This is a genomic window from Shewanella sp. MR-4 (assembly GCF_000014685.1).
Taxonomy (GTDB): Bacteria; Pseudomonadota; Gammaproteobacteria; order Enterobacterales; family Shewanellaceae; genus Shewanella.
On record NC_008321.1, the window covers coordinates 3871176 to 3928846 of the forward strand.

The 57671-nt window shown below is 48.8% G+C and carries 50 protein-coding genes (2 of these 50 cut by a window edge); 22 read left to right on the forward strand and 28 right to left on the reverse strand.

The genetic code is table 11. From position 1 onward, the window contains the following. Positions 1–624 carry the 3' portion of an enoyl-CoA hydratase gene (locus SHEWMR4_RS16960; RefSeq protein ID WP_011623979.1) on the forward strand. The gene continues 114 nt to the left of window position 1, outside the view, so the window shows 624 of its 738 coding nt (coding positions 115–738); its start codon lies beyond the left edge, outside the window; its stop codon occupies positions 622–624. A 137-nt stretch (positions 625–761) separates the two neighbouring features. Here SHEWMR4_RS16960 and SHEWMR4_RS16965 read toward each other — a convergent pair whose 3' ends face one another. The 5 genes from SHEWMR4_RS16965 to SHEWMR4_RS16990 all read right to left on the reverse strand — a co-directional run bounded on the left by SHEWMR4_RS16965 (position 762) and on the right by SHEWMR4_RS16990 (position 5790). Beyond that, a complete protein-coding gene (locus tag SHEWMR4_RS16965; RefSeq protein ID WP_011623980.1) occupies positions 762–962 on the reverse strand; it encodes a PspC domain-containing protein in 201 nt (66 codons plus the stop codon). 145 nt (positions 963–1107) lie between these two features. Continuing rightward, a complete protein-coding gene (locus tag SHEWMR4_RS16975) occupies positions 1108–1401 on the reverse strand; it encodes a hypothetical protein (protein WP_011623981.1) in 294 nt (97 codons plus the stop codon). Positions 1402–1609: 208 nt separating this feature from the next. Next, complete coding sequence (dusA, locus tag SHEWMR4_RS16980) at positions 1610–2617, reverse strand: tRNA dihydrouridine(20/20a) synthase DusA (RefSeq protein ID WP_011623982.1); 1008 nt, start codon at positions 2615–2617, stop codon at positions 1610–1612. 227 nt (positions 2618–2844) lie between these two features. Continuing rightward, positions 2845–3519 (reverse strand): Fe2+-dependent dioxygenase, encoded by a 675-nt coding sequence (locus tag SHEWMR4_RS16985; RefSeq protein ID WP_011623983.1) that lies wholly within the window; start codon positions 3517–3519, stop codon positions 2845–2847. 75 nt (positions 3520–3594) lie between these two features. Next, the gene (locus SHEWMR4_RS16990) at positions 3595–5790 is read right to left on the reverse strand and encodes a TonB-dependent receptor (RefSeq protein ID WP_011623984.1); all 2196 of its coding nucleotides are present in this window, start codon (positions 5788–5790) and stop codon (positions 3595–3597) included. Between the two features lie 557 nt (positions 5791–6347). On the opposite strand from SHEWMR4_RS16990, the gene SHEWMR4_RS16995 reads away from it, so the two are divergent. Beyond that, positions 6348–6812, forward strand: coding sequence for a chemotaxis protein CheX (locus SHEWMR4_RS16995; RefSeq protein WP_011623985.1), 465 nt, complete (start codon positions 6348–6350; stop codon positions 6810–6812). Positions 6813–6992: 180 nt separating this feature from the next. Here the strand turns inward: SHEWMR4_RS16995 and alr are convergent, their stop codons facing one another. Both alr and dnaB read right to left on the reverse strand, forming a co-directional pair. After that, on the reverse strand, positions 6993–8069 hold the full coding sequence (alr, locus tag SHEWMR4_RS17000) for an alanine racemase (RefSeq protein ID WP_011623986.1): 1077 nt from the start codon (positions 8067–8069) through the stop codon (positions 6993–6995). A gap of 75 nt (positions 8070–8144) precedes the next feature. Further along, a complete protein-coding gene (gene dnaB / locus SHEWMR4_RS17005) occupies positions 8145–9551 on the reverse strand; it encodes a replicative DNA helicase (RefSeq protein WP_011623987.1) in 1407 nt (468 codons plus the stop codon). 125 nt (positions 9552–9676) lie between these two features. Here dnaB and SHEWMR4_RS17010 point away from each other — a divergent pair, with 125 nt between their 5' ends. The 8 genes from SHEWMR4_RS17010 to hydF all read left to right on the forward strand — a co-directional run bounded on the left by SHEWMR4_RS17010 (position 9677) and on the right by hydF (position 19223). Beyond that, positions 9677–11875 carry a S46 family peptidase gene (locus tag SHEWMR4_RS17010; RefSeq protein ID WP_011623988.1) on the forward strand — a complete coding sequence of 733 codons (2199 nt, stop codon included), beginning with the start codon at positions 9677–9679 and terminating at the stop codon, positions 11873–11875. Positions 11876–12510: 635 nt separating this feature from the next. Then, positions 12511–13743, forward strand: coding sequence for an iron hydrogenase large subunit HydA (gene hydA / locus SHEWMR4_RS17015; protein WP_011623989.1), 1233 nt, complete (start codon positions 12511–12513; stop codon positions 13741–13743). A gap of 12 nt (positions 13744–13755) precedes the next feature. Next, positions 13756–14076 (forward strand): iron hydrogenase small subunit HydB, encoded by a 321-nt coding sequence (gene hydB / locus SHEWMR4_RS17020; protein WP_011623990.1) that lies wholly within the window; start codon positions 13756–13758, stop codon positions 14074–14076. Between the two features lie 13 nt (positions 14077–14089). Beyond that, positions 14090–14773 carry a cytochrome b/b6 domain-containing protein gene (locus tag SHEWMR4_RS17025; protein ID WP_011623991.1) on the forward strand — a complete coding sequence of 228 codons (684 nt, stop codon included), beginning with the start codon at positions 14090–14092 and terminating at the stop codon, positions 14771–14773. A 70-nt stretch (positions 14774–14843) separates the two neighbouring features. After that, a complete protein-coding gene (gene hydG, locus SHEWMR4_RS17030; protein ID WP_011623992.1) occupies positions 14844–16283 on the forward strand; it encodes a [FeFe] hydrogenase H-cluster radical SAM maturase HydG in 1440 nt (479 codons plus the stop codon). Further along, positions 16284–16922, forward strand: coding sequence for a hypothetical protein (locus SHEWMR4_RS17035; protein WP_011623993.1), 639 nt, complete (start codon positions 16284–16286; stop codon positions 16920–16922). It begins immediately after the preceding gene. Next, positions 16922–18001 (forward strand): [FeFe] hydrogenase H-cluster radical SAM maturase HydE, encoded by a 1080-nt coding sequence (gene hydE / locus SHEWMR4_RS17040; protein ID WP_011623994.1) that lies wholly within the window; start codon positions 16922–16924, stop codon positions 17999–18001. The genes SHEWMR4_RS17035 and hydE overlap by 1 nt, the downstream gene beginning before the upstream one ends. Beyond that, positions 17985–19223, forward strand: a complete 1239-nt coding sequence (gene hydF / locus SHEWMR4_RS17045; protein ID WP_011623995.1) for a [FeFe] hydrogenase H-cluster maturation GTPase HydF — start codon at positions 17985–17987, stop codon at positions 19221–19223. The genes hydE and hydF overlap by 17 nt, the downstream gene beginning before the upstream one ends. A 163-nt stretch (positions 19224–19386) precedes the next feature. On the opposite strand, the gene rplI is transcribed toward hydF, so the two are convergent. From rplI to rpsF, 4 genes are read right to left on the reverse strand one after another with little or no spacing between them, the layout of a single operon-like run. Further along, the gene (rplI, locus tag SHEWMR4_RS17050) at positions 19387–19839 is read right to left on the reverse strand and encodes a 50S ribosomal protein L9 (protein WP_011623996.1); all 453 of its coding nucleotides are present in this window, start codon (positions 19837–19839) and stop codon (positions 19387–19389) included. 36 nt (positions 19840–19875) lie between these two features. Continuing rightward, positions 19876–20103, reverse strand: a complete 228-nt coding sequence (rpsR, locus tag SHEWMR4_RS17055; protein ID WP_006083042.1) for a 30S ribosomal protein S18 — start codon at positions 20101–20103, stop codon at positions 19876–19878. Between the two features lie 11 nt (positions 20104–20114). Next, on the reverse strand, positions 20115–20420 hold the full coding sequence (gene priB, locus SHEWMR4_RS17060; RefSeq protein ID WP_011073673.1) for a primosomal replication protein N: 306 nt from the start codon (positions 20418–20420) through the stop codon (positions 20115–20117). Between the two features lie 8 nt (positions 20421–20428). Then, positions 20429–20824 (reverse strand): 30S ribosomal protein S6, encoded by a 396-nt coding sequence (gene rpsF, locus SHEWMR4_RS17065; RefSeq protein WP_011623998.1) that lies wholly within the window; start codon positions 20822–20824, stop codon positions 20429–20431. Between the two features lie 212 nt (positions 20825–21036). Here rpsF and SHEWMR4_RS17070 point away from each other — a divergent pair, with 212 nt between their 5' ends. Together SHEWMR4_RS17070 and SHEWMR4_RS17075 are read left to right on the forward strand one after the other, a co-directional pair. Continuing rightward, positions 21037–21792, forward strand: a complete 756-nt coding sequence (locus tag SHEWMR4_RS17070) for a YdiY family protein (RefSeq protein ID WP_011623999.1) — start codon at positions 21037–21039, stop codon at positions 21790–21792. A 180-nt stretch (positions 21793–21972) separates the two neighbouring features. Further along, on the forward strand, positions 21973–23403 hold the full coding sequence (locus SHEWMR4_RS17075) for an MFS transporter (protein ID WP_011624000.1): 1431 nt from the start codon (positions 21973–21975) through the stop codon (positions 23401–23403). 60 nt (positions 23404–23463) lie between these two features. Here SHEWMR4_RS17075 and rlmB read toward each other — a convergent pair whose 3' ends face one another. The 8 genes from rlmB to zapE form a co-directional block, all read right to left on the reverse strand. After that, complete coding sequence (gene rlmB / locus SHEWMR4_RS17080; RefSeq protein WP_011624001.1) at positions 23464–24204, reverse strand: 23S rRNA (guanosine(2251)-2'-O)-methyltransferase RlmB; 741 nt, start codon at positions 24202–24204, stop codon at positions 23464–23466. Further along, positions 24205–26631: a ribonuclease R gene (gene rnr, locus SHEWMR4_RS17085; protein ID WP_011624002.1), complete on the reverse strand. Its 2427-nt coding sequence runs from the start codon at positions 26629–26631 to the stop codon at positions 24205–24207. Between the two features lie 39 nt (positions 26632–26670). After that, positions 26671–27327 carry a flagellar protein MotX gene (motX, locus tag SHEWMR4_RS17090; protein ID WP_011624003.1) on the reverse strand — a complete coding sequence of 219 codons (657 nt, stop codon included), beginning with the start codon at positions 27325–27327 and terminating at the stop codon, positions 26671–26673. Positions 27328–27435: 108 nt separating this feature from the next. Next, on the reverse strand, positions 27436–28731 hold the full coding sequence (locus SHEWMR4_RS17095) for an adenylosuccinate synthase (RefSeq protein ID WP_011624004.1): 1296 nt from the start codon (positions 28729–28731) through the stop codon (positions 27436–27438). Between the two features lie 66 nt (positions 28732–28797). Further along, positions 28798–28986: a DUF2065 domain-containing protein gene (locus SHEWMR4_RS17100; protein ID WP_011624005.1), complete on the reverse strand. Its 189-nt coding sequence runs from the start codon at positions 28984–28986 to the stop codon at positions 28798–28800. Between the two features lie 112 nt (positions 28987–29098). Next, a complete protein-coding gene (gene rpsI, locus SHEWMR4_RS17105; protein ID WP_006083052.1) occupies positions 29099–29491 on the reverse strand; it encodes a 30S ribosomal protein S9 in 393 nt (130 codons plus the stop codon). A gap of 14 nt (positions 29492–29505) precedes the next feature. Further along, entirely contained in the window at positions 29506–29934 is a 429-nt protein-coding gene (rplM, locus tag SHEWMR4_RS17110) for a 50S ribosomal protein L13 (RefSeq protein WP_011073682.1), read from the reverse strand. Positions 29935–30230: 296 nt separating this feature from the next. Beyond that, positions 30231–31343: a cell division protein ZapE gene (zapE, locus tag SHEWMR4_RS17115; RefSeq protein ID WP_041408880.1), complete on the reverse strand. Its 1113-nt coding sequence runs from the start codon at positions 31341–31343 to the stop codon at positions 30231–30233. A 452-nt stretch (positions 31344–31795) separates the two neighbouring features. On the opposite strand from zapE, the gene degQ reads away from it, so the two are divergent. The 5 genes from degQ to SHEWMR4_RS17140 all read left to right on the forward strand — a co-directional run bounded on the left by degQ (position 31796) and on the right by SHEWMR4_RS17140 (position 38814). Next, positions 31796–33148, forward strand: a complete 1353-nt coding sequence (gene degQ, locus SHEWMR4_RS17120; protein ID WP_011624007.1) for a Do family serine endopeptidase DegQ — start codon at positions 31796–31798, stop codon at positions 33146–33148. Positions 33149–33273: 125 nt separating this feature from the next. Then, a complete protein-coding gene (gene degS, locus SHEWMR4_RS17125; protein WP_011624008.1) occupies positions 33274–34356 on the forward strand; it encodes an outer membrane-stress sensor serine endopeptidase DegS in 1083 nt (360 codons plus the stop codon). Between the two features lie 832 nt (positions 34357–35188). Then, positions 35189–36880, forward strand: a complete 1692-nt coding sequence (locus tag SHEWMR4_RS17130) for a DUF342 domain-containing protein (protein ID WP_011624009.1) — start codon at positions 35189–35191, stop codon at positions 36878–36880. Positions 36881–37122: 242 nt separating this feature from the next. Continuing rightward, positions 37123–37500 carry a DUF4144 domain-containing protein gene (locus SHEWMR4_RS17135; RefSeq protein ID WP_011624010.1) on the forward strand — a complete coding sequence of 126 codons (378 nt, stop codon included), beginning with the start codon at positions 37123–37125 and terminating at the stop codon, positions 37498–37500. Between the two features lie 189 nt (positions 37501–37689). Further along, the gene (locus tag SHEWMR4_RS17140) at positions 37690–38814 is read left to right on the forward strand and encodes a site-2 protease family protein (protein ID WP_011624011.1); all 1125 of its coding nucleotides are present in this window, start codon (positions 37690–37692) and stop codon (positions 38812–38814) included. An 87-nt stretch (positions 38815–38901) separates the two neighbouring features. On the opposite strand, the gene SHEWMR4_RS21000 is transcribed toward SHEWMR4_RS17140, so the two are convergent. Genes SHEWMR4_RS21000 through SHEWMR4_RS17160 form a run of 5 tightly spaced genes read right to left on the reverse strand, consistent with a single transcriptional unit; the run spans position 38902 to position 42762 of the window. Then, the gene (locus SHEWMR4_RS21000) at positions 38902–39051 is read right to left on the reverse strand and encodes a hypothetical protein (RefSeq protein ID WP_198134676.1); all 150 of its coding nucleotides are present in this window, start codon (positions 39049–39051) and stop codon (positions 38902–38904) included. Positions 39052–39074: 23 nt separating this feature from the next. Continuing rightward, the gene (locus SHEWMR4_RS17145; RefSeq protein ID WP_011624012.1) at positions 39075–40517 is read right to left on the reverse strand and encodes a sensor histidine kinase; all 1443 of its coding nucleotides are present in this window, start codon (positions 40515–40517) and stop codon (positions 39075–39077) included. Then, positions 40517–41278, reverse strand: a complete 762-nt coding sequence (locus SHEWMR4_RS17150; protein WP_011624013.1) for a response regulator transcription factor — start codon at positions 41276–41278, stop codon at positions 40517–40519. The genes SHEWMR4_RS17145 and SHEWMR4_RS17150 overlap by 1 nt, the downstream gene beginning before the upstream one ends. A 60-nt stretch (positions 41279–41338) precedes the next feature. Continuing rightward, positions 41339–42049, reverse strand: coding sequence for a spondin domain-containing protein (locus SHEWMR4_RS17155; protein ID WP_011624014.1), 711 nt, complete (start codon positions 42047–42049; stop codon positions 41339–41341). Between the two features lie 11 nt (positions 42050–42060). Beyond that, positions 42061–42762, reverse strand: coding sequence for a spondin domain-containing protein (locus tag SHEWMR4_RS17160; RefSeq protein ID WP_011624015.1), 702 nt, complete (start codon positions 42760–42762; stop codon positions 42061–42063). Positions 42763–43215: 453 nt separating this feature from the next. Here SHEWMR4_RS17160 and SHEWMR4_RS17165 point away from each other — a divergent pair, with 453 nt between their 5' ends. The 3 genes from SHEWMR4_RS17165 (at position 43216) to SHEWMR4_RS17175 (ending at position 47414) form a co-directional block, all read left to right on the forward strand. Next, positions 43216–44142: an alpha/beta hydrolase family esterase gene (locus SHEWMR4_RS17165; RefSeq protein ID WP_011624016.1), complete on the forward strand. Its 927-nt coding sequence runs from the start codon at positions 43216–43218 to the stop codon at positions 44140–44142. 192 nt (positions 44143–44334) lie between these two features. Next, entirely contained in the window at positions 44335–46611 is a 2277-nt protein-coding gene (locus SHEWMR4_RS17170; protein ID WP_011624017.1) for a TonB-dependent receptor, read from the forward strand. A 131-nt stretch (positions 46612–46742) separates the two neighbouring features. Then, positions 46743–47414, forward strand: coding sequence for a response regulator transcription factor (locus SHEWMR4_RS17175; protein ID WP_011624018.1), 672 nt, complete (start codon positions 46743–46745; stop codon positions 47412–47414). 98 nt (positions 47415–47512) lie between these two features. On the opposite strand, the gene SHEWMR4_RS17180 is transcribed toward SHEWMR4_RS17175, so the two are convergent. After that, positions 47513–51019 carry a PAS-domain containing protein gene (locus SHEWMR4_RS17180; RefSeq protein ID WP_011624019.1) on the reverse strand — a complete coding sequence of 1169 codons (3507 nt, stop codon included), beginning with the start codon at positions 51017–51019 and terminating at the stop codon, positions 47513–47515. A gap of 157 nt (positions 51020–51176) precedes the next feature. Between SHEWMR4_RS17180 and SHEWMR4_RS17185 the strand changes: the two genes are divergently transcribed. Next, positions 51177–52352 carry a CynX/NimT family MFS transporter gene (locus SHEWMR4_RS17185; RefSeq protein WP_011624020.1) on the forward strand — a complete coding sequence of 392 codons (1176 nt, stop codon included), beginning with the start codon at positions 51177–51179 and terminating at the stop codon, positions 52350–52352. A gap of 2 nt (positions 52353–52354) precedes the next feature. After that, complete coding sequence (locus tag SHEWMR4_RS17190) at positions 52355–53344, forward strand: alpha/beta hydrolase (RefSeq protein WP_011624021.1); 990 nt, start codon at positions 52355–52357, stop codon at positions 53342–53344. 178 nt (positions 53345–53522) lie between these two features. Here the strand turns inward: SHEWMR4_RS17190 and SHEWMR4_RS17195 are convergent, their stop codons facing one another. The 3 genes from SHEWMR4_RS17195 to SHEWMR4_RS17205 all read right to left on the reverse strand — a co-directional run. Continuing rightward, positions 53523–55229: an amidase gene (locus SHEWMR4_RS17195; protein WP_011624022.1), complete on the reverse strand. Its 1707-nt coding sequence runs from the start codon at positions 55227–55229 to the stop codon at positions 53523–53525. 77 nt (positions 55230–55306) lie between these two features. After that, on the reverse strand, positions 55307–56419 hold the full coding sequence (gene aguA, locus SHEWMR4_RS17200) for an agmatine deiminase (protein WP_011624023.1): 1113 nt from the start codon (positions 56417–56419) through the stop codon (positions 55307–55309). Between the two features lie 386 nt (positions 56420–56805). Further along, a protein-coding gene (locus tag SHEWMR4_RS17205; RefSeq protein ID WP_011624024.1) for a PHB depolymerase family esterase crosses the window boundary here: on the reverse strand, positions 56806–57671 show its 3' end. It continues 1186 nt past the right edge of the window; the window shows 866 of its 2052 coding nt (coding positions 1187–2052); its start codon lies beyond the right edge, outside the window; its stop codon occupies positions 56806–56808.

The window sequence follows — 57671 nt, forward strand, 5'->3', positions numbered from 1 at the left end:
ATCGAAGGTGAAGCAGACAACGACATTCGTGCCTTTATGCTCCATGGCGAAGATAATTGTTTCACCTCGGGCAATGATGTTGCTGACTTTTTGAAAAATAGTGACTTAGGTCCAAATCATCCCGCGGTGCGCTTCCTATTTTGCCTGTTGGAACTCAAAAAACCGCTGGTTGCCGCCGTCTCTGGTGCCGCCGTTGGCATAGGCACAACGGTACTGCTTCACTGTGATTTGGTCTATGCCGACAACACGGCTAAATTTCAACTGCCCTTCGTGAATTTGGCCCTAGTGCCCGAGGCTGGCGCAAGCTTACTCTTACCCGAATTGGTGGGTTATCAAAAGGCGGCGGAGCTCTTGCTGCTCGGCGAAAGTTTTGATGCAAATACTGCACATAGACTGAATATCATTAACGATGTAATAGCCCAAGAAGAGTTACTCGGTTACGCCCTGAGTCAGGCCAAGAAACTGGCGAATCAGCCACCGCAAGCACTGCAAATCACCCGTCAGTTGATGCGACCACATAAAAACCGCGTGCAACACCAGATGCATCAAGAATTAGAACAATTTAGTGAAAGACTTAAAAGCGATGAAGCAAAAGCCAAATTTCAGGCTTTTCTTAAAAAGTGATGCTCACTTAAACAGTGTTCACTATTGGCATGAGGGTCGATGCGCCCTCTTGTTGATAGCATCCCGCTAAAGGCTGCGTCCATAAATTTGCATCGGCAATTCCATTCACATCCCCAAATTGGGGAGTAAAACGTAGGTTAAATCGGTCTTTTCCATTGGTCCACAAGTAAAGCCAACACAAAGTAAACCAGCAGACTCACACCCGGCATAAACAGAATCGCACCGGCCCACACGACACGAGTCCAAAAACAGGACCAACCAAACTGCCACGCCATACCGGAGGCAACACCACAAACTAAACGTTCTGAATTGTCCATTCGCATTTGCGCTCGTTTCATTTTGAACTCCAATCGATGAATAACTTATTTATCGCTGACACTGTGCCACTGAAACCAGCAGATAATTCCTGAAAACAACGCGAGGCTAATCACTGGTAGCAGTAGCAGAGTCATAAGAGGTGCTATAAACCACATAGGCAGCTCCTTACTTGTTTGCGCTGTATTCGCCTGAGGTGACAGACTCACCTTGGTTATCCGCGCTCAGTGTTAGCTGGCTATTGAAGTCGTAGATACTTTCAGCTAATTGTGTTTGCAGTGATAACACCAGTTCACGCTTAGTGTTAACCAACAACTCCTGCGCTTGAGTGCTCAGCGTTTGCTCGATGGCCCCCACTACATCAGATACAGGTGCCGCTTCGGCGTGTACAGAAACACTCGCCATCAATGCACCAAATAACACACTCGCTTGAACTGATTTTTTAACGTTTGAAGTAAACATGATGTCGTCCCTTTCCGATTGATTAACTTGACATAGGGACTATTACAAAGGGCGTGCCAACTTATCAAATTACGCTTAACGCACTAATTTAATTAGATTTAAAAATTTATTTTAAGCTAGAACGAGATAAGCGGGATATTTAGGAAAGGTAAAGTGGTGAAAAATGCTACAAGCAATAGTCAATCTCACCACTTTTTAAATCGAATAATTATTGAGCAATTATTTCGCTCTGAATACTTTGGTAAGCCTGTTTGACCACCTCAATACCTGCACCATTTTTATGGGCGTTTTCGCTCAAATAACGACGCCACGCACGGGCACCCGGTAAGCCTTGGAATAAGCCGATCATATGGCGAGTGATATGATTTAAGCGCCCGCCCGCCTGCAAGTGAGCCTCAATATAGGGCAACATAGCTTCAATCACGGCTTCACGGCTAATCACCGCCTTCTCGCAGCCGCAGAGCAGTTGGTCAACCTGCGCTAAAATATAAGGATTTTGGTAAGCCTCACGTCCTACCATCACCCCATCTAAGTACTGCAAGTGGGTTTTAGCCTGTTCAAGGCTAGTGATGCCACCGTTAATGCTGATATTGAGCATCGGGTAATCACGCTTAAGCTGATACACTCGGTCGTAGTCTAAGGGCGGGATCTCGCGATTTTCCTTCGGGCTTAAGCCCTGCAGCCACGCCTTACGCGCATGGATAATAAACTCACCACAGCCTTTAGCCATGACAGTATCAATAAAGTAAGTCAGAAACTCATAGCTATCCTGCTCGTCAATCCCTATACGTGTTTTTACCGTCACTGGAATATCCACCACTTGCTTCATGGCATCGACACACTCAGCCACCAGCTCAGGCTCGGCCATCAAACAGGCACCAAAGCGACCGTTTTGCACGCGATCGGAAGGACAGCCCACATTGAGGTTCACTTCATCATAACCGCGCTCGGCGGCAAGTTTGGCGCAGCGAGCAAGTTCAGCAGGATTCGAGCCCCCCAATTGCAATGCAAGGGGATGTTCTTCTTGGTTATAGGCAAGATAATCACCACGGCCATGTAAAATCGCCCCCGTCGTCACCATCTCGGTATACAGCAAGGCATTGGCCGACATTAAGCGAGCAAAATAACGGTAATGACGGTCTGTTAGATCCAACATAGGCGCAATGGAAAAGGTGCGGTCGAGCTGTAGACCATCATTAAGATTATTTTTCAACACGTGACTATCGACTCAAGTAATTAAAATTTGCCAGTAAGTTCAAGCTTAGAGGGATAAAGCGCCTTAATTTAAGCCGCAGAAGAGCCATGCAGCGCCAGCGTAAAAATACAAAAACAGTAAACGAGTTAACGTTTACTGTTTTGTTGCCCCTCAGAGCTGGCGGGATTATACCTTAAACCGCCCGCTTTGGGGAGATGAAGCAGGTAGAGAAGCCTAGCTTAGGATCACTACAACTCGCTCCAACGTCTGAGCAAGTTATGGTAAACACCCGTCAGATTAAACAACTCTTGTTCTGATGCGGCCTGCGCCGTCAGCGCTTGAATCGATTGATCGAGTTGAAATAGCAAGCGGCGCTGCCCCTCATCGCGCACCATACTCTGCAGCCACATAAAAGCAGCGGTACGTTCACCCGAGGTGACAGGAGTGACTTGATGCAAGCTCGTCGAAGGGTATAGCACCAATGAACCCGCCGCGAGCTTTATGCTTTGCTGGCCATAGGTATCTTGGATCACCAGCTCACCGCCTTGATAAGTGTCTGGTTCACTTAAAAATAAGGTGGCCGAGAGATCGGTGCGTACCATGCCTTCGCTCGTCGAGCGAATCGCGTTATCGATATGATAGCCAAAGGTTTCGCCACCTTGATAACGATTAAACAAAGGAGGATAAAACTGTAATGGCAGCGCCGCCGACACAAATAAAGGGTGGGCCAACAAGCGCGCCATGATCAGCTCGCCGATTTGGAGTGCGACAGGGTCATCTTTGTCTAACTGTTGGTTACGTTTGCGGGTACTCGCCATCACGCCCGAGGTCTGATTGCCATCAATCCAAGTGCGGGCATCGAGCTCTTCCCTTAGCTGATTGACTTCTTCTTTAGAAAAAACATTCGGAATTTCAATAAGCATTTCAAAATCCTATTGGAATAGCATAAACATCAAAGGCAGCCCTAGGGCTGCCATTCAGAACTCGATTAATACGGCTTAGAAGTGCATATCCGCACTTAACATCACTAAGCGACCAGCGGCCATATTGGCAAAGTGCGCGGTATACGCTTTATCGTAATAACGCTCATCCGTTAGATTTTGCACGTTCAGGCGTAAGGTCAAGAATTCACTCATTTTATAAGATGAAGTCAAATCAAAACGCCAGTAGGATGGAATCGACAGCGTGTTAGCCGTATTACCATAAACTTTACCCATGTAGTACGCGCCCGTACCAACAGTAAAATCCTCAGTCACATCGTAAGTCGTGAATAAACTTAAGCTATTTTTAGCGGTATTGGGGAAGCGGTTACCATTTTGTGCTTGGTTATAACCATTGCTTTCCAAGGTCGCATCCAAATAGGTGTAACCACCAAAACCGTGCCAATGCTCAGTGAAGTCACCGGAGAAGCCAAGTTCGAAACCTTTCACCTTTTGCTCACCCACGTTTTCCTGCGGCGAATTACGATCGCCAGAGGTCGCGACCCGAGCGTTGTTTTTCTCGATTTGGAATACCGAACCATTCAAAGATAAACGTCCGGCAAAGAAGTCCCACTTAGTGCCTAACTCGTAGCTTTCAGTATCTTCAGGCTCTAAATCGGCGTTGGTGCTGCCGAGACGGTCCGCGCCATCACCATTTGAGGTACCAGGAGGGTTAGAAGAAGTGCCCCACGCGGCATAAATACTGCCGTTTTCAGCGGGCTTATAAAGTACCGATAATTGATAGTTAAAGAAGTCAGTATCATTGCTAAATTGAGAAGTCGAATTCTCAGCACTGGTGCTGTAATCATCCCAACGGATCCCGGCGTTCACCATCCACGCTTCGGTTAACTCAATGGTGTTAAAGGCATAAAGCGAGCGAGTATCGGTTTCTGTAACTGTCGCATCGGTGCCGAGGGTGATAGTACCAACCCAAGGATCGTGCGGATTCGGATTATCCAGCAGCGTACAGTTGTAGTTGTCCAGCATCGCCTGATCACAACCCGCGTTGCGGCCATTACCCGTATCGACGGTGTAACTTAAATTACTAGTACGTTCGTTACTGAGTTCAGTACCGACGGCAAAACGGTTAGTCATCCCCGCGAGTTTTGCTTCACCCGAGAGTTGTAATTGAGTGGCTAGTGTCTTAGTAACCGAATGGCGCGACTTAGTGTTTCGCCAAACATAACCATTAGCCACGTTGCCCGTGGTATCGTCCGGGTTGGTCACAATATAGTAATTGCTGTTACGGCTATAGATGGAGGTCGAAGTGAACTGCATGTCGTTATTAAAATCATGGCTTATCAACACTGACGCCGTATCATCCATAGTATCGCGAAAATCTCGAGACAACAGACCATAGAAGTTGTCAGGGTCGACATCCGCAGGCTCGCCCGTAGCCTGATCGTAGGGAATACCATAATCAGGAATGTCATGATTTTCAAAGTGATAATATTCGAGCGTCACTTTTGTTGGCGTGGTTAAACCAAAGGTCACCGAAGGCGCTACGCCCCAACGATTACCCGTAACTTCATCGCGACCTGGGGTGTCGGCATCGTGGGCCATCATGTTAATACGGACCGCAGCCTCATCGGCAATCACATGGTTAACATCGACACTGGCGCGTTTAAGGGAATCCGTTCCAACGGAAACGTCGGCATTAATAAAGTCTTCGGATTGCGCTTTTTTGGTCACAATGTTGATGCTACCACCAACGGCGCCACGACCGTTGTATACAGAGCTTGGGCCTTTCAGGACTTCAATTTGTTCAATGTTAAAGGTTTCGCGGCTTTGTGAACCCACATTACGCATACCATTGATAAAGGTTGAAGATTGGGCATCGTAACCACGGATGAAAGGTCTATCACCGTAGGGGTTGCCACCCTCACCTGTACCTAAGGTAATACCAGGAGTTGCACGCAACGCATCGGTAAAACTCTGGGCGCCCATATCTTTGATTAAATCTTGATTGATAACGGTAACAGTTTTAGCGGTATTGAGCAGGTCTTCGGTAAATTTACCCGATTGCACTTTACGGCTGTTGTAACCTAAGTACTCACCGTTCACTTCAATATGCTCGACTTTCTTATCAACGACTTGCGTTTGCCCTTCCGTTGCCATTGCGGGAATGGCCGAAACCGCCATCCCAATCGTTAACGAACCTAAAACATGAGCACCGAGTGTGACTCGACCATTACGACGTTTTGCAAATTTCATCAAAAACATTCCTGTTGCGGACTAAACCTGTAACAGATGTCCCCCACCTGTTAATCGCCGCTAATATATTCAAAACACAATTTGCAATCAATAATTATTATCATTTGCATTATAATTTAATCTTTGTCACATTATCGGGCTCGATTGGGCGCTGAAGCACAATTGTGGGGAGAAACCACAGATAATCAACGTAATATCATGAAAAATATGTAAATTTGTCTTTTAAAACAATATGAGGTATCTAAAGTTTCTATAAAACCTTGTTGTCCAACGGGAAGGCATTGATAAGAAGATAAAGAGGATGAAAAACTAAATAGACTAAAATTAATGGCTTCGGTTACCAGTTTAAACACAAAAATGGGCGTGATGAAACGAGGATATGTTGAGCTTCATCAGAGATAAACGACAATAAAATCGTCAAATTAACCTCACATTTCCATTTGCGTCATCTAAGCTGATAGAGTGTGATTAAGATTGCTGTGATTCAACCACTTTTCGTCTAACCTTAATGACATGGTGACCATAAGGCTTAAGTTCATAAGAGGAAACACTGAAGCATGAACGTCAATTTTATTAACCCTTTTCTGCAATCCCTGCTCAATGTGATTTCGACGATGGCCAGTATGGATCTCACGCCGGGCAAACCTCAAATTAAAACCGACAACTTAGCCAAAGGTGATGTGTCAGGGTTAATTGGTATGGTTGGGCCGCAAACTAAGGGATCCTTATCTATTACCTTTGAACAAAAACTTGTTCTACAGATCATGCAAAATATGCTGGGAGAAAACCCAGGTAAGATAAATGAAGAAGTCACCGATCTCGTGGGTGAAATCACCAACATGGTCACTGGTGGGGCAAAAAATCTTTTAGGGCAAAAGGGTTATGAATTCGAAATGGCAACACCTATGGTGGTCTCGGGTAAAGGGCATACCATTTCCCATAAAGCGAACGGCACCAAAATTATCATGCCCTTCAGCAGCCCATTCGGTAACGCCTTTATTGAAATCTGCTTTGAAAATTAACCTGTCATCAATTGCTAATCTGTAGCACTTCTTTCTCGTCGCTCTGCAAGCTTGATTATTGCCCTTAAAGGCTTCAATAACCAAGTGCAGAACGGCTGGCTGCAAACCACTCAATATCCCGCTTATTAGGGCATAAAAAACGGCACTAATGCACCGTTTTCTTGAATCCACGCAGATGGCTTATGCAAGACACACAGCGACCCTTGGGGTAAGTTTGGTCACTAGCTCATAGGCGATAGTGCCAATGTGTTCGGCGACTTCCTCAACGGGCAAGGCTGCGCCCCAGAGCAGGGCTTCATCGCCCACAAGGTCTGTCGCATCGGCGCCTAAATCAACGGTTAACATATCCATAGAGACACGACCAACAATCGGCACTCGGCGACCATTCACCCACACAGGCGTGCCTTCTGGTGCATTGCGCGGATAACCATCGCCGTAACCAATGGCCACGACACCAAGGCGAGTATCTTGCTTCGCCGTCCAATAACAACCATAACCTACGGGTTGTCCCGCTTTGTGATCGCGCACCGCAATCAAACGCGAGACTAAGTTCATCGCCGGGATCAGACCATGATTGGCGCCGCAATCCCCCGTAACGGGAGACACACCATAGAGTGCGATTCCAGGGCGGATCCAATCCCCTTGGCTTTTGGGCCAATAGAGGGCGCCCGCAGAATTGGCTAAGGTTCTAAATCCAGGCAAATCCGCGGTTAACTGGTTAAAGGTTTGCATTTGCACTTGGGTGTAATGATTTTCAGGCTCATCGGCACAGGCAAAGTGAGTCATCAAATGTATGGGCTTGGCAACATTGTCACAGGCCGTCAAACGCGCATACACCTGCGCAAATTGCTCAGGCGTCACGCCTAAACGATGCATGCCAGAATCCACTTTCAACCATACGGTGACAGGTTTTGATAGCGTCGCCTGCTCTAACATCTCGATTTGAGACTCATGGTGCACCACAGTATCGATATCGTGGGCCACCAACAAAGGTAAATCAGTGCTACGAAAGAAGCCTTCAAGCAATAACAAGCGCGCCTTCACGCCACCGGCGCGCAGCTCTAAGGCCTCTTCTAAACGGGCTAGACCAAAGCCATCGGCAGTGTGTAAACAGTTGGCGACATTTAATAATCCATGACCATAACCATTGGCTTTCACCACAGCCATCACTTGGCTGCGACTCGCCTGTTGACGCAAGACGGCGAGATTGTTTTGCAGTGCACTACTGCTAATTTCTGCTCGGGGAAAAGGTTTCAAAATTTGCCTTGTCTATTTGAAAAGTCAGGAAATAAAAAGAATACATAAGCAGTGCTTAGCTTCTAACACCAGAAATTAATCTTCTTCAAACTGCGGGCCAGCGTAGTTATCAAAACGGGAAAACTGGCCTTGGAAGGTCAAGCGCACACGTCCGATTGGGCCGTTACGCTGCTTACCTATGATGATTTCCGCCGTGCCCTTATCGGGAGAATCGTTGTTATACACCTCATCACGGTAAATAAACATGATGAGGTCCGCATCCTGCTCAATAGAACCCGATTCACGTAAGTCCGAGTTCACAGGGCGCTTATCGGCACGTTGTTCGAGTGAGCGGTTAAGCTGGGAAAGTGCAATAACGGGGATCTCTAACTCTTTAGCCAATGCCTTGAGAGAGCGAGAAATTTCGGCAATTTCTAGGGTACGGTTGTCCGATAACGCCGGTACTTGCATCAGCTGCAAGTAGTCGACCATGATCATCGATAAGCCGCCATGTTCACGGGCGATACGGCGGGCACGGCTGCGCACTTCGGTCGGGGTTAAGCCAGAACCGTCGTCGATATACATCTTGCCCTGCTCGAGCATGATCCCCATGGTCGAGGATACCCGCGCCCAATCCTCATCATCGAGCTGTCCGGTACGGATTTTAGTTTGGTCGACGCGGCCCAAGGAGGCCAACATACGCATCATGATCTGTTCCGAGGGCATCTCGAGACTGAAAATCAGCACAGGCTTGTCTTCATTCATCGCCGCCTGCTCGCAGAGGTTCATCGCGAAAGTGGTTTTACCCATAGAAGGACGCGCCGCGACGATGATCAAGTCGCCGGATTGGAAGCCCGCTGTCATACGGTCGAGATCGCTAAAACCGCTCGACACCCCTGTCACACCGTTATGCGGGTTGTTGTAGAGCTGCTCAATCTTATCGACGGTTTTTTCGAGAATGGTTTTAATGCCTTCGGGACCTTCGTTGGCATTGGTGCGCTGCTCGGCAATCTTAAAGACTTTACTCTCGGCCAAGTCGAGCAAGGCGCTGGAGTCACGCCCTTCGGGATTGTAACCCGCATCGGCAATCTCATGGGCAACGCGGATCATCTCCCGCACCACGGCGCGCTCGCGCACAATCTCAGCGTAGGAAACAATGTTACCGGCGCTCGGGGTGTTTTTGGCAATCTCGCCTAAGTAGGCAAAGCCGCCCGCTTCTTCGAGTTGATTTTCAAGTTCAAGCTGTTCAGAAACCGTGATTAAGTCGATAGGTTGACCCGTTTCAACTAAACGGTGCATCGCCGCAAAAATCATCCTGTGTGAGCGGGAATAAAAATCCTCTTTCACTACGGTTTCGGCCACTTTATCCCAAGCGTCGGCGTCTAACATGAGGCCGCCTAATACCGATTGTTCAGCCTCTATTGAATGCGGCGGCAGCTTGAGGCTATCGACCTGCAAATCCCTCGGCTTACTCTTAGGCTTAAAAGCACCTTGTTGTGACATTAACACTCCCGATTTCCAACAACTTAACAAAATATGATATAAAACCCGCGTCAAGCAAACAGGCTGTTTACATTCACCTGTTATCTCATTTCAACGGACACTCTAACTAAAAATAAGGAAAGAACATGCGTATTGCATTGGTTGCAGCCTTAGTACTGACCTCTGGCGTAGCAACAGCCGATGAAGGACAATGGCAACCTTATCAAATGCCTTCAATTGCAGACAAACTCAGCGCACGTGGAATCGATATTCCCGCTGACAAATTAGCCGATCTCACCAGTTATCCAATGAATGCCGTTGTTGGGCTGGGCTATTGTACCGCCAGTTTTGTCTCGCCCCAAGGGCTAGTTGTGACAAACCATCATTGTGCCTACAAGGCGATACAATATAACACTAAGAAAGAACATAACTATCTCGAACAGGGCTTTTTAGCCACCTCGATGGATAAAGAACCATCGGCAGGTCCGAACGAGCGTTTATACATCACCGAAGCCGTGACCAATGTCACCAGCGATGTCACCAAAGACTTAAGTCAAGATCCGCTCAAACGCTACGAAAACATTGAAAACCACAGCAAAGCCTTAATCAAAAGCTGTGAGGCCGATGATAACTACCGCTGTAACGTGCGCAGCTTCCACAATGGCTTGGAATATTACCTCATCAAGCAATTGATGATCCGCGATGTACGCTTGGTGTACGCGCCACCAGAAAGCGTTGGCGCTTACGGCGGTGATATCGATAACTACGAATATCCACGCCACTCGGGCGATTTTGCCTTCCTGCGCGCCTATGTGGGTAAAGATGGCAAGCCAGCGGCCTACAGCGAAGATAATATTCCTTACAAGCCAAAGAGTTACCTAAAAGTAAACGCCGATGGTGTGAAAGCGGGCGACGGCGTGTTTGTGGCGGGCTACCCTGGCACTACTAGCCGTTACAACCTCACCAGCGAGCTTAAATTTGCCAGCGACTGGCTGTATCCAACTCAGGCAAAACGCTATCAATTACAGATTGATACTATCGAAGCCATGGGTCAGGAAGATGCAGATATCGCCATTAAATATGCAGGCAATATGGCGTCAATGGCGAACCGGATGAAAAAACTCAACGGTCTGCTGGCTGGTTTTAAAGCTACAGATATCGTCGGTATTAAGCAGCAACGCGAAGATGATTTTCTGGCTTGGTTAAAGAAAAACCCTAGCCTTAATCAAAATCTTATCAGCGAGCTAGAAGTCTTATTGGCCGAGCAGCAACTGCAAACCCAAACCAATTATTACTTCACCAACGCCCAATCGAGCACACTGCTCACCGCGGCGAATAGCCTCTATCGCTTAGCCAAGGAAAAGCAAAAGAGCGATGCCGAGCGTGAAATCGGCTTCCAAGAGCGTGACCTTGCCATGTTCAGCTCGCGCCTGAAGCGTATCGACTCTAGCTTTGACGTTAAAGTCGATAAAACCCTTTGGTTACAGGACTTAAATGCCTACTTGTCACAACCCAACCGCGTTGCAGCCTTAGATAATATGCTGAATCTGGACGACAAAAATGTCAGTCTAGAAGCAAAACTCGACGGCCTGTATTCGCTAACGACGCTGACAGACCAAGCACAACGTCTGGCGTGGATGAATGCGGATGCGAAAGCTTTTGAAACCAGCAGCGATCCATTTATCCGCCTCGCTGTCGCGTTGTACGACACCAATATGGCACAGGAAAAGGCAGAAAAAATCCTAGCGGGTAAACTGTCTACCGCTCGCCCTGCGTATATGGCCGCCGTTATCGACTACTACAAAGCCAACAACTGGCCTGTGTATCCCGATGCAAACGGTACCCTACGTATCAGCTACGGAATGGTCGATGGTTATCAATCCCGTGATGCGCTGTACAAACAGCCATTTACTCGCCTCGATGGCATAGTAGCTAAACACACTGGTGTTGAGCCCTATAACGCCCCGAACAAACTGCTCGATGCGATTCATGAGCAGCGTTTTGGCGATCACTTAGTGAAATCAGTCTATCAAGATCCGCGCGGCTGGATTTGCCGTCTGTTTTCTTGCTTAGACAAGCCTGAAGAATTTAACTCTGTGCCGGTTAACTTCCTATCGAGCGTAGATACCACGGGTGGTAACTCGGGCTCACCTGTCTTTAACGGCAAAGGCGAACTCGTCGGTCTGAACTTCGATTCCACCTATGAAGCCATTACCAAGGACTGGTTCTTCAACCCCACCATCACCCGCGCCGTACACGTAGATATTCGATATATCCTGTGGATGATGGATGAAGTAGACCATGCTGATAATTTAATTAAAGAACTCGATTTAGTGAGAAATTAATATTTAATTAATGTTCAGTGTTAATTGACAATAACATTAGCTGATATTAATTCCATTAATTTAATCAACATAAATTAAGCACCTTTTAAAACCGTTCAAAGAATATTCTTTGGACGGTTTTTATTTTAAGCAATTTGCTAATTTGTGATCTATCACATTATCCATTCGCCATAATCATTCATCAGCCACCTTAATTAGCATTATTTAAACCAAGAGCATTTATGGACAATTTGTCCAAACACAAAATCCAAACGAGTGATAACACCCTCATAATGCAATAAATCACACCGCAAGCCTTTAAAATACAACAAACAGTGTTAGGCGACCAATGACACCACCATAACGCACTGTATATAATTAATAAATTAAAGCGAATCTGATAAACCACAAACACAAAAGTCTATTTTTATTTCTAAAAATTTATCAAAAACGTCTAATAAAACCATTAAAAACGCCTGTTTTATCAAAAAGAATAAAACTTGATCGTTCTCAAGTTTTTTCCAGAACCAATTTCCTATTATCCAGCCGTCTAAAACTTACCAATACGCTTTTGCCATAGGCATAAGCTGCCAAATAAATACATTAAATAACACTGAAAATATAATTCAGGTTGAAAATGAGGAACGCGAAATCCTATGACAGCGACAACTTATCAACCGGGAGAAATCCAAGGGCTGATCAAGATAAATGCATCCAAATGCAAAGGATGTGATGCTTGCAAACAGTTCTGCCCGACCCATGCCATTAATGGCGCCTCGGGTGCTGTGCACTCTATCGATGAAGATAAATGCTTAAGCTGCGGCCAATGTTTAATTAACTGCCCCTTTAGCGCCATTGAAGAAACCCACAGCGCCCTTGAAACCGTCATTAAAAAGCTCGCCGATAAAAATACTACCGTTGTCGGCATTATCGCTCCGGCGGTGCGGGTCGCAATTGGTGAAGAATTCGGTCTAGGCACGGGCGAACTCGTGACGGGTAAGCTCTATGGTGCGATGAATCAGGCAGGTTTTAAGATTTTCGACTGTAACTTTGCCGCCGATCTCACCATCATGGAAGAAGGCAGTGAGTTTATTCATCGCCTCCATGCCAATGCCAAAGGTGAAGAAAATGCAGGTGCGCTGCCGCAGTTCACCTCCTGCTGCCCAGGTTGGGTGCGTTACCTCGAAACCCGCTATCCTGCGCTACTGCCTAACCTGTCCACCGCTAAATCTCCCCAACAAATGGCAGGTACGGTCGCTAAAACCTACGGTGCTAAGGTGTATCAAATGCAGCCAGAGAATATTTTCACCGTCTCTGTGATGCCTTGTACCTCGAAAAAACTCGAAGCCTCACGCCCCGAATTTAACTCGGCTTGGCAATACCATCAGGAACATGGGGCTAACACGCCTTCGTACCAAGATATTGATGCTGTGTTGACCACAAGGGAAATGGCTCAATTGCTCAAAATGCTCGATATCGATCTCGCTAATACCCCCGAATATCAAGGCGATAGTTTGTTCTCTGAATACACTGGCGCGGGCACTATCTTTGGTACCACAGGTGGCGTAATGGAAGCGGCATTACGTACCGCTCACAAGGTGCTCACAGGCACTGAAATGGCTAAGTTGGAATTTGAACCCGTACGCGGGCTAAAAGGCGTCAAATCGGCTTCTGTCAGCCTGTTTGATACAGAGCTCAACCAGAATGTAACCGTCAATGTCGCTGTAGTACACGACATGGGCAACAACATCGAACCCGTGCTGCGCGATGTAATGGCAGGCACCTCGCCCTATCATTTTATCGAAGTGATGAACTGCGCTGGCGGCTGCGTCAACGGTGGAGGCCAACCTATTGAAGGTAAAGGCTCTTCTTGGCTTGGTAACATTTAACGGGAAACAAAAATGAACAAGAAAAAACACCTATTTGCCGAGGACAGTTTCTTTCTGTCACGCCGTAAGTTTATGGCCGTAGGCGCTGCCTTTGTCGCCGCCTTAGCCATTCCTATTGGTTGGTTTACCAGCAAGCTTGAACGCCGTAATGAGTACATTAAGGCCAGAAGCCAAGGGTTATATAAAGACGACAGTCTAGCGAAAAAACGAGTCAGCCACGCCAACCCCGCGGTAGAGAAATACTACAAAGAATTCGGTGGCGAGCCATTAGGACATACGTCCCACGAGCTGCTGCACACCCACTTTGTCGACCGCACCAAATTAAGCTCTTGATTGGAGATGAAAAATGCATCAAGAACATGATATGAGACCCATTTTAAAACATCCGCTAAACGTCAGGATTTTCCACTATATTCTGCTACTGAGCTTTTTGCCGTTAGCCGCGACGGGTTTGTTATTGTTTTTTAAACCGCTTTCCCAGGAAGGCATGCAGCTAACCTATGATGTGCACATCATTGCGGGGATTATTATGGCCCTCGATGCCGTGGCATTTACCATCATGGCATTCGACCGAGTAGTGTTATTTATCGCCCGAGTGTTCAGCTTCTCCGAGCGCGACGTGAAATGGTTTATGGTGTTAGGCGGTTACCCACAGAAATTCTTACTGGGTAAAAAAGTGCCTATCCCTCCGATGAACAAGTATAACTCTGGCCAAAAGCTGTTTGGTGCCTGCGTACTGATTGGCGGCACAGTGCTTATCCTCTCAGGTTTAGTACTGTGGCTTATCCCCCACGCCGCGCCGCGGGATACTGTGTGGTTTTTAGGTCAAGCCCATCTAGTCTCAGGCCTAGTGTTAACCGCCTTCTTACCTGTGCATTTATTCCTCGCGGTGTACCGCTTCGATGACTTCAAAGCCATGATGATCCACGGCAATGTGCCCTACCATGATGCCGCCGAGTACACCCCACTATGGGTAAAAAATGAAATTGCCCCCGTCGCCACGAACGGCGAACAACTGACCAGCAAATAGCGAGGTCTCCTGCGGCAGTTGCTCAACAACTGCCGCATTTCTGCATTCATATTCAAGGGCATAGATAACCATGAGCACACACGAGCATCATTCCATTACCGTCTCTGACTATAATCCCAACGTCAGCTTTATTGACGATCAGGCGATTTGGCAGGCCATTGAAGACGCCAGTCATCCGAGTCGCGAACAAATCCAAGCCATTCTCCAAAAGGCGCGCCAATGCGAAGGCTTAAGCATTCGCGAAACCGCTCTCCTGCTACAAAATCAAGATAAAGCCCTGGATGAAGCACTCTTTGCCGTCGCCCGTGAAATAAAAAACACCATCTACGGCAATCGTATAGTGATGTTTGCGCCGCTCTATGTGTCCAACCATTGTGCCAACAGTTGTAGTTACTGCGGCTTTAACGCCGATAACCATGAACTAAAACGCAAGACCTTAAAACAGGATGAGATCCGCCAAGAGGTCACCATCCTCGAAGAAATGGGCCACAAACGGATCTTGGCCGTTTATGGCGAGCATCCACGCAACAATGTGCAAGCCATTGTTGACAGTATTCAAACCATGTACAGCGTTAAGCAGGGCAAGGGTGGAGAAATTCGCCGTATCAATGTCAACTGCGCGCCAATGAGTGTGGAAGACTTTAAACAGCTTAAAACGGCGGCGATAGGCACTTATCAATGTTTCCAAGAAACCTATCATCAAGACACTTACAGTAAAGTGCACCTAAAAGGTAAAAAAACCGACTTTTTATACCGACTCTACGCCATGCACAGGGCGATGGAAGCAGGAATCGACGATGTCGGTATCGGTGCGCTCTTTGGCCTGTATGACCATAGATTTGAGCTGCTCGCCATGCTCACCCATGTTCAGCAACTCGAAAAAGACTGTGGCGTTGGCCCACATACCATCTCCTTCCCGCGGATTGAACCCGCCCATGGCTCTGCCCTTAGTGAAAAGCCGCCCTATGAGGTTGATGATGAGTGCTTCAAGCGTATCGTTGCTATCACTCGCCTAGCCGTACCTTATACCGGGCTGATTATGAGCACACGGGAGAGCGCTGCGCTGCGTAAAGAATTGTTAGAGCTCGGTGTTTCACAGATCAGTGCGGGCTCACGCACTGCGCCGGGTGGCTATCAAGACAGCAAACAAAATCAACACGATGCCGAACAATTTAGCCTTGGTGATCATCGCGCTATGGATGAGATCATCTATGAATTAGTTACAGATTCGGATGCCATCCCCTCCTTCTGCACGGGCTGTTACCGTAAAGGGCGCACAGGCGATCACTTTATGGGATTAGCCAAACAGCAGTTTATTGGCAAATTCTGCCAGCCCAATGCCTTGATCACCTTTAGGGAATATCTGAACGACTACGCCAGCGATAAAACCCGTGAGGCAGGTAACGCCCTGATAGAGCGAGAGCTCGCCAAAATGAGTCCATCACGGGAACGTAACGTACGCGTCTGCCTGAAAAAAACCGATGCGGGTGAACGGGATATCTATCTATAAATGACCCATTCTTTACTTTCAAAGCCCGGCGTGAAATTGCATTTTGGTTTGAATACGCACGCCTTACTCGAGGCAATAGCACAAGCCAATGACATAGTGTTGCACGCGGCCATTTACAGTAATTTTGCCAATAATGCGGTGGGCCAATTACTCTTACAGCGCTTACAAAGCGCAAGCTTCAAGCAACTCACCCTGATAAAGCTTGAGCCCACAGGTTCTTGGCGGGATGAATTCGCCACTATCCTACGTCCCGAGATGCCGCTTTGGGAAGTGGAACGACTCTATGAAAACTCCCGCCATTGGTGCGCCAAGCTTAAAACGCAGTTTCCTGAGGTCGTCAATTTAGTCTCGACCCAAGCGCTGCCACTGCAACCTATATTGCTGATTGGCGATAGACTCTTTGTCGGTCACTACGCCCATAGCCATACCACTTCGGCTCAAGGGCTTTGGATAGAGTTTGATGTTATTGCTTTAGACCTTGCGCCCAACAGCTTAATCGATTGGTTTTATTTCGGCGTTACCGCAGAGCAAGACTCGCCGGTGGCAATAACCCTTAGCCGTTACGTAGAAGAATGTCGCCGCGCTGTAGGCGATCTCTGGTATCAAAGTGTGATTGCGCTGGATAAGGGGCGACACTGATGCATACCAGCCATATCCCAATCATTAAACAAGCATCGTCCTGCACGCAACCCAGTTTGCTCAAACCTATAGCGCTCAGCTATGCGCAAATCCTTGAGCTGCTCCAAGGACAGGACGATGAATGGCTGTTTAGCCGCGCGCAGCTCGCCACTGAGCTCGAATTTCAGCAACAGGTCTATTTACGCGGCATTGTTGAATTCTCCAATCATTGCCGTAACCACTGCCATTACTGTGGACTGCATAGCGAGAATCGGCAGGTAAAGCGGTATCGACTCTCAAACGAAGACATTCTCAGCGCAGTGGATAGCATAGCCTCACTCGGCCTCGGCACTGTGGTGCTGCAATCGGGAGATGATTTTAGCTACCGTTGCAAGCGCATCAGCGCCCTTATTAGTGAAATTAAGCAGCGCCATAACCTCGCAATCACCCTCTCCCTCGGTGATCGCAAACATCATGAGTTGGAAAACTGGCGTGAGGCGGGTGCCGATCGCTATTTACTCAAGATGGAAACCTTCGACCGCGCCCTCTTTGCTCGCTGTCGCCCTAAAGCCCATTTCGATGAACGAATTGCGAGACTTGCACACCTTAAGTCACTCGGTTTTCAGACAGGTTCTGGCATCATCATCGATTTACCAGGGATGACTGACGCTATCTTAGCCCGCGATATTCAATGCTTAACTGAGCTACAGCTCGATATGCTGGCCTGCGGCCCTTTTATCGCCCATGCACAAACTCCATTTGCCACATCGTCCAATGGCAGCGCCCTTAAGAGTCATCGAGTGAGCGCTATTTTGCGACTGATGAATCCTGGGGCGAATATCCCTGCGACCAGCTCCCTCGATGCCCTAGAAAAAGGCGCTCGGGAACAGGCACTAAAGCGAGGCTGCAATGTGATTATGCCCTCCTTCACCCCAACACAAGTGAGTGCCGATTACAGCATCTATCCGGGAAAAAACCAGCAACAACACCCAGCAGCAGAGCGACTTAAGCAAATCTGCCATCAAATTCAAAGCCATGGGCTAATCCCCTCCTTTAGCCGCGGTGATTCCAAAAGGAGCCAATATGTGTCAAGGCATTAATCCACAAGAGCATTCCCAGAGCCAATCAGCACCACGGGGCATGCGTTACCATATTGCCTTAGTCGGTCGACGCAATGCAGGTAAGTCCTCCCTGCTCAATATGATCGCAGGACAACAAATCTCCATTGTGTCCGATATTAAGGGCACCACCACTGATGCCGTGACCAAGGCCTATGAGTTACAACCCTTGGGGCCAGTAACCTTTTACGACACGGCTGGGATCGATGATGACGGAGAATTAGGTGCAATGCGGGTAAAGGCGACTCGTAAAGTGTTATTCCGCTCCGATATGGCACTCTTAGTGGTGGACGAACAAGGGCTTTATCCATCGGATATCGCCTTAGTGAACGAAATACAGCAGATGCGAATGCCGATACTGGTCGTATTCAATAAGGCCGATATCTGTACACCTAAAGCCGAGGATATCGCCTTCTGCCAACAGCAATCCTTGCCTTTTATTGTGGTCTCTGCCACCACAGGCCTTGCGGCCAAAATGCTTAAGCAGCTGATTATCGATTTAGCGCCCGCGGAATATAAGCAAGAACCCATGCTTGCGGGCGATCTCTATCAAGCGGGGGACGTTATCCTCTGTGTCGTACCTATTGATATGGCGGCCCCTAAAGGACGCTTGATCCTGCCGCAGGTACAGATCCTTCGGGAAGCATTGGATCGCAACGCGATCGCTATGGTGGTTAAAGAAACAGAATTAGAGAAGGCATTATCCGTCGTCACACCTAAACTGGTGATTTCCGATGCTCAGGCGATTAAACAAGTCGCCGCCCTAGTGCCAATATCGATTCCACTCACGACTTTCTCAACCCTGTTTGCGCGTTTTAAAGGGGATTTGGCCACCCTTGCCGCAGGCGCCGAGGCGTTAGATAAATTGCAAGATGGTGATAAAGTGCTGATCGCCGAAGCCTGCAGCCACAATGTGCAGGAAGATGATATCGGCCGAGTCAAGCTCCCCCGTTGGATAAATAGCTACACGGGTAAACAACTCGAATTTATCGTGACGTCCGGCCACGATTTTCCCGATGATTTAGAGCAATATGCCCTCGTCATCCACTGCGGTGCCTGTATGTTTAATCGTAATGAAATGCTCCGTCGCATCCACGAATGCCAACGTCGTAGTGTACCTATCACTAATTATGGAGTTGCGATTTCAAAGCTACAGGGCGTACTGCCACGGGTGCTCGCACCTTTTAACTGCAGTCCTCAGTAATAATGTATTGAGCCTCAGCGTCAGGCTTGGCTGCAATGAAATAGCTAAGCCTGTTTATCCTTCATGCATGGCAAACAACCACATGCACAGCAATACGAACTAAATCGCGCCCATAAAAAAACACCGCCGAAGCGGTGTTTTCTTAGTTTAAAGCAGTTGGTAATTAAGCTTCTGCAACAACAGATACTTTAACAACAGCTTTAACTTCAGTGTGTAACTGAACTTCAACTTCGAAGTCACCAGTAGTACGCAGAGCGCCTAATGGTAAACGAACTTCAGCTTTAGCCAGTTCAACGCCAGCAGCAGTTACTGCATCAGCGATGTCACGAGTGCCAACTGAACCAAACAGTTTGCCTTCATCACCAGCTTTAGAAGCGATAACAACAGCTTCCAGAGCAGCGATTTTTTCAGCGCGTTGGTTAGCAGCAGCCAGATCAGCAGCTAATTTAGCTTCTAATTCAGCGCGACGAGCTTCAAATACTTTAACGTTGCTTTCGTTAGCAACAACAGCTTTACCTTGTGGCAGCAGGTAGTTACGAGCGTAACCAGCTTTAACTGCAACTTGGTCACCCAGGTTACCCAGGTTAGCGATTTTATCAAGCAGAATAACGTTCATTATCAAATCCTCTATATTCGATTAGGAATACTGCAATTACTGATGTAAATCAGTGTATGGCAGTAGAGAAAGATAACGAGCACGCTTGATTGCGCGAGCTAGTTGACGCTGATATTTAGCACTAGTACCAGTGATACGGCTTGGAACGATCTTGCCGCTTTCAGTGATGTAGTTCTTTAAAGTAACGATATCTTTGTAATCAATTTCTGCAACACCTTCAGCGGTGAAACGGCAGAACTTGCGACGACGGAAATAACGTGCCATTTGACAGTCTCCTAAGTTTTCAATTCGACATTTTCGGCATGGATGACTAAGCGATTTTGGCCATTTCGCCCCTGTTGAAGCGTCATAAAACCTTGAACTTGTACTTCCACACCTGCTTTCAGATTGTCTGCCACGCTTTCAAAGCGTGGGCCACTCAATATCACTTGTATTTGTACGTAGACGTTGCGGAGCATATCTGCTTCATAACGCTGCGATTTGTGTTCTAGCATTATCACACTGTGTGCGATGCCTGCCGGGCTTTTAAAGCGTCTGGAACGGGTTATGGTTCCTGACAACACCAAGTTATTGGTGGTCACAGATAAACTTACTCAGCGATTTCTTCAGCGTTAGCTTCATCATATGAGCGGTCGCCAGCTGGGCCACGACGTGAATCGCGCTCATCTTTAGCTTTCGCCATTGGAGATGCTTCAGTAACGGCAACTTTAGTACGCATTACCATGTTACGCAGAACTGCGTCGTTGAAACGGAAAGCAGTTTCTAGCTCTTCAATCGTCTCTGCTGGTGCTTCAACGTTCATCAGAACGTAGTGAGCCTTGTGCAGATCTTGGATTGGGTAAGCCAGTTGACGACGGCCCCAATCTTCTAAACGGTGGATTTTGCCGTTAGCTTCGGTGATAACACCGGTGTAACGCTCAATCATACCAGGTACTTGTTCACTTTGATCTGGGTGAACCATAAATACGATTTCGTAATGACGCATTTATTGCTCCTTACGGTTATGTAGCCTCGTTATTGGCTCAGTCAGACCAAGTGGAGGCAAGGAACGAAAATAGTGACTGATTCGAGCGCGAGATAGTACAGAAAGCAGACGCGAAACTCAAGCAATAACTTTGCCTCAACCCGCAATACGGGTATGATGACGCCTCACCCCTATTCGGATATCAGACATCAGCCACTCAAGAACCCAGACTAATGTTACGAGCAATACTAAAAGTTATCGCCCCTTTAAGTTTTTTTTGCCTATCTTTTCCGGCACTTGCGCTTGTACCTCCCGATTATCAGGAACCGCCAAGCGATTTTACTGCTGAAGTCGAAGCGGGCTTACAGTTGAACACGGGTAATACCGAGTCGAGCAGTTTTAATGGTCGCACCCAGCTGATTTATGATGCCAAGCAAACGAAGCAAGAAGCCACGCTAAAAGCGTATTTTGCTTCAGAGAAAAACCAAACCACCTCAGAGAAGTACGAACTCCAACTGCAGAGCAACTATAAACTCACTAAGGGCTATATCTTTGGCCGGGGCGATTTTACTTGGGATCAGTTCGGTAGTTATACCCAAATCTCAACCCTATCATCGGGTTATGGTTTTAATGCCATCAGCAGCTATAAGACCAAACTCAGCCTAGAAGTCGGTCCGGGTTATCGTTACAACCTGCCAGCAGAATCGGTAACAGAGCCGGATCCCGCCGCCGAAAAAGATGTGATCCTACGAACTGCGGCAAAGTTTTCGCAAAAATTGCAGGAATACACCAGCATCAATGCGGACCTAACCGCCGAAGTGGGCGAAAATAACAATACCCTTACCCTCGATATGAACTACAAGAATTTAGTGTTTCAGGATTGGGCATTTAAGATTGGCATGAACATCAAATACACCGAAGTGGTGCCCGAAGGCAGTAAGCAGACTGACACTGTCACCACCTTTAACCTGCTCTACACCTTTAGATAATAGAGGTACTCAGTAGTTTGGCTGAAGCGATATACACTCTCAGCCAAACCTCAGATTCAGTGTCAGTTAGTAACCCACACACAAAAATGATAAGTGAGTCATTAAATCCCAACATTTTGCAACACTGAATAAACACCAACTCCTGATATACTCTCCCTGCAATCATACAAGGAGTAGTTAATGGCAAATCCGCTACGCACTTTCGCCTCTTTATATAGCACAACTCTATTAACTGTATTGGCAGGCGGTTTACTCACCACCTATTTGGGCCTGCGCCTGTCGGTAATGCATGTACCGCAGCTATGGATAGGTGGCATGATGTCGGCCTATTACGTTGGTCTGGTGGCGGGCTCGAAGATTGGCCACCGTTTGATTGCCCAAGTCGGGCATATTCGCGCCTTTGTCGCCAGCGCCGGGATTGTTGCAGCCTCCGCCCTAGGTCATGCCTTGGTGGATGAGCTAGCGGTTTGGATCCTCTTAAGGCTTATCGTCGGTATGGGCATGATGTGCCAATATATGGTGCTAGAAAGCTGGCTCAATGAACAAGCAGAAAGCAGCCAACGCGGCACTGTGTTTGCCAGCTACATGATAGTCTCGTACTTCGGCTTGATATTGGGTCAAGGCGCCATCAGCCTCTATCCCGAACTTGGCCTAGAGCCGCTATTGCTGATCGCCATCTGTTTTGCCCTGTGTATTGTTCCCATTTCCTTGACTCGCCGGATTCACCCGGCGCCACTGGTGCCCGCGCCCTTAAAAATCGCCCACTATTGGCGCAAAGCACCGCAGGCGCTGACCACCATAGCCATAGGTAGCATGATTGTTGGCTCCTTCTATGGTTTGGCTCCCGCCTATGCCAGTAACTTAGGTTTGCCGCCCGAGAAAGTCGCCACCTATATGACGGCTACCATTCTCGCGGGTCTGCTGGCTCAATGGCCGATGGGGAAATTGTCCGACATTATGTCCCGCAGTCGCCTGATACGTATTAACTGCATACTGCTTGGGATCTTAGCCTTAGGTATTGCCCTCACGCCTTATCATCCAGTGCTCTCCCTAGTGATGACATTTATGTTCGGTATTCTTGGCTTTACCTTCTATCCCCTAGCAACAGCACTGGCTAACTCCCGTGTCGAACAGAGTGAAAGGGTTGGTCTGTCGGCAACCATTTTACTGACCTTTGGTGTGGGAGCCAGTATCGGTCCACTTATCGCCTCAACCCTAATGCAATGGCTCGGTAACAGCATGCTCTATGGCTTTATGTCGGCCTGTACCTTAGTCCTATTTTTACGCCTGCGTTATGTTCATTCACGACAAAAAGCCGAAACCAATGTGACTCAAGACTACATTATGGCAACCGGTGACTTAGTCTCATCCCCACTGGCGGCCGCGCTCGACCCAAGGGTCGATGTCGAATCTGTGCAGGAACAAATGACACCAACGGCCACAGAGGATGAAGATGACTTAGGTGCCGATGCCTTCGAGGGTAATGACATTGACGGTGATAGCGAACAACAGCTGACATTCGAGTTTGAATTTAACCCAGAACCCAGCTTTGTCCACGAGGAGACTAACGAAATGGACGAGTCCAATCTCGATGCAGTTAAAACAGATTAATGGCTGATTTTAGACAGTAAAAAAGACGGGCTAGCCCGTCTTTTTATTGAAAACTATCGCTTAGCTTCGGCGCTGACGCACGGCTTCAAATAGGCAAATGCCCGTTGCGACCGACACGTTTAAGCTAGAAACGCTCCCCGCCATCGGAATAGACACTAAAGTATCGCAACATTCACGACTTAGGCGGCGTAAGCCTTTGCCTTCGGCACCCATGGCAATCGCCAGAGGTCCTTTAAGATCGGCTTGATATAGCTCGCAATCCGCTTCGCCCGCCGTGCCGACAATCCACACGCCCTTTTCCTGCAAATGACGCATAGTACGCGCAAGGTTAGTCACTTGGAATAAAGGCACAGTTTCGGCGGCGCCGCAGGCTACTTTGCTCACGACAGCCGTTAAACCTACAGAGTTGTCCTTAGGCACAATAATGCCCTGCACACCCGCTGCATCAGCGTTACGTAAGCAGGCACCTAGGTTATGCGGATCGGTAACGCCATCTAAAATCAATAAAAACGGTAAGTCAGTCTTAGCTAGCAGCTCATCTAAATCATGCTCAGCCAAGATCTTGGCCGCTTTAACACGGGCGACAATGCCTTGATGCTGAGTGCTTTCGGCTTTATCGTCCAGCACTTTGCGTGAAGTGACTTGGATACTAGTCCCAAAAGATTTAGCCTGGCGGATCAGCGGGGTTAAGCGCTCATCTTCACGGCCCTGCAACAACCAAAGCTCGATAATGCGTTCTGGACTGTGTTTTAACAGCGCTTCAACCGCGTGGATCCCAAAAATAATATCTTGTTTCTTCATTTACTTCTTTCTCGTGCTCCGCTTTGCGGCCTTTGGCTTCTTCGCCGAATCTTTTACGCTTTTCTTAGGCTTAGTGCCAGCTTTAGACTTAGATTTGCTACCCGCTTTATCTGAGCCAGCTTTCGCTTTAGTACCTGTCGATTTCGCCGCCTTCGCCATTTTAGCGCCTTCACGGTTGACCCGTTCACGCGCCGTCATGGGCTTATCTCGACTCGGTGCCGCCTTGCGGCGTCCACCTTTACCACTGTCACCAAGCATCATTAAGTCTATTTGTCTATCGTCCAAGTTTACCGCGGCCACTTTCACCGTGACAGGATCTCCCACCTGATAGACTTGCCCTGTGTGCTCACCAATCAAACGCTGACGCATAGGGTCAAATTGATAATAATCACTGCCCAGGCTAGAAATATGCACTAAACCATCAATAAATAAGTCATTTAAGCGAACGAATAAACCAAAGTTAGTGACAGAGGCAATAACCGCCTCAAAGGTATCACCCACATGGTCCTGCATAAATTCACATTTCAGCCAGTCACTTACATCACGCGTTGCCTCATCGGCACGGCGCTCCGTTGTAGAACATTCTTCGCCTAATTGATCTAATTCATCCAGCTGATAATGGTAGCCCCCATCGGGAGTCCACTTCTCATTGGCTTCGCCTTTCTCCTTCGCCAGTAGATAGCGGATCACGCGATGCAACACTAAGTCGGGATAACGACGAATAGGCGAGGTAAAATGGGCATATTCTTCCAGTGCCAAACCAAAATGGCCTTCGTTATCGGGCGTGTAGATTGCTTGGCGCATTGAGCGCAGCAACATCACTTGGATAAGCTCGGCATCTGGCCTATCGGCGATTTGCAGCATCACATTCTGGTAATCCGCTGGCGTTGGCTCGAGTCCGCCACCCATGCTTAAACCGCGCTCGGCCAGAAACTCTTTAAAGTTCGCCAACTTTTGTTCAGAGGGTGACTCATGCACACGATAGAGGATTTCGCCCTTATGCTTTTTCACAAACTTAGCGGCCGATACGTTGGCCAAAATCATACATTCTTCAATAATTTTATGAGCTTGATTACGCGCTCTTGGCACAATTTTATCGATCTTGCGCTGGTCGTTAAAAATAAACTGCGTTTCTAACGTCTCAAAGGCAATCGCACCACGCTCAGCGCGCTGTTCATCGAGCGCTAAATAGAGCGACTGTAAACATTGTAGATGCGGGAATAGCGCTTCATGTTCAGGCGCAATCGGTCCACCTTCGAGCATGGCAGCCACTTGGGTGTAAGTGAAGCGCGCATGTGAATGCATCACCGCTGGATAAAACTTATATCCAGATAACTTACCGCGAGCCGAAATCGTCATCTCCGCGACCATACACAAGCGGTCGACATCGGGATTGAGCGAGCACAGGCCGTTAGAGATCTTCTCCGGCAGCATAGGGATCACTTGCGACGGGAAGTACACCGAGTTACCACGGGCACGGGCTTCGGTATCTAAGGCCGAATCGGTACGCACATAGTAGCTCACATCCGCAATTGCCACCCACAGACGCCAACCGCCACTGGGTTTAGCTTCTGCATATACCGCATCGTCAAAGTCGCGTGCGTCTTCACCATCAATTGTCACTAGTGGAAGATTGCGCAAATCGACACGGCCGACCTTATCCGCTTCGGTCACTTCATCGGGAATACGGCGTAGTTTCTTTTCAATTGCTGCCGACCAAGTATGGGGAAGATCGTAATTACGCAGCGCAATCTCGATTTCCATCCCTGGCGCCATTTGCTTGCCGAGCACTTCAGTCACTTTACCCGCGGCTTTAACGAATCGGCCCGGACGACGGGTTAACTCCACCACGACCACATCGCCTTGACGGGCACCATTGCGATCTTCACTAGCGATTAAAATCTCTTGGGTAATGCGCTTATCATCGGCAATCACAAATGCCATGCCGCTATCGACATGGAATCGTCCGACAATGGCGGCACTACGCGGTTGGATCAAACGCACAATACGGGCCTCGCGGCGGCCTTTGCGATCCATACCAGCTTTTTGTGCCAGCACTTTATCACCATGAAAATACATCAGCATATCGCGATTGGAGATAAATAAATCGTCGCCACCTTCGTCAGGCTTAAAGAAGCCGAAGCCTTCTCTGTGCCCAAGGACTGTGCCAGAAATCAGATCCATTTTTTCAGGTAAGCCATAGCTTTGACCGCGGGTAAATACCAGTTCACCGTCACGCTCCATCGCCCGTAAACGGCGACGCAGGGCTTCTAACTGTTCTTCATCGTGGATCTGTAGTGCGGCAGCGATGCTGTCACGGGTAATAGGTGATTTTTGAGAACGTAAGTACTCGATAATATACTCACGACTTGGGATAGGGTTTTCGTACTTATCCTGTTCACGCTCGAAATGAGGGTCTTTGATCATTCAATATCCAATATTTCTGTCTCTATCTGTAGAGACATCTCAACGGGTTCGCAAGTGCTCTTGCTGGGCCCGCGCCACTGCACTGGCGGGCATTTTAGCGGCTAACACCTGCAGTAATGACAAGGCTTTTTTCTTAGTTGCCTCATCGGTAAATACATTGTTGTATAACCAGTTATAGGCCATTTCGTAATCCCTTGGACTACCATAACCTTCACCGTATAAACGTACCAACATCATCCGCGCGGCTAAACTGCCGCTCGCCGCCGCTGGTAATAAATAATTGACCGCACGGTCTTTATTACGAATTACAAACTTACCACTTTGATAATATTCGGCAAGTTTCACCATGGCCTCTGGACTGCCCTGCTCGGCCGCCTCTTGCAATAATCCCATCCCTTTGACTGCATTGGCTTTTACGCAGGTACCATGGTTGAGCATTTCCCCCCACAAAAACTGATACAGGGGCTGCTTTAAGACTTCCGCGCGCGCTTCGATGTCTTGCACTAATTGACAGTCATCTTGCTTAACTCTTGCCAGATATTTCTCGCCGCGGATCATTTCAAGTAATTGATCTTGAGAATAAATATCCACCGCCTGTGTTTCAGCAAAGCACATTGAAGATACTAAGGGCAGCAGCGCAACTAATGCAGTACGTAGCATAACGACTCTCAATGACAATAGGGTGAATACTTGCATCGGCAGTATAACCTATTTCTTGAGCTCAAGCCGAATTTCTAACCATAGAAAACAAACAGGAAGGAACAACAAAAGAAGAAAAGGCCGTGAAACACGGCCTCTACGATTTTAGTTAAATGGGCTAACTAAAATCATCGTCTCATTACGGTCTGGACCGGTAGAAATGATGTCGATCGGCGTTTCTAACAACTCTTCAATACGCTTGATGTAGTTGATAGCGGCTTGCGGTAACTGCTCTAAAGAGGTCGCACCGAAAGTAGACTCGCTCCAACCTGGCATAGTTTCATAAACAGGCGTGACCTGCTCATAACCTTCAGCCGCTAATGGCGTAACCTTAGAGATAGTGCCATCTGAATGTTGGTAACCCACACAGATCTTCACTTCTTTCAGGCCATCGAGTACGTCTAACTTAGTTAAGCAGAAGCCGCTTACGCTGTTGATTTGTACTGCGCGGCGCATTGCCACTGCATCTAACCAACCAGGACGACGCTTACGACCGGTAGTCGCACCAAACTCATGACCCTTAGTCCCTAAATGGTCGCCCACTTCACATAAGAGTTCAGTTGGGAAAGGACCAGCACCCACACGAGTGGTATATGCCTTCATAATACCTAAGACATAGTCTAAATGACGTGGACCAAAGCCGCTGCCTGTCGCCACACCACCTGCGGTAGTGTTTGACGAAGTCACAAACGGATAAGTACCGTGGTCAATGTCTAACAGTGTACCTTGTGCACCTTCGAACAGAATTGGCTCACCCGCTTTACGCGCGTTATCCAAGAGTTCAGTTACGTCAACACACATGCTCTTCAGGTAGTCAGCTAAGGCTAACGCGTCGCTCAGTGTTTGCTCGTAATCTACGGCGTCAACTTTGTAGTACTCTGTCAGCATAAAGTTATGATATGCCATAACTTCTTTCAGCTTTTCAGCAAATAGTTCAGCATTGAACAGATCGCCAACACGCAGACCGCGACGGGAAATCTTATCTTCATACGCAGGACCAATACCACGACCCGTAGTACCAATAGCTTTGTTACCGCGCGCTTTTTCGCGAGCGATGTCTAAGGCACAGTGGAATGGTAGGATCAGCGGACATGCTTCAGAGATCAGTAGACGTTCCTCAACCGGAATGCCGCGCTCTTTGAGCATTTTGATCTCTTTCATCAGTGCGTCAGGTGCAAGCACCACACCATTACCGATAATGCATTTTACATTGTCGCGTAGGATGCCTGATGGGATCAGATGAAGTACGGTCTTATCGCCATTGATCACAAGAGTGTGACCCGCGTTGTGACCGCCCTGGTAGCGAACTACATATTTTGCCTGTTCTGTTAGAAGGTCGACAATCTTACCTTTTCCTTCGTCACCCCATTGGGTGCCGAGAACAACTACGTTTTTGCCCATTGTTTGCTGCAAGGTTGTGGTTAAAAAAGAATTCTAACAGATTTTAAACCGCAAGTGGCAAGGCATTTATGAAAAAATAATCAAAATGACTAGCCCAGCAGTGACCAATGAGCCACCCATTCGACGCAAAACTTGCTGATTTTGATTGGAAAGTTCGTTTAAATATCGGCGCCATTTATTGGGGAATAACAAAGGCCCCACGCCCTCTAAAATCAGCACCAGTGCCACCGCCACCATAAATAACTGTAAGCTCATCTTCCCTCTCTTAGAATTTTCTAACCTAAAAATCGATGGTAATGCGAGGATAACTAATTTTAGGTAATAAAAAACCCAGCATAAGCTGGGTTTTTTGAGATTCCAAAACGTATTAACGCTTAGAGAATTGTGGCTTACGACGTGCTTTACGTAGACCCACTTTCTTACGCTCAACTTTACGAGCGTCACGGGTTACGAAACCAGCAGAACGTAATGATGGACGCAGAGCTTCATCTAATTGCATCAGAGCACGAGTGATACCGTGACGGATTGCACCTGCTTGGCCAGTGATACCACCGCCTTTAACAGTTACATAGATGTCCAGCTTGTCAGTCATTTCAACTAACTCTAATGGTTGACGAACAACCATACGAGCAGTTTCACGACCAAAGTATTGGTCCAAAGGACGTTGATTTACAACGATGTTGCCACTACCAGCTTTAGCGAATACGCGTGCTGTAGAGGTTTTGCGACGGCCAGTGCCGTAGTACTGAGTTGCAGCCATTTGCTTAATCCCGTTTAGATATCAAGAACTTGAGGTTGTTGTGCAGCGTGGTTATGTTCTGCGCCAGCGTAAACTTTCAGTTTACGGAACATGGCACGGCCCAGAGGACCTTTTGGTAACATACCCTTAACTGCTTTCTCGATGATCATTTCTGGCTTATGAGCTTGCAGCTTTTCAAAGCTGATTTGCTTAATGCCACCAGGGAAGCCTGAGTGCGAGTAGTACGTCTTGCCTTGCGCTTTGTTACCAGTAACAGTAACTTTCTCAGCGTTGATAACGATGATGTAATCACCAGTGTCAACGTGAGGAGTGTATTCAGGCTTGTGCTTACCGCGTAAACGCAGAGCGATTTCGGTAGCGATACGACCTAAAGTTTTGCCGTCTGCATCAACGACGAACCAGTCACGAGTTACAGTTTCTGGTGTAGCAGTAAAAGTCTTCATTATTACAAAAACCCAAAGTTAATTTCTGTCTCACATGTTGCTTGCAATGGCAAACAACACAAAATTGCCTTTCAGTACCCCTTCGAGTACTTAACTCGGCGTACAACTTCCACCTAGTTTGGTGGAGTAACGTGGGCAGGTGGCGGATTATAGACAAACGTGAGTTAAAAATCACCTGATATTTTGACAAAAATCATAAAAAATCGATCTGTGAGGCTGATTTTCACTGGGATGGATGAGTCACAGGAGGTTTGCGCAAAAAACGCGCTAACCTCCAATAAAATTCACTCGCTAACCTAAGGTAAATGCTCTGATTTTAAGTAATCGTGGGATTGCATTTCGATTAAGCGAGAGCGGCAGCGTCTAAATTCAAAACTCAATAAGCCATCGGCGTAAATCTCTTCCAGCGGCACCTGCGCGGAAACGATCAACTTAACGTTGCGCTCGTAAAACTCATCCACCATGGCTAAGAAACGTCTGGCGATATCATCACCCGTTAAAAACGCGCCCATTTGTTCGATGCCACTCACCAACACGGTATGATAAATCCGCGCCAGCTCCATATAATCCCGCTGACTACGGGGACCATCGCATAAGGCCCTGAAATCCGCGAGCAACACGCCTTGCGCCTGTTGACGTATGCTGATTGCTCGCCCTTCAATCTCTATCGCGTCGGTTGACACTTCGGCCTCGGGGGCTAACTGACGGAAATAACGCAGCAAGTTAGTATCGGCCTGTTCATCGAGTGGATGGTGATAAATCTCGGCCTGCTCCAGTGTGCGTAGACGATAGTCGATACCCGAATCCACATTGAGCACTTCACAATGCTGATTGATCAAGGCGATCGCGGGAAGGAATCGCGCCCGTTGCAATCCGTTTTTATACAAATCATCGGGAATAATATTTGAAGTGGCGACTAATACCACACCTTCTTTAAAGAGGGCTTGGAATAAGGTGCCAAGCAACATGGCGTCGGTGATATCAGAGACAAAAAACTCATCAAAACAAATGACTCTATATTTAGCCGCCATTTGTTTGGCAATCACTAACAAGGGATCGCGCGTACCTTTGAGCTCATCCAGGTCCAAATGCAGTTGATGCATAAAGCGGTGAAAGTGCGCCCTTAGTTTTTGATTACCTGGCAGCGCATCAAAAAAAGTGTCCATCAAATAGGTTTTGCCGCGACCGACACCGCCCCACAGATACAATCCCTTAGGCGCGACAGGCGCAGACTTAAGGCCAAAGGAGGTCAACAACTTGCCTAATAATGAGCTTGGCGCTTCGGCAGCGGTTAAATCCTCGTAGACGCGTTGCAGCGCCTTTACGGCCATTTCCTGCGCGGGATCATGGGAAAAACCATCACGAGTAAGATCTTTTTGGTAATGCTGCCAAGGGCTTAACTGGGGCACGTTATAATTCTCTTTTATCCTTTGGAAAAACTGCGTCGATATTACCACGGCCTCTCACACAGGGCATATATTTATCCCCCAACAAGCAAAAGGACGCTGGATTCCATTTTTAGTTACTCGTCTAAAGCAGATTAAAATCAGCCAAAAAATAAAAACTTATTTATAAAGACTATGCTGTTAACTTATTTCACGCGACGATTGAAACATTTTAAGACTTGAAAAAGGCCTTAAAAGCCCACAGGTTTCACTTAAGTTACAGCACATAAAATGCTGATAAAATAACCGTTAAGATATTAACCTTTGTTAATATTGATGAACTTTTTCAATGAGGTGCGTGTCCGAATGGTTACCTAGGCAAATAGCCGGTACCGATACAGATTCGATCTGGTGCGGACACAACTCACGACGCATTACATCCAGATCCTTGATCCCTTATTTGGAGTTATGAATAGATGAAAACGAAACTATCTGTACTTTCAGCCGCAATGTTAGCCGCAACTCTGACAATGATGCCCGCTGTCTCACAGGCGGCTATTCCGCAATCTGTTGAGGGTCAATCCATTCCAAGTCTTGCGCCTATGTTAGAGCGCACGACCCCCGCCGTGGTTTCCGTGGCGGTATCTGGCACGCACGTCTCCAAACAACGTGTACCCGATGTGTTCCGTTATTTCTTCGGCCCCAATGCACCGCAGGAACAAGTACAAGAACGCCCTTTTAGAGGCTTAGGCTCAGGCGTAATAATCGACGCGGATAAAGGTTATATCGTCACCAACAACCATGTGATCGACGGTGCCGATGATATCCAGGTCGGTCTGCACGATGGCCGTGAAGTCAAAGCCAAGCTGATTGGTACCGACTCAGAGTCCGACATTGCCTTGCTGCAAATCGAAGCGAAAAATCTAGTCGCAATCAAAACCTCAGATTCTGATGAACTGCGCGTGGGTGACTTTGCCGTCGCCATTGGTAACCCCTTTGGTTTAGGTCAAACCGTCACATCAGGGATCGTCAGCGCCCTAGGCCGTAGCGGTTTAGGCATTGAAATGCTTGAAAACTTTATCCAAACCGACGCTGCGATTAACAGCGGCAACTCGGGTGGTGCGCTAGTAAACCTGAAAGGTGAGCTGATCGGTATTAACACCGCCATCGTAGCGCCTGGCGGTGGTAACGTGGGTATCGGTTTTGCGATCCCCGCCAATATGGTGAAAAACCTCGTGGCACAAATTGCCGAGCACGGTGAAGTGCGCCGTGGCGTACTGGGGATTTCGGGCCGCGACCTAGATAGCCAACTCGCCCAAGGTTTTGGTTTAGATACCCAGCACGGTGGGTTTGTGAATGAAGTTACCGCGGGCAGCGCAGCTGAAAAAGCCGGCATCAAAGCGGGTGATATTATCGTCAGTGTCGATGGCCGTGCGATTAAATCGTTCCAAGAGCTGCGTGCGAAAGTCGCGACTATGGGCGCTGGTGCTAAGGTTGAACTGGGACTTATCCGCGATGGCGATAAGAAAACCGTGAATGTCACCTTAGGTGAAGCAAGCCAAACCACTGAAAAAGCTGCAGGTGCTGTGCACCCCATGTTACAAGGTGCCTCGCTAGAAAACGCTTCGAAAGGGGTGGAAATTACTGAGGTGGCCCAAGGCTCGCCTGCGGCAATGAGTGGCTTACAAAAAGGCGATGTGATTGTCGGTATTAACCGTTCGGCGGTGAAAGATCTGAAATCACTCAAGGAGCAGCTCAAAGATCAAGAAGGCGCTGTCGCCCTGAAGATCCTCCGTGGTAAGAGCTTGTTGTACTTAGTGCTGCGTTAATCGGTACGCCGCTCTGATCTTTATCCCATTATCAGCTGCGGATCAGCATAGGGAACGCGGGTTCCCTATGCTTTAACTTGTTAAACATGTTAATCTAACTCACCTTTTTCAATACTTAGCCTGCCATGACAATAAAAGAAACCCTGTTATATCTCGGTAAAGCCGTGCTCTTCGGCCTTATCATGGCGGCCATGTTTTTGTTAGTTACACACTACTTCGACAATAAAAATCTCGGCAGCTCGTTACTGCAAAACCGGGGTAATAACACGGTCGAACTCTCCTTTGCTAAGGCCGTACGCCGCGCCGCCCCTGCCGTAGTCAATATTTATAGCTTAAGTATCGATCAGAGCCGTCCGCTAAACTCTGGCTCCCTCCAAGGCCTAGGCTCTGGGGTGATCATGAGTAAAGAAGGCTATATTCTCACGAATTATCATGTGATTAAAAAAGCCGATGAAATTGTGGTGGCACTCCAAGATGGCCGCAAATTCACCTCGGAAGTCGTAGGGTTTGATCCCGAAACCGATCTTTCTGTGCTTAAGATCGAAGGCGATAATCTTCCAACAGTGCCAGTCAATCTCGACAGCCCACCGCAGGTTGGGGATGTGGTATTAGCGATTGGTAACCCCTATAACCTCGGCCAAACCATTACCCAAGGCATTATCAGCGCCACGGGTCGTAACGGCTTAAGTTCTGGTTATTTAGACTTCTTACAGACAGATGCCGCAATTAACGCCGGTAACTCAGGCGGCGCCTTAATCGACACTAATGGTAGCCTGATTGGTATCAACACCGCCGCCTTCCAAGTGGGCGGCGAAGGTGGCGGCCACGGGATTAACTTCGCGATCCCGATTAAACTGGCCCACAGCATTATGGGTAAACTGATTAAAAATGGTCGAGTGATCCGTGGTGCCTTAGGGATCTCTGGCGAACCGATTAACCCTGTCATTGCACAAATCCTCAATCTGCCCGATTTAAAAGGTGTGGTCATTATGAGTGTAGATCCCAATGGCCCCGCGGCACGGGCGCAGCTACAACCAAGGGATGTGATCATCAAATACGATGGCGAAGATGTGCCAGGGGTCGAAATGCTGATGGATAGAATTGCCGAAACCACGCCCGGCAAGAAAATCATGATGACGGTTATTCGCCAAGGCAAAGAGCAAGTATTGCCGGTGATTATCGATGAGAAGGTCGTCGTCGATAATTAAGCTCTGTAACTAACCTTGATAAATCTCAGAATGAGGTATGAATAAAACCTCATTCTGAGCCATCCTAAAATCACCTATTACCTCATCCTCAAATGGTAGATCTAAATATAGCACTGCCATTTCTAACTTACTTTTGCCCTAAAGTGAGATTCATATCTCCTTTAAAACTCACAGGGTATGCCAATGCTAGGAAGGTGAGCCATGGTAATTAGCGAGACGACCGTCCGCCCCATAGACACTCTTTAGCATCCATGCCATCGCGGCATTTGTGAATCCATTCACATCAGACGGGCGACTCAGCATATCCACGGATGGGTTTGTTGCGAGTCGTCGAGTGAATGGCATGTGGCTTACCCTAGGTTAGGCTATTCGAAGATTTTAACGCTCCATCTGGATAGAAACCTTACCCCCTTGTGAACACCTCAATAAAGTCGCACTCCCAGCCGAGCACTAGCGGCTATCTAGATAAGATTTTTATGGTTTTGTGAACGGTATCAAATGCAGTAAGCGCTAAATTATCGAGGGTTTTACCCCTGTGCTGTTGTCCCTAACATACGGGGCAGCGTTGTAAAGTTTAATTTTTTGTTACATGCAAACATTGCGCAGTTTTAGGCTCATGCTGACGCACAGGCAAAAAACCAAAGATAACACTAAGTTACCGCCTATAACTCTGATAAAAATCTATTTAAAAATCAACGCATAGACTATAAGAAACAAAACGCCAACATTTACATCTTTTCGTGCCGAAAAGGCTTCTTTGAGCAAAGTTTCTACTGTTATACTCAGGTTAGCTACTAAAACAAAAATAAAACAAATGGATAGGAAGTGCTCTATGTTGGCCCCTGAACTTCTTGAGCTAAGCAGTGATAAAACCAAGGCGGAATTACGCTTGATTCCGAATGAACATGGGCCCATCACCCGTGAGGATGTGATGCGTTTATTATCCGTGCCTGAGTTTGCCGCCCTATTCCCCCTCGAGCCTGCGATAGATAAAGTTATCGCGCAAACCAATTCTCTATGCCATCAAGAAGATGGTAAATACGAGCTATTTGCCGTATTGGCAGAGCGCCGCGATGGCAGCGTAAAAATCGAGCTCAGCCAAGATAAAATGCAAGCCACCATGATCTTAACCGCCCCTTGGGGAGGTAAAGCCGTCGATTTACCCGAAATCCTCACGCAGCTTAAAAAAGACAATGTTTGCATGGGCTTAAGTAAGCTTAAGATCCAAACCTTGCTGCAAAAAATGACCAAGTTAAAACCGGGTGAAAGCTGCCAGAGTGAAATCGCTCAAGGTAAGGCCGCGATCAATGGTCAAAATGCGGTGCTGGAGCGTAAGGTTTCCCTCGCCCGTGAACGCCTATTGCAGCCGCAGGAGCGGGAAGACGGCACAGTGGATATGCGCAACCTTGGCGCAATGATCATGGTCAAGCCCAACGATCTGCTAATGATTAAGCATCCCGCGACCGAAGGTTCTCCCGGCTATAACATTAAAGGCGAAGTCCTTAAGCAAAAACCGGGGAAAGATCTGGTGCTACAACCCGGTACTGGTACCGACTTCCACCCGAAAGATCCCAATAAACTCATCGCCACAGTGGCAGGCCAACCCGTTGAAACCCGCACAGGCATGAATGTCGATGACGTGCTTCAGCTGAAAGATGTGGATATCAGTACCGGCCATATCAACTTTAAAGGCAGTATTTTAATCACGGGCGATGTGCACGAAGGCATGATGGTTAAAAGCTCAGGCGATATTACCGTGATGGGCTTTGTCGATTCTGCGACCCTTGAGGCCGATGGCGATATTACGGTGAGCAAGGGCGTGATTGGCCGCCAAGTCAGGGTGAATGAGTTCTCCACCAATATCACGGCTCAGGGGCAGATCAGCGCCCAATTCGTGCAATATTCCCAGTTAACGGCCAAGGGTAATATTCTGATCACTAAGCAATTACTCCACAGTAATACCAAAACCGCAGGCACGCTCACAGTGAGCGATCAGAGTGGCCGCCGTGGTGACTTAGTGGGTGGTGTCGTGCATGCCGAAAAGGGCCTCACCGCCGTCGTCATTGGCGCAACCGCAGGCACTAAAACCGAGGTGTACTGCGCCATGGAACAGGGCGAACTCAAGCAAAACCTCAAGCAGTTGGAGGAGAGCGTGCATGCAATGGTGGTGGCGACGCTGGATATCGAGGCTCGCCTGAAAAAACTGCCGCCGAAATCCGAATGGCAGAGTGACCCTATCATGATCGAACAGATCAAGATGATGCTCGATGAGAAGAATCGCATCTTAGCTGAACGTTCCCGTGAAGAATTAGAATTCGATAGCCTCAAACAGGAGGTTGAACACTACTATGACAAGTATCGTATCGATGTGATAAAGCACGTATTCCTCAATGCCGAGTTCCATATTGGTCAAGCCAATCACAGAAGCACTCGCGAACACGGTACTTGCTCAATCACCAATCTTAATCAAGAGATTAACTTCGATTACAACGCAAAACCTAAGGCGCAAGCGGCAAGCCATTAACGGGGCAATCATCAACACCCGCTAAGGGTTCATTCCATTGAGTGAACTCTTAGCGTGAATGCTTAGCCTGAATGCTTTGCCACTCGCCAAGTAACTCCCCTTTAGGCCGACTTGCCAGAGAAAATCCCCCAACGCCTTTCATCTTCGCCTAGGTCGGTGGCATACTGACCTCAATATGGCTCTTTAGTGAAAACGGCTTTTGCTAAATGGCTAAGCACATAAAAACGTCCACGGGATTGCCCATGACTCAAGTGAAAATGGCAGACATTGAATGGCCTGCGGTAGTCAAACTCACTCAAAATGACGAACTACTCTACCTCGCACATCAGCGGGATTGGTTAGAGCTTGCCTGCCTGTATCAGCACCAATTTATCGACACGGATCTGTTACTCGACAGTCTCGGTAACCAATATCTGATCCGCGCCACCCCAAGCACCATTCATGAAGATCCCATAGGTGAACTGCCTAAGCTACTAAAACAAGAGCAAAAATTGCCGCTTACCGACTTTATCAAATGGGTACAAAAGCATGCCAATGCCATAGGCCAGTGTTGCGTCGCCAAGTTAGCCTTCACCACCTTGGCCCAAGGGATGGAAATCGTTCGCAGCTTAGATGACTAACCCAACTTGAAGAAATCGTGGGCAATCACAATAAAAATTAAGATGATCCTAAAAGCTAATATCCTCAGTCACATTTCACAGGCATAATTTGTCCCATACGGCTCAGGCCGTTTTGCTCAAAGCGATTGATATTTATATGCCAAATTATCGCTGGGCATCATTCGGATACACATACAAACGGACCCTAAATTGGAACTACTTAAGATTGACTGCTTAGGCAAATCACTGCGTTTAGAAGGCTCACTCGCAGGTTGGCAACAACTCTTTTGGGACAATACCTTAGTCTCACAAAAAGCCGCATCGGTCGAAAATGGCGGCCTCAAAGTCCATGAATTTGAACTCACCCAACACCAGAGCCAATTGGCAAGCAACACTGGTGAAACGCAAGTCATTGAAAACAAAATCCTAGTACGCCTCGAGACCGATGTGGTTTGGCAGCCGTTTCGATTCGATTACCGCCTGCTGGTCGATGAGGAAGTGATTGCCCAAGGCACTCGCACCGAGAAAGATATCGAGCGTCAAACCCCAGAAGTCCCCGTGACTAATCCACAAAAAATCAGTTTTGTCGGCTTAGCCTCCCTCGGCTTTAAGCTGCTCAAGAGTGCCAAAGTGATTAAAGTGGTGCTCGCAGGCGCGAGTGTAGCAGCCTATTCTTGGCTGTTTTCCTTCCAATTTGCCTTGGCGCTTATCGCCTGTTTGGTCTTCCACGAATACGGCCATATCCGCGCGATGAAATATTTTGGCATGAAAACCAAAGGGATATATCTCATCCCCTTTATGGGCGGACTCGCGCTGAGTGATGAAAAGATTAACACCCGCTGGCAGGATGTGGTCATCTCGATTATGGGGCCGACCTTTGGCCTGTTGATGTCGATAGGCTCGCTTATCGCTTACCACATGACGGACAATGTCTTCTTTGCGGGGCTTGCGGCCTTTAACGCGCTACTTAACCTGTTTAATTTATTGCCGATTTTACCCCTCGATGGCGGCCATATTTTAAAGAGCATTAGCTTCTCGATGAACAGCATCATGGGCTTAATCGCCTGTGTGATTGGCGCCGCCTTTGGGGTGTATATCAGCTATACCTTGGGCCTTGCCTTGCTCGGTTTCCTATTGCTTATCGGTAGCTTAGAGATAGTGTTCGAGTGGCGTACTCGCCATCAAAGCCACCTATTACCGCTGGACAGATATGGGCAGATTTTCTCGACCATTTGGTATCTGGTCACAGTTGCAGCCCTAGTTGGTATCATTTGGCACTTAGCGGGCACGGGCGATGATATGTTAAGCCTGCCACTGCATATTCTGCGCAGCTAATCACTACTCGCATTAAGATAAAAGCGAGATAATAAAAAACCGCGATAGCCTAGGGCATCGCGGTTTTTTTATTTATCAATGATTCAATTAGTTATCCGCTAACGGCGGCGCAATATCGCTCCCACCTAAGGCTTGGTAGAGTGTCGCTTGAGTCGTTAATTGGTTATAGCGATTCTCCAGCAATGCTGCTGCGACGATTATCTTGGGTATAGCGCCAATGGGCTGATACGCCAGCACAATCCAAGCATACCAATGTGCGACTAGGCATTAGGGATGCGATAACAGATGGGCAGTTCAATTCTAAACTCGCAGCCATGGCCTTGGCGACTTATCGGCACCAGTTTCATCCCAAGTAGCCCGCTTAATTGCCGCACTATCGACAACCCCACACCCAACTGCGGCAGGTCGTCACGAAAGGGCTGCAGCCATGCGGTCTTTAGCTCCTCCCCCATTCCTGGGCCCGTGTCACGTATCCCTATGGCCGACGGAGCATCATCCATTACAGTCACATAAATAGACCCACCTCTGGGTGTATGGCGCAGGGCATTATCCACCAGATTGGCCAGCACCCGGCCTAAGAGTTTGGGATCGGTATGCAGCAAGCGCTGCCCAGGATCGTCAATACAGAGTGCAATCTGCTTCTGCTGCGCCTTAGGGGCAAAACAGAGTTCAAGCTCATCGAATACCGACTTAAGCGACGTTAAGCTTGAACACACCTTAATCTGGCCATTCTCCAGTGCGGCCAGCTCTAGAAGCTCACCAAGCTGCCCCTTAAGCTTTTCGCCCGAACGCATACCGGCCTCTAGCCAGGCAGTATCACGTTGGTGCTCGGTGGTGATGAGATAGGTTTCAAGGTAGCCTAGCAACGAAGTGAGCGGAGTTTTGAGATCGTGTGACAGGTGCAGTAAAAACTGCTGCCTCGCGAGCTGTTGTTTCACCAGTTTTTGATGCTGCTGCGCCAGGGTTGTCAGTAACAGGTTGATGCTGGTGACAAGGCTTTCTATCTCGGCGCCACCACCGTAATGTCCCGGTAGCGTGCTGTTATCGGCATCGGATAGCCGTAAGGACTCCAGATCGCGACTTAAGCGTTTAAGCGGCGTACTAAGCACTTGTGCCAGCAGTAAAAATAGAGCAATCACAAAGCCGATAGCCAGCAGCATACCCGCCCCTAGGCCACGGCTTTGTATATTGCTGGCTAGCAACTGGTGCCAGCTGTCGTAAATCTCGCCGCCGATGATGACATACAAGTAGCCAGTCAATGCGCCGCTGGGATCCTTCAGCTCACTAACGGAGAAAATCTTTTGCAGTTCACCAGAGCGGGGATCTGTGCCGGTGATGGGAAGCGGCTCTGAACGTAAGAAACGTTGAATAGGCGCTAAATCTACCCTATCGACGACCAGCTTGTCGGGAACGGCATCGAAGGCAAGCACCTGACCTGTAGGGCTGAGGGTGTATATCTCAAAGCTTGGCCCCAACAGCATAAAGTCGTGAAAAGCTTCCTTCAATGCGCTGTCCGAGGTGACTCCACGCGACAACATGGGGTTGATATGAGCCATATGGACCGCTAGCTCAAGATGCAGCGACTGTTGCACCTTATCTCGTCCGAGTCGGTGGCTTTGCTCTAAAAACACCCCCAGTGCCAACATTAGCCCTAGCACCAGTACAGTCGATGCCAACAGCAACCTCGAGAACAGCGTTTTCATCAGTGCAACGCTGCCTGCATGCTGGGTAAGGCAAATTTATAGCCCACCCCCCATACGGTCTGCACCAGCTCGCGGGAGCCAGGAATATGGGCAAGTTTGCCGCGTAAGCGATTGATATGACTGTTTACTGTATGTTCAAAACCATCGAAGCGATACCCCCACACCGCATCGAGCAGTTGGGTACGGCTGAAAACCTGTTGGGGATGACGGGCAAGAAAGGTCAGTAAATCAAACTCTTTGGCGGTTAGCGGTAAGGGATTATCAAAGGCGATGACTTCACGGGAATCCAAATCGATGCGAAGCCCCTCAAATTCAATCAACTGCCTTGTTGGGGTGGCGGAGAGGTGACGGCGAAGCAGTGCTTTGGTTCTGGCCCTGAGTTCAAGCACGCTGAAGGGTTTGGTCATATAGTCGTCGGCGCCGCTTTCAAGCCCTAGCACTGTATCAGCCTCGCCGTCGCGGGCGGTGAGCAACATCACTGGCATTTGTTGTCCGTCGTTCCTTAGTTGCTGGCACAACAACAAACCGTCGCCATCAGGCAGCATACGGTCGAGCAGCACCAAATCGATGCGTTTGGCCTGCAGCAAAGCGTTGGCCTGATGCAGAGAGGCGGCGTGAAAGACCCGAAAATTGAGGGCTGTGAGATTCACCATAATCATCTGAGCCAGATCCTGCTCGTCTTCGACCAATAGGATCTGCACCGCACCTTCCATTTTGAAAGGGGAAAACGTGGAATTGTGGGTTGGCTGGTTTGGCATCATACAAGCTCCGGCAGTAACAGGTATCAAGATGACCTGCCGCCGGCGCTTTTTATTTCACCCTTATTCGGTGCGTTTTACCATCACCTTGAGTACAGGGTTGTCAAACTTGTGTGAGGCCTGCAATACCGAGTCAGTCAAACCATCGTCCTGACTGATGACTCCGGGATGTACATGGACCCGATCCACATCGTCCCGCGCAGCATTAAAACCTTCGCCCCCATCTGCTGGACCGGGAATGCTACCCTTGGCCTCAGAGTTGGCCTCAGTGCCCGCATCGTATGCCATCAACCTGAAGGTTTTGCTAGCGCCATTTTCCAAGGATTCAATATCCGTAGCGTTGATACCGCTGAAGGCATCGTTGGTATTGACCAGCATGGTCAGCAGCGACAGGGCATCGACCTTGTCTTCTTCCAGTGTCAGGGTGAGGGTTTCACTCATGCCTGGTGACAACAAACCTGCGCCGCGCACTATGGCATCAACACCGCTCATGGTTTCAAATTCGGAACTGCTACCACCTTCGGCCAACTGCTCCAGCGCTACGCTGGCACTTTCGCCGATTTCCCAAAGCTTAATGCCATTGTCGTGACCGATGAGCGCCAGCGGTGACATAGGCTGATTGGCAGTGAGATTAGTGACTGTCACTTCAAAGCTTTTCATCACTACTGGAGGCGGCGCGGGTGGCTCAGGTGGCGGGTTGTCACTGTCTGAGCAGGCACCAAGCCCTAACAGAGCGAGAGCTAGCAGGCTTATTTTTACGGGAAGCTTATTCATCTTGAGCCTCCTTATTTCACTGTGACAACCACACGGGCCACAGGATTGAGCCAGCGGTGGATGCGGCTGTCGAGATCGGAGCTACCGCCATTGGCGTCGGTATCACCCAGCACACCAGGGTGAATATGTACCTTGTCATTGGTTGAGCTGTCGGCCACGCCTGTACCGTTGCTGCCACCATCTCCGCCGGGTGCGGCTGGAATTCCTGGCTGCCCTGGCGCTCCCATGCCGTTGATGATTTCATCGTTGGCCTCTGTACCGGCATCGTAGGCATTCAAATACAAAGTGTAAGTGCCCGCTTCTGTGGGAATAGGCCAAGCATCTAGGCCAATAAAGGCATCGTTAGTCGGCAGTATCATGGCCACTAGGCTCAAATGAGTCTGGCTACCTGAGTCCATCATCACGCCGGACACGCTGGCGCCCGCCGCCATCAGTCCAGCTGCGGGGTTTTGTACTGTCACTCCATTGGCCGCCTCGACTTGGCTAACTAGCTCATCGATAGCGCCACCTTCGGCCATTTTCTGCAGCGCGGCAGTAGCCATTTCACCACTTTCAAACAGGTGGGTATCAGCATTGTGGGCGGCAATCAGCACAGGGGTAAAATGATTACCGTGGGTGAGGTTGGTAATGCTTAACTCCAACTCGGCAGCATTGCCGACTAACGGCAGAGCGGCGGCCAGTAAGGCGCCTGCGGGCAAAAATTTGTGGGCCATGGTGTTTCTCCTTGTAGTAATAGTAGAGAAAGCATCCGCTCGGAATTTCACTCAAATATCCCCTGATTATCACAAATTAATCACAATGCATGGGTAACCACCAAAGCATGGGTTAAATCAAGGCGAGTGAGCGCAAGTGTGTATCTTGCAGGAATAAAAATAATGCAGTCAGTATTTAGAGTTAGTCCAAGTCATAAGGCCGAGGAAATCTCGTCATTAGGTAAAAATCACCAAATAGCTAGGCCAATGTTTGGGACGCGGACTCAGCCGTCAGCATTTTTCAAAGACGAAACTAAGCCGTTTTAGAGAGAAAATAGCCAAGTCGTTTTCTTAACCAAGCTAGCCTAGCGTCAACAAACACGAGGTCGCCATCAGGCTCTGGAACTAAAGTGCCATTGTCAGACGCCGCAAAATTCAGCAAGTTCTCACTATCATGAACTTGGAAGCACTCCTATGCGCAAATTGACACTCATCGCCACTTGCCTCAGCGCACTGTTATTCACCCCCGCCTATGCCCAGAGTGAGTATCAGGCATTTAGCGAATTTGGCGCCAATCCCGGTGAGTTAACCGCCTCCTATTTATCGCCCGAAGGCCCAGGCCAAGATGCGCTCGTAGTGCTGCTGCACGGCTGTGTGCAGGATGGGGTCGAACTGGCCAACAATAGCGGTTTAACCGCCCTCGCCCAAGAGAAAAAGTTTAGCTTACTGGTGCCACAACAGAGTTTTGAGAACAATGTAAAGCGTTGTTATAACTGGTTTTCAGCGCAGGATACTCAGGTGGATAGCGGCGAGATGCTATCGCTGAAAAACATGATAGCCAAAGCCCAATCCCAATCCGGCGCAAAACGCGTCTATGTGATTGGCCTGTCCGCCGGTGGCGCCATGGCCAGCGCCGCACTGGTCAATTATCCCGATTTATTCACCGCAGGCGCGGTGATCGCAGGCCTGCCTTACCCCTGCGCCGATAACCTGACCAAAGCCATTTCCTGCATGAAAAAGGGCCCCGCAGAGTCTGTTGAAGAATTAGTGAGTTTTGCCAAACAGGTGCATCCGAACCAACAACACTGGCCCGCCTTAACCGTGTGGACCGGGCAAAATGATGTGGTGGTGAATCCTGAAAATGCCAAACAACTCTCGGCCCAGTGGGTCGCACTGACCCAAGCGAATAAAACACCAAGAGTCGAGCAATATGCCGACTATAGTGTTAGCACTTGGTCCGATACGAGTGGTAATAACCTTATTTCGTTAGTCGAAATAAATAATATGGGCCATGGCATTGCCGTTAATCCAGATATTAAAAACGGCGGGAAAACGGGAGACTTTTTACTAAAAGCGCCTATCAGCAGCATGCCAGAAATAATCAATCTTTGGGGGATATAGGGTTTAATAATAAATAAACCCTGAGTATCGATATTCAACGTATCGCTATAAAAATAAAAACAATGAGTTAAAAACACATACTACTATAGTACCGATTTAAATTTTAAATAATTACTATAGAGTCAATGTGAATCAGAAAAATAGTAGTAAGTACCAACCTTTAAAAAATAAATACTACAACGGGAAATCTGTATGAAACAGAATACTATCAAAATGAGTTGCATTGCTTTAGCTATCTCATCTGCATTGGCAGCACAATATGCTGTTGCCGAGGATGAAAATAGCACCGGGGAGAAGCAAGCCACCTTAGAACGCATTGAAGTCACCGCTCGTAAGTCCATTGAGAGCCTGCAAAACGTACCAGTTGCAGTGACCTCGGTCAGTGCTGACGATTTGGCGGAAAATGGCATCAGCGTGATGACTGAAATCCAGCAATTTTCACCCAACACCACGCTGCAATCCAGTCGCGGCACTAACTCTACCCTCACGGCCTTTATTCGCGGTGTCGGCCAGGAAGATCCGCTCTGGGGCTATGAGCCTGGCGTCGGTATCTATATCGACGATGTGTATATCGCCCGCCCACAGGGCGCGGTGCTCGATATCCTCGATGTACAACGTATCGAAGTACTACGCGGCCCTCAGGGCACCCTCTATGGTAAAAATACCATCGGCGGCGCGGTCAAATACGTGACCAAGAAGATGAGCGGGGACGCTGAGTTAAACCTCAATGCCACCATCGGCAGCTACAACCAGCAAGACTACAAGATAGCAGGTCAATTACCTTTAATTGATAACAAACTGTATATTGGTGGCGCCTTCGCAAGCTTAAACCGCGATGGTTATGGTGAATTTCTAACCTCAGCAGTACCTGGTCAAGATACTGAAAACTATAACAAAGATGTTATGGCAGGTCGTCTGAGCTTAGAATATACGCCAACCGACAACCTGTTTATGCGCCTCAACTACGACAAAACCACAGATGAGTCGAATTCCAAGGGCGGCTACCGTATGCTTCCCAGTGTCCTGACCGATGCCCCTGTGCCAGACAGCAAATACGACTCTTACACCAGTATGCCAACCTGGAACAAAGTAGAAACCGAAGGTTGGGGGCTGACGATTGAATACGGCTTGAACGATGACTGGACGCTAAAATCCGTGACCTCATCCCGTGAGAGCTATTCGCCCACCAACATCGACTTTGACAACACGAGTCTACGCATTTTCGATGTGCCCGCAATCTACGATGACGAGCAATTCAGTCAGGAATTCCAAGCTAACTACGACGGCGATGATTTGAAACTCGTATCAGGCCTTTATTACTTTAAAGGCGATTCCTGCGGGGTGTTCGATGCCATCCTATATGAATATTATAAAGCTTACGGTGGTCTCACTCGTGAAGTTCGTGGTTGCAACAACAGTGAAAGCTATGCCGCCTACGCTCAAGGCACTTACGACATCACAGATAAATTGTCGATGACCGCCGGTCTGCGTTATACCCGCGAAACCAAGGATGCAACTGTCTATAACGGCGTCATGTTTACTACGCTTTACCCCGAAACGGGCTGGATCCCAGGATATGTTCGCGATGAAGATGCCATCAACGCCAGTATTCCTAAGGTGTTAGATGATGAAGAAACTTGGTCGAAACTCAATCCACGCTTAGGCTTAGAGTATCAACTCAGCGACGATATGATGCTGTTTACCAGTTACTCACAGGGCTTTAAATCTGGGACTTTCAATCCTCGTGCAAGCTTTGCTGAGCCAGCGGTCGATCCAGAAGTGGTTGATTCCTATGAACTGGGTATGAAGAGTGAATGGTTTGACAGGCTGCGTGTTAACGCAACCGCCTTCTACTTAGACCATAAAGACAGACAGTTCGTGACCGTATTACCCGGTGAAAACGCGTCCGATCTTAACCAACGTCTAGGCAACATTGGTAAATCGACGGCCACGGGTCTGGAACTCGAAGTGGAATACGCCGCGACTGAGTCATTGAATCTGTTCGCGACTCTGGGCTTAATCGATGCTAGCTTCGAGGAAGTGATCTCCTACGATGACGATGGAAACCGCATCGATATCAGCGACACTTATACTATCACCAACACCCCAGATACTACGGCAAACGTTGGATTTAGCTACAATATCGATACGGATATCGGCAGCTTTGTAGCCAACGGTAACTACTACTATCGCAGCGACTACGACTTAGCCGTAGTAGATAACCTCTTGAGCCAAGATGGTTATGGCCTGCTGAACCTCGGCTTAAACTGGTACAGCAACGACGGTCACTGGCACGCGGGTCTGCATTGGAAAAACGTCACTAACGAAGAATATCTGGTCGGTAACTATGCCTTCGTGACCCCAGATGGTAATGGCGGATATACTCCAGGTTTAGGCGGTGACAATACATTAATTGGTTATTATGGCGATCCAGAGACTATCTCTCTCACCGTTGGCTATAATTTCTAGAATATAATGTTATTGACGCATAATAATAACCGACTCCCGTGAGTCGGTTATTAATTTAACGGCTTTAAATATTATCTAGCATTAATTTTTAGTGGGATTAAACTGAGTTAAAAAAATAAAGGGAACGGATTATGTCTCAGATAAAAGTGGCAATTGCTGATGATCATCCATTATTTCGTACAGCCTTAACGCAAGCTGTTCTCAAGAATGTGAATACGGCGGATGTATTAGAAGCAGAAAACTTTCAAGAATTAATTACGCTCGTTGAGAATAATCCTGATATTGAACTGATCTTTCTCGATTTACATATGCCCGGCAATGAGGGCTTTACTGGCTTAACTCTACTACAGAATCATTTTCCCGATATCGCGGTGATCATGGTGTCCTCCGATGACCAGCCCGAAATTATTCGTAAAGCCATTAACTTTGGCGCCAGTGCTTTTATCCCCAAATCTGCCAGCTTAACCCAGATCTCCACCGCCATTGCCACTGTGCTCGAAGGGGAAGTCTGGCTACCGGAACACACAGATATCAACGTCGATCAGCAAACCGCTGCCGAGCATCAACGTTTAGCGAAGCAACTGGCGCAATTAACCCCACAGCAGTACACAGTACTGGCCAGCATTGCCAATGGACGCTTAAACAAGCAGATCGCCTATGATCTTGATATTAAAGAGACCACGGTTAAGAAACACGTATCGGCGATACTGGTTAAACTCGAAGTCTACAACCGCACTCAGGCAGGCTTAGTCTTCCAACAGTTGATGATAACCAGCAACGATAAACCGCCGATCAACGCCTAACTAACCTAGGCTCCAAAATCCAAACCTAAAGAAAACAGTGGCACTAAGCCACTGTTTTTTATCCGCATTTATTAAGCCAGAACCACGATAGTGCAGAGTTAAGACAATTGCTTAATCAATCGTTTTAAGGCGGTGGCTTTAACGGGTTTACGCACAAAACTGAACAGTGCACTGCTGGTGTGTTGACGTACAGATTCAGACGGATCTGCCGAGCAGATAATGCAGGTCGGACACTGACTGCTAAACACAGGATGAGTGAGTAAGCTTTGCACCAGATCGACACCGTTTTGGTCATCATCCAAGTGGTAATCGGCAATGATAAGCTTAGGCAACACCTGCTGTACCAGTTGCTGCTCGGCACTGGTTTTATCCCGCGCGGTGAGTACATGACAGCCCCAGCCCAACAACAAAGAGGAGATGGCTTTTAACATCAACTCGTCGTTATCTATGACTAACACGCTGATATTAAAGCTATCGCTAACAGACTCTTCCTCACTGCGAAGTTTAACGACATTGGAAGGTTTTTTCAGGGCAGAGACTCGCGGCACTTCGACACTAAAGCAAGTGCCTTTGCCCACCTCAGAGTGCAAGGCAATCTTAAGCCCGAGTAACTTAGCGATGCGGTCGCAAATGGCGAGCCCAAGTCCAAGCCCTGGGATCTCCCGCGTTTGCTCGAGGCGCTCAAACTCACCAAAAATCGCCTGCTGCTTATCTTGAGGAATGCCGGGGCCATTGTCCCACACTTGGATAAGCAGGCTGTGTTCGAGCCGCCTCACGCCCAGTAATACCTTAGGTACAAAGGCGGATTCCACTGGCTTAGCCAAGGCCGCGCTGGCATTCATTGATACCGGCGTTTGCCGATTAAGTGCCCCCGCAGGGGAATAATGGAACGCATTGGAGAGGAAGTTTTGAATAATTCGTCGCAGCAAACGTTGGTCGCTCTGCACTAGGCAGGAGGAAAACTGATAGGAAAAATCGATGCCCTGCTCGGCGGATAAAGCTTTAAATTCATTCACTAAGGTCGAGAGTACATCGTCGAGTGCAAACTGGCTCTGTTCGGTTTTAAGGCTGCCGCCATCGAGGCGGGAGATTTCCACCAGATCGGATAGCAGACTCTCCACCACATTTAAGGAGGCTTCGATATGGGTGGCGAGATCCTTGAGTTCGGTCGACGTCACCCGCTGTTTGAGCATCTCGGTAAACAGAGTGAGCGCGTTAAAGGGCTGCATTAAATCGTGGCTCGCCGCCGCTAAGAAGCGTGTCTTACTGCTATTGGCCGCCTCGGCTTCGGCCTTGGCTTTAGCGAGTTCCCTTGTGCGGCTTTCGACCCGCTTTTCGAGGGTTTCGTTAGCCAGTTGCAGGGCTTTTTCTGCCTGAATATGGGCGGTAATGTCGGTAAAGGTACTGACAAAGCCGCCACCCGGCATGGCTTGACCACGGATCTCCAGCACCTTGCCATCGAGCATAGTGCGCTGAAAATGGTGTGGGCTGCCGCTACGCATATGGGCGAGGCGCTTTTCCACCAACTCATGGGCCTCATCGCCCACAATAATGCCGCGCTCAATATTAAATCTCAGCAGCGTCTCTATCGGTATGCCTGCTTTGACATAATCTTTAGGATAATCAAGCAATTCAATATAGCGTTTGTTCCATGCAACTAGGCGCATATCGGCATCGACCACGCTGATCCCCTGCTCGATGTTTTCGACCCCAGATTGCAGCAACTCGCGGTTAAACTCGAAGATCTGGTTAGCCTCATCGACTATGCTGACCACATCCTCCAGCGGCATTTGCTGCGAGCGTGAGGCGGCATTCATCACCATCCGCGTCGAGGCAGACCCAAGCACCCCCGACAGCTTAAGGCGGGTGTAATCCACCAGCTCCTCGCGCCGTGTGGCTAATTGCAATTCCGATCCAAGCACTTTCGCCCTAGCCTGCAGGGCATCGGCTTCTTCCTTATTGATAAAGCGGTGTAATAGGCTCGCCAGATCCTCAACCGAGAGGTGCCTTTCCAGCGCCACCTGTTTACGGTTAACAAACACATCGGCTTGAAGCACTTCCCCCACACTCTGCTCTTTCAGCAACGAAATCAGCACAAAACAACCGACATTCGCAAGCAAACTATACAGTAGGCCGTGGCTGATATTATCCAGCCCCGTCAGGCCAAATAGCGCGGTTGGAGTTAACCATGGAATATTCAACAGCCCTTGGGTGACCCAGAGTGCATCGGGGAAGGTCGCGGGTAGCAGCAAGGTATAGAGCCAGACTAAACTGCCCATCAACATGCCCCAAAAGGCACCTTGGGTGGTAGCGCGGCGCCAATAGAGCGCGCCCACGGCGGCGGGAAAAAACTGCGACAACAGCACAAAGGATAACAAGCCAATGCTGGCCAAGTGATTCTGCTGATCGATATAACGCTCGAAGGCAAAGGCCGATAGCAGAATCGCCGCTATCGATATCCGCCGTAAATTGAGCAATATCCCTGCGAGCTGCGGCGTCTGCTGCGAGCTAAATTTCGGTAATCTCAGCAGCAATGGAGTCAAAATCTCGGTCGAAATCATGGTGCTCAGTACAATCGCCGCCACAATGACCATGGCCGTTGCCGCCGCAAGGCCGCCAATATACACCAAGATCCCCAGCCAAGCTTGCTGATAGAAGAGTGGCAAGGTCAGCACGTAGGTGTCGGCATCGACACTGCCGCCGGGAAAGCTAATCTGCCCCGCAAGCGCGATAGGCAATACAAAGGCATTAATCAGCAGCAGATAGAGTGGCACCATCCAACGGGCGGCTTTTAACTCTTTGGCATGATGATTTTCAATCATCATCATGTGGAATTCCTGAGGCAGCGCATAGATGGTAATGGCGCCCAGCAGAATTTGTGACAGCACAAAATAGAGTGAATTACCCTCAGAGCTCGGCGGTAAATGCTGACCCCGAGCGAGTAAATCACTAAAACCATCAAACACATAGAAAGTCGCGAACAACCCAACCGTGGTGAGCGCAAACAGCTTAACGATAGAGCTAAAGGCAATCGCCAGAACCAACCCTTGATTTTGTTTACTGGCCGAAAGCTGCCGTGTACCGAATAAGATACTAAAGATAATCAACACGATAGTAACGATAAACGCCGTGCTGATCCCAGATTGAAAAGTACCAGTTAAGAGGTCGAAGCTGGTGCTTATCGCCCTCAGTTGCAGCGCGATATAGGGAATAGTGCCAAAAAGCGACACCATGGCAACGCTGGCGGCAATTTTAGGCGAGCGGTCGAAGCGGCAGGCGATAAAGTCGGCAATCGAGGTCAGGTTTTGGCTTTTGATGATCTGCAATGTGCGCATCAACATAGGCCACGCCAGCACTAGGCAGATTATCGAACCTATGTAGATGGGCGCTAACCAAGCGCCCGTGGTCGCCGCTTGCCCTACCGTGCCGTAAAACGCCCAAGAAGTACAACACACCCCCAAGGATAAACTGTACACCCAAGGCCGTTTACGCCATTGATCTATCGCCTGATTTTGCCCCCATTGGGCGACAATAAACAGCACAGCCAAATAGGCAATCGATATAACGCTGATCCACCAAGTATCAACAGACAACCACGCCAGCAAGATATTCCCCAATCAACCTGTATACACCTAGCCAAACTACACTAGACAAACAAATTGTTAAACACTTGATAACAGCACGGTGCACTAAGGTAGTACTTATTTATCCCCCCCCATCGGCTAACCTACGGCCAATATTGACTCGAGGTTTTAAACAACTATGCCGATAAAAATTACCCATAAATATCTCGTAGAAGGCTTGGTTTTTACCAGTTACGTCTTATTTGCAATGGCATGGGTTGGCGGCACCGCGAGTATGAATAACATCATGGCCTCGATGCATATCGAGAGTTATGCCTCCGCCAGTTTATTGAGCGGCGCTGTCACCTTAGCCAAAATTGTCGGCACCTTTGCTGCGGCCTATCTCACCCTCAAATTTGGGGTGAAGTATGCGTTTTTAGTCGCGGCCTTATTGATAGTCACGGGCATCATGACACCCTACGCCCCAAACTATGAGTTACTGCTGGTGAGCCGCTTTTTAATGGGGCTGGGCGGCGCCTTTATGATTGTCTATTTCAACCCGATTGTGATGCACTGGTTTGCCCCTGAAGAGCGCCCAGTGATCAACGGATTAAACGCGGTGGCCTTTAATGTGGGCACGGCTATCGTGCTTTGGGGTATGCCAAGCATCAACGCCATCAGCGGCGGTTGGCAACAAAGCCTTCTGGTGTTTTCCATTGCCAGTCTGGTACTGGCGCTACTGTGGTTATTGGTGAAGTTTGAACAAGCCCCTAGCCATCAAGCCAATACACAACAAGATGCCATCAACTCATACTCCTATCTCGATGGCTTAAAAGACGGCTTTAACTGGGCCTATGCCCTCACCTACTCGGGATTATTATCCTTTTATATTTGCCTATTCACCTTTTATCCGCAGGCGGGCATCAGCCAGAGTAAGTGGGTGATTGGTTTTGGGATTGTCGGCACCATAGCGGGGATACTCTATAGCCGTAAACAGCCCCTGCGCCTGCCAATTATTCGCCTCAGCGGCCTGCTTATTTTCTTAACCGTGTTAGGGCTCTCCTTTGGCTCGGCGCCCTGGCTGCAAACCCTGTGCGCCATCGTCTTAGGCTTTTGCATCTTTTTACCCGTCACCGCTTTAGTCTCGATTCCCCACGAGCTACCTAAGATGACCAGCCAAAAAATCACGGTGATTTTTAGCCTGTTTTGGTCCATCAGCTATCTGATTTCGACCTTAGTGCTATGGCTGTTTGGCAAGCTCGTGGATATCAACCAAGGCAGTTACTTCGCCTCGTTTGTGCTGATCACCCTATTAAGCGCCACAGTGTTTGTTGGCAGCTATTTTCTCCCCGAAACCGGACAAGCTAAGGAGTAAGCATGCAAGTTTCCCCACGCGGTACCGCTTCAGCAAAGCTGACGGATTTTCTTGAGTTAGCGAATCAGAATATCGCCCTCGCGAAACAGCAAAATATTCAATACAGCCCGCAGCTGCTGCGGGAAAACTTGAACAAACTCGCGGCCCTGATGAGTGCTAAGCCCGAGGTGAGTTATATCGCCGATAAGGCATGGCAAGTTAAGGATGCACAGCATGGCGACAGGGAAATTGGCTGCCGTGTTTATAGCCCTGCGCCCAGTAAAGCGCTGCCCGTGGTATTACATTTTCACGGCGGCGGCCATATGTGCGGCAGTGTGGAGCTATATGACCCTATCTGTCGTCACCTTGCCAGTATCGCTCAATGTGTGGTGATCAGTGTTGAGTATCGCCTCGCGCCCGAACATCCCTATCCGGCGGGACTTGATGACTGCGAATACGCCCTGCGCCACTATCAAAGCGTGCTGACTGAGGTGCAATACCAACAAGGTGTGAGCATCATGGGCGACAGTGCCGGTGGCGCGCTATGCACTAGCCTCAGCCAACGTAGCCTCAGCGACAGCACACTTAACATCGCCAAACAGATCTTGGTGTATCCCAGCGTAGATTACACTATGACGAGCCCTTCCTATCTGAGTAATGGTGCAGGTTTCTTGCTCGAAACCCCTAGGGTGCAATGGTACTTCGAGCAATATTTTCAAGAAGTGGCTAAGGATGCCGAGCGAGTCAAACAAGCTTCCCCCTTACATGGCGAGTTCAACGCCAAACTGCCCAGCACCTTGATATTTACCGCGGGCTGCGACCCACTGCGAGATGAAGGCATTGCCTATGCCAACGCCTTAACGGCGGCTGGCGTGCAGGTGCAGCACCATCAATTTGAAGACATGATCCACGCCTATATGCTGCTGCAGGATTTGGTTTCGCAAGAATGCCTTGCGACCTACCGCATGATTGCCGCATTTTTAGCAGAGCCCGTAACCGCAGCTACTCGCTAGCTCGCCTATTCAAACTCTCCCTCAAAGCACCTACACCCAAGATATGCTTGTAGGTGCTTATTTTTTAAGTCGGTTATGATGAAAGAAGCGATTTAAAATAATGGAGTCACACAATAAAAAACGGGATAGGTATTGTTACCCATCCCGTTTTGTATTTCTCAGTCTTACGGCGTAAAGCTTATTGACTCAGCGGCGGTGTACGCGGCGGAACCATACGCTTATTGCCCGTCGACTCGAACGCGCCGGCAAACTTCAGCAGATTGTTATCATCGTAGGCACGGCCCGCGAAGGTTAATCCCACTGGCATGCCAATATCGGCCATTACGCCCATAGGCACTGTCACAGTCGGCACGCCTAAATGGCGAATCGCAAGGTTACCGTTTGCTACCCAAACCCCGTTGCTCCAAGCGATATCGGCTGAGGCCGGATTCACATGGGCATCGGCGGGGCCGACATCGGCCACGGTTGGGAACAGCACGGCATCAAGCTTAAGTCCGTCCATCCAGTCTTCGAGATCCAGCTTACGGGTCTTCTCTAAACCACGCAGACCATCGGGAATACTGTCGATCTGGTCATAGGATTTCAGGCCGCGTTTGGCCATGTTGACATACTCTTCCATGCCAGCAGCTAAATCACCCTCACGGTTTGGCAAGGTGCCGAGGTCATGGGGGAATATCAAATGCCCCACCACATCTTCAAGCTTGTTGAGTTTAGGGTCGTTGTTCGCCCGCAGGAACTCATCGAACGCCCAACCCGACAATTCCCATAATTCATCATGGAGGAATTGTGGCGTGACTATGCCACGGTTAAACACGGTCGGCGCGCCAGGGCGGTCGCCTTCACAGTTAGACACCAGCGGAAAATCGACTTCAATCACTTCCGCACCTGCAGCTTCTAGGGCTTTACGCGCCGCTTCCCACAAATCGATAACCGATTGGCGAGTATGGATACGTTGTCCCGTTGGTCCACCGATACCTGGGTTTTCGCTGGTTCCTGCAAGTTCATCTTTGTTGATGTACATGCGTGGTACGCCAAAACGTTTACCCTTAAGGGTGTCGGCGCTGGCGGCAAGCGCCAGATAGGATTCTGGGCGAACGCTAGAAGCTTTAGGGATTTGAACCCAAGGTTGTAGGCGCCAGAGATCGCCACGGGTAATAGGGTCATCGGCCACAATCACATCCAGCACTTCGAGCATATCCGCCATAGTGCGGGTATAAGGCACGACCACGTCCATAGTTGGGGTTAATGGCCAGTTGCCGCGCACCGAAATCACGCCGCGAGACGGTGTATAGGCACACAAACCGTTGTTGGATGCAGGGCCACGGCCACTCGACCAAGTCTCTTCGGCAAGACCGAACGCCGAGTAGCTTGCCGCGGTTCCAGTGCCAGCACCGTTGGAAGAACCCGAGGCAAAGGGCGCAGTCAGATAATTCGCATTGTAGGGGCTTTCGGCGCGGCCATAGTGACCACGCTGCATGCCGCCATTCGCCATGGGTGGCATATTGGTTTTGCCTAAGCAAATAGCACCCGCGGCGCGTAGGCGCTCGACGGCAAAGGCATCGTACTGGGCCACTAAATCTTTAAATGCTGGGCTGCCAGACGCCGCCGTCAGTCCCTTCACTAAATAGCTGTCCTTAGCGGTGTAAGGAATACCATCGAGTGGGCTTAAGGTTTCGCCGCGGGCACGGCGCGCATCGGAAGCCTCGGCTTCTTTGAGCGCATCGGGATTGTGCACCACTAACGCATTCAACTTAGTCTCAGTGGCAGGGCCATCGTAAGCCGCCACTCGAGCCAAATAGGATTTCACCAACTCAACCGCAGTTGTGCGGCCGGATTCGAGTGCGTCACGCAGCTCGGCAATGGAAACTTCAGTTACTTCAAACATCTTACGCCCTCCCGCAGAAAACCAATTGTGGTGCAATAACAGTGACATTAAGCGTCATACTGTTCTCCTTGGTGTACTTACTTGCCAGAAGGGATCTGCTGGGTAATACAGTGGATATTGCCGCCACCTAATAAAATCTCCCGCGCGGGCACACCCACAATCTTGTGCTCAGGGAAAATGTCCTGCAATTTTTGCGCAGCGATATCGTCGGTTGCAGGGTCAAGCAGTGGGAATACGATGCGGTCGTTGGTGATTAAAAAGTTCACATAAGAGCCCGCTAAGCGCTCGCCCGCAGTGCGCGGTACGCCAGTGCCTTCTGTAACGCCTTTTGATTCTTCTTCGGTGCAATACAGAGGACCCGGTTGCGGCAGCAGGTGAATTTTTAACTTGCGACCTTGGGCATCAACTGTGTTTTGCAACACATCCAGCGCGGCTTTCGAACGTGGATATTGTGGATCGGTTTCATCGTCAGTCCAGTGCAGGATCACTTCACCTGGGCGGGCGAAACAGCACATGTTGTCGATATGGCCGTCGGTTTCGTCCATATAAACACCCTCTTCCAACCAGATAAACTGCTTAACATTCAAATAGTCACGCAGTAAAGCTTCGATCTGCTCTTTCGTCAGGTCTGGGTTGCGGTTGGCATTCAGTAAACATTCGGCCGTAGTCATACAGGTGCCTTCACCATCGACATGGATAGAGCCACCTTCGAGGATCAACGGTGCACTATAACGGGCAAAACCATGTTGCTTGAGCATTTGTGCGGCAACTTGTTCGTCCTTATCCCATGGGAAATACAGACCACCGTTGTGACCACCCCAAGCATTAAAGCCCCAATCCACGCCACGGCATTCGCCCTCGGCATTGACCACCACAGTAGGTCCAGTGTCGCGAGCCCAGCAGTCGTTGCTGTCGATTTCGACCAGAGTCACGTGGGAAGGCATCACTTTTTGCGCTTCGGCTAAAAAGGCCTGAGGTACACCCATATAAACGGGAGTTGCACCACCAATGGCATCGGCCACCTTAGCAAAGGTCGCTTGAGCATAAGCACCTGCAGAGCGCCAGTTATCAGGACGATATGGCCAAATCATCCATACGGCTTGCTGCGCCGCCCATTCGGCGGGCATATAAAAACCATCTTGTGATGGCTTAGTCGTTAACTGCGTGGCATCCACATTCGCGTTTGTCATGAGTTTTGTCTCCAGTAATGCTCAAATCTATAAGGGTGTACGCCCCGTTTAGGACGACAGAATAGAAATACACCTAACATAATCAAATCAATAAATCGAATAACCGCATTCGTCACGCGGCGCGTTAGGTCAAAATTGCCACGTCTTCACTAGGTGAGTTTTCACCTCATAAAAATTCTGGCGCCTATCTTATCATTTAAGACGGCTTTCGCTGAATAGTGCTATGCAGGGCATTGGTGAGAATTTACAGGATAATGCGCTATTTGCTGTCAGTAACCGCCCCCGCCATCCACCCAAGCCAATGCAAAAAGGCGAACCATAAGGTTCGCCTTTGTTATCAAGCCTACATAACCCAGTCAGGGCCTTCCCCTAATCAACCTTTTTACTTAGTTAGGACAGCTACCAACCACATAGTAATTGGTAGCAGTATTGGCCAAAGTACTGCTATAGAAGGTGTTATAAAGCCCCATTAATTGACCCGAACCCTTAGCGTAGGCATAACCGCCACTGCTGGTCGCGCGGCCCGCCGTGACATGGGCATAGTTGCTCGCCGTGACTTGGGTACATTGATAAGTATCGCCATTGGGCGTGGTATCACAGGCATTGCCGATTCCATCACCATCGTTGTCCCCCTGATCCGCATTAGCGACATTAGGGCAGTTATCTATGCTGTCACTAATACCATCGTTGTCGCTATCTGTAGGCTCAGTGGTGCCACCTGTGCTACCAGTACATGCCTGCTGAGGCCCCGCGCAGCTAGTATTGCCATCGGCAACCCACTGACATTGCGAGCTGCCCACCGCGTATTCGCGCATGGTAAATTGCCCAGTGCCGAAGGCAAGATAACAGGCGGAATAGCCTACACCCCAAGTGATATGACCAAGATTAATATGGGTGTTGTAATCCCCCGTCACGCCCGCATCGATAGTAAAGTTAATGCTGTCTTGGCTGGAGAGTTGCGTGCTATCCATCGCAATCACGGTCGCAAGATTCGCACCGCCCGGTAAATTACAGCCTTGAGCGCTATATTGAGTGCCATTAATGCTCGCGCTGACTTGCTGACCAGAACTAAAACCAACGGTCACCGAGGCTAAATTTTGGTTTGCATCAACAACCGAGCCCGTCACCGATGCGCATTGTCCTGAAACACTCACCTGAATATTACTCAGTGCTGGCGCAGCATTCGCAGGCTCAGGCCCAACACGTACGGTTAACTCCACTGGCGCGCTAAGCGCAGACACATCATCACTTG

Coding starts and splice junctions, on each gene's coding strand:
- SHEWMR4_RS16965 (WP_011623980.1), bottom strand. CDS start 962: ATGAAACGAGCGCAAATGCGAATGGACAATTCAGAACGTTTAGTTTGT.
- SHEWMR4_RS16975 (WP_011623981.1), bottom strand. CDS start 1,401: ATGTTTACTTCAAACGTTAAAAAATCAGTTCAAGCGAGTGTGTTATTT.
- SHEWMR4_RS16985 (WP_011623983.1), bottom strand. CDS start 3,519: ATGCTTATTGAAATTCCGAATGTTTTTTCTAAAGAAGAAGTCAATCAG.
- SHEWMR4_RS16990 (WP_011623984.1), bottom strand. CDS start 5,790: ATGAAATTTGCAAAACGTCGTAATGGTCGAGTCACACTCGGTGCTCAT.
- SHEWMR4_RS16995 (WP_011623985.1), top strand. CDS start 6,348: ATGAACGTCAATTTTATTAACCCTTTTCTGCAATCCCTGCTCAATGTG.
- dnaB (WP_011623987.1), bottom strand. CDS start 9,551: ATGTCACAACAAGGTGCTTTTAAGCCTAAGAGTAAGCCGAGGGATTTG.
- SHEWMR4_RS17010 (WP_011623988.1), top strand. CDS start 9,677: ATGCGTATTGCATTGGTTGCAGCCTTAGTACTGACCTCTGGCGTAGCA.
- hydA (WP_011623989.1), top strand. CDS start 12,511: ATGACAGCGACAACTTATCAACCGGGAGAAATCCAAGGGCTGATCAAG.
- hydB (WP_011623990.1), top strand. CDS start 13,756: ATGAACAAGAAAAAACACCTATTTGCCGAGGACAGTTTCTTTCTGTCA.
- SHEWMR4_RS17025 (WP_011623991.1), top strand. CDS start 14,090: ATGCATCAAGAACATGATATGAGACCCATTTTAAAACATCCGCTAAAC.
- hydG (WP_011623992.1), top strand. CDS start 14,844: ATGAGCACACACGAGCATCATTCCATTACCGTCTCTGACTATAATCCC.
- SHEWMR4_RS17035 (WP_011623993.1), top strand. CDS start 16,284: ATGACCCATTCTTTACTTTCAAAGCCCGGCGTGAAATTGCATTTTGGT.
- hydE (WP_011623994.1), top strand. CDS start 16,922: ATGCATACCAGCCATATCCCAATCATTAAACAAGCATCGTCCTGCACG.
- hydF (WP_011623995.1), top strand. CDS start 17,985: ATGTGTCAAGGCATTAATCCACAAGAGCATTCCCAGAGCCAATCAGCA.
- rplI (WP_011623996.1), bottom strand. CDS start 19,839: ATGAACGTTATTCTGCTTGATAAAATCGCTAACCTGGGTAACCTGGGT.
- rpsR (WP_006083042.1), bottom strand. CDS start 20,103: ATGGCACGTTATTTCCGTCGTCGCAAGTTCTGCCGTTTCACCGCTGAA.
- rpsF (WP_011623998.1), bottom strand. CDS start 20,824: ATGCGTCATTACGAAATCGTATTTATGGTTCACCCAGATCAAAGTGAA.
- SHEWMR4_RS17070 (WP_011623999.1), top strand. CDS start 21,037: ATGTTACGAGCAATACTAAAAGTTATCGCCCCTTTAAGTTTTTTTTGC.
- SHEWMR4_RS17075 (WP_011624000.1), top strand. CDS start 21,973: ATGGCAAATCCGCTACGCACTTTCGCCTCTTTATATAGCACAACTCTA.
- rlmB (WP_011624001.1), bottom strand. CDS start 24,204: ATGAAGAAACAAGATATTATTTTTGGGATCCACGCGGTTGAAGCGCTG.
- rnr (WP_011624002.1), bottom strand. CDS start 26,631: ATGATCAAAGACCCTCATTTCGAGCGTGAACAGGATAAGTACGAAAAC.
- motX (WP_011624003.1), bottom strand. CDS start 27,327: ATGCAAGTATTCACCCTATTGTCATTGAGAGTCGTTATGCTACGTACT.
- SHEWMR4_RS17095 (WP_011624004.1), bottom strand. CDS start 28,731: ATGGGCAAAAACGTAGTTGTTCTCGGCACCCAATGGGGTGACGAAGGA.
- SHEWMR4_RS17100 (WP_011624005.1), bottom strand. CDS start 28,986: ATGAGCTTACAGTTATTTATGGTGGCGGTGGCACTGGTGCTGATTTTA.
- rpsI (WP_006083052.1), bottom strand. CDS start 29,491: ATGGCTGCAACTCAGTACTACGGCACTGGCCGTCGCAAAACCTCTACA.
- rplM (WP_011073682.1), bottom strand. CDS start 29,934: ATGAAGACTTTTACTGCTACACCAGAAACTGTAACTCGTGACTGGTTC.
- degQ (WP_011624007.1), top strand. CDS start 31,796: ATGAAAACGAAACTATCTGTACTTTCAGCCGCAATGTTAGCCGCAACT.
- degS (WP_011624008.1), top strand. CDS start 33,274: ATGACAATAAAAGAAACCCTGTTATATCTCGGTAAAGCCGTGCTCTTC.
- SHEWMR4_RS17130 (WP_011624009.1), top strand. CDS start 35,189: ATGTTGGCCCCTGAACTTCTTGAGCTAAGCAGTGATAAAACCAAGGCG.
- SHEWMR4_RS17135 (WP_011624010.1), top strand. CDS start 37,123: ATGACTCAAGTGAAAATGGCAGACATTGAATGGCCTGCGGTAGTCAAA.
- SHEWMR4_RS17145 (WP_011624012.1), bottom strand. CDS start 40,517: ATGAAAACGCTGTTCTCGAGGTTGCTGTTGGCATCGACTGTACTGGTG.
- SHEWMR4_RS17150 (WP_011624013.1), bottom strand. CDS start 41,278: ATGATGCCAAACCAGCCAACCCACAATTCCACGTTTTCCCCTTTCAAA.
- SHEWMR4_RS17155 (WP_011624014.1), bottom strand. CDS start 42,049: ATGAATAAGCTTCCCGTAAAAATAAGCCTGCTAGCTCTCGCTCTGTTA.
- SHEWMR4_RS17160 (WP_011624015.1), bottom strand. CDS start 42,762: ATGGCCCACAAATTTTTGCCCGCAGGCGCCTTACTGGCCGCCGCTCTG.
- SHEWMR4_RS17165 (WP_011624016.1), top strand. CDS start 43,216: ATGCGCAAATTGACACTCATCGCCACTTGCCTCAGCGCACTGTTATTC.
- SHEWMR4_RS17170 (WP_011624017.1), top strand. CDS start 44,335: ATGAAACAGAATACTATCAAAATGAGTTGCATTGCTTTAGCTATCTCA.
- SHEWMR4_RS17175 (WP_011624018.1), top strand. CDS start 46,743: ATGTCTCAGATAAAAGTGGCAATTGCTGATGATCATCCATTATTTCGT.
- SHEWMR4_RS17185 (WP_011624020.1), top strand. CDS start 51,177: ATGCCGATAAAAATTACCCATAAATATCTCGTAGAAGGCTTGGTTTTT.
- SHEWMR4_RS17190 (WP_011624021.1), top strand. CDS start 52,355: ATGCAAGTTTCCCCACGCGGTACCGCTTCAGCAAAGCTGACGGATTTT.
- SHEWMR4_RS17195 (WP_011624022.1), bottom strand. CDS start 55,229: ATGTTTGAAGTAACTGAAGTTTCCATTGCCGAGCTGCGTGACGCACTC.
- aguA (WP_011624023.1), bottom strand. CDS start 56,419: ATGACAAACGCGAATGTGGATGCCACGCAGTTAACGACTAAGCCATCA.